This window comes from Acetivibrio straminisolvens JCM 21531 (assembly GCF_000521465.1).
Lineage (GTDB): Bacteria > Bacillota > Clostridia > Acetivibrionales > Acetivibrionaceae > Hungateiclostridium > Hungateiclostridium straminisolvens.
Genome location: NZ_BAVR01000018.1, coordinates 1 through 57,671, shown reverse-complemented (window position 1 = coordinate 57,671; position 57,671 = coordinate 1). Strand labels below are relative to the sequence as shown.

Genomic DNA, 57,671 nt, shown 5'->3' with positions numbered 1-57,671 from the left:
AACTTATTGTCTGCTGCTCTTCTCCACTTAATACAACCCTATGGGTTCCACTTGCTTTAAAGTTTGCACTCCCACCGGCTCCCCTTGTGAAATTCCCTTTCACTTCTAATGTCCCTGCTGTCAACTTATTTTCGTGACTTTTCTCACTTTTTGTCTCAAAATTTCCTCTTACTAATACATAATCTTCCTCTTCTGTCATCTCAAAGTATGAGTTTCCGCTTATCGTATAGTTCCCTGCTACCTCTAACCTTCCTCCGTTTACGTCCAGTGTACCTCCGGTCTGTATAAGGTCACCCTCAACTTTAAACCTATAACCATTTAAATTAATAATCCTGCTTTTTAAATTAAAGCTCTTATATACCCTATTTTCATATAACACCGTATTTGCAGATATACTTCCTGCACCTGTATTAACAATTACTCTTTGGCTTTCCAAAGATTCACTGCCTCCCGCAACTGCCTTTACCTCATATTCATAATCTTTACCCGCAGTCAATCCCGTATCGGTAAACTCTAGTGCAGTCACTTCAGCAGCCACCAGCTCACCATTTCTATATACGTTATATTTACTTACCCCCTGACTCCATTCCAGAATATCCTCACAGAATTATCGTTAATAATATCAGCATCCACATCCATAGGCTTACCCGGGAAGCTGAAAACTACCTTTTTCTCACTCCACGCTCCATAACTGTTACTAGCAAACTTAACCCTGACTCTATATGTATGACGTGTATTCTCTAAAAGCCTGTATGCAAATAACTTGTCTCATAAATATATACAGATTCAAACTCATCTATAATTAATTCATACCCCGCAGCTCTCGCTACTTGATTCCATGAGACCAATATACTTCCATCTGCATTTGCAACAGCATTTAGCTCCGTAATATTATTCGCAAGGGTCATAACTACAAGTTCCGTACTTCCTTCCGATTCATTACCTGCTTCATCATAAGCTGTTACATAATACTTATATGTAGAATTCTCGGTTAATCCTTCATCGGTAAAATACGGTTCGGTAACATCAGCATTTAGTTTTACTCCGTCTCTGTATACATAATAACCCTTTACCCCAACATTGTCTGTTGAAGCATTCCACGACAAAGAAACCGTTGTATCAGTTCTGTCTGTACTGATTAAACATTCCGGTTTTGATGGTGCCTCCGTATCCACCGGAGAAGGTGAAACTGTTGGAGTTGGTATTGGTGTTGTAGTTGGGGTTGGAGTTGAATCCGGCTCCGGTGTCGGTGTTGAAGTAAATTCCGGAGAAGGAAACGGTAAAGGCGTTGGAAACGGTGTTGAAGTAAATTCCGGTGATGGTAATGGAGATGACAATGGCGTAGGAGTAAATGACAGTGTTTGAGACGGTGACGGCGATGTTTCTTGTAAAGGTGCTACTGTAGGTGTTGCTGTCACTGTCGGCATCTCACTTCCCACCGGAGTTGGAACAATAAATCCCGAAGGTGTTACCAATTTAAATACTATATCCCCAGTTGCCTGAGATAGATTTACATTCACTTCTTTACTCAATGCCTGAACTACATCCGGATTAATAAAAATCGAAAGTATTATAGATAAAATAAGACAAGCCGATATTGTGCTCTTAGCAATTCTCTTTGTGTTCAATGTAATTCCCCCTATTTGAAAAATAATTAGTTAAATATCCCCTATAACACCAGATTACTTACAGAATCTAGATATCTATGCCAAATTACAAGACATTATGTAACTATTTAGAATTTATAGCAAAACAATATATTGGTCAATGCCTAATTCCCATCAATTACTCTTTTTATAAATGGAAAATTATTGTTAACATTCAACCCGTCCTCTAACAGATACATAGTGTCTCATTATCTTTCTCCACTATTTTTTCAATAATTTTCTTGATTTCATTTTTTACTACCACAAAATTCTTTCGTCTTTTTCTATCCATTATTTCTTTTTGACTCATTACATCAGGATTTATTTCCAACTCTTTCGAGTCTATCTCAACTCCATTCTTTGAAAAAAGTATCAAGTCCTTATGTACTTCATAGCCATGCTTGCTTTTCTTAAATACCAGTTGTACCGGACTAGTCAAAACATAATCGGCTATTTCATATGATTTCGCTGCATCTTCAGGCATAGGCTGAACTTTTGTAAAGAAAACTATGCACTCTTCATTTTCATTTATTTCAATCAATTCCTCAGTCCAGTCATATGAATTAGCAGTAGTAAAAGCCTTTAATGAACCGCCTTTCTTTATATCATTATCCCTGCAGTAATATATTTCATCTACACTAAAATCAAAAACAGTATAATAAAGTTCAGGAATCTCAGGTGGAATTTCAGGTATTTCTTTAGTATCTTGAATATACTCTTTCTTTGATTTTAAGGTAACTTTAGCTATAAGATCAGCTTTAGAAACGGCAGTTGCTTCATCCAATGTTTCATACCTTGTCCAATTAATCTCATATTCCTCTAGAGGTGTTACTTCTCTAAAATTCGGCAAATTAATTCCCACATAACTATTAACTTCACTACCGGAATCAGTTGTCAGTTTATTACATGCCGCTTAAACACTAATGGCACAAGTTATTGCTGCGACAGCCAAAAACTTTTTTTTACCATTGCATAAGCCTCCTGATTTTCATATTTAGGTACTTTTGTGTTGGAAAATAATTTCTATTTTATAAAATAGCATAAAACACCAAAGGATATCAATTCTAAAACTGGCATTTAACACCGACATTTTTCGACACAAACTAAAAAACTAATGATTTAAAAATTGATATATCTACTAAATGACATGTTCTGAATATATAGATTTACTCCAAAATTGCATTGATTGCCAATCCCGACATATGGTATAATTAACCGTAAAATACTAAAGGAGTAAAGGAGTATGTTATGAAAACTACATTAAAATTAATTATCACAATTAGTATTATTCTAATTTCCTTTTCTTCACTAACTTTTATGTCAAGCGCTGCCTCAGTCTACCAATATTTCGAGCAAGGAAATTCTTTGTTGGAATCCGGAAAATTTGAAGAAGCAATACAGAGCTACAATAAGGGCATTGAATTAGACCCGAATGTTCCCGTACTTTATTTCAATAAAGGAATCGCTTTGTACAGTATGGAAAAATACAGCGAAGCAATTGAATGCTACAATCGTACAATCGAACTATCACCCAACTTCAAGGATGCCTATCTAAACAAATCTATATGTCTACTGTTTACCAATAAACTTGAAGAAGCTCTTGAAGCCTCTAATAAATTCATTGAGCTGTCTCCCAACGAACCTAATGGATACACAGTAAAAGGATCTATTTTTGTGATGATGAAGAAATATGAAGATGCTCTAAATGTATCGGAAAAAGTAATTGCCATGAATCCCAACAATAAAAATATACTTTCCGTTGCATATTCCAACAAAGGCTATGCTTTGGCTTGGCTTAAGAAACCCGAAGAAGCTATCGAAGCATGTAAGAAATCTCTGGAGCTTTTTAGCAACAGTATCGACGCACGTATAGCCATGAGCTTGGCATATTCTTTTTTAGGTAATTACGAGGAAGCTATCAATTGGTGCGACGAGACTATCGAAATTAATCCCAACATGATTGAAGCATACATAAATAAATCTAACTTCCTAGTAAATTTAGGAAGATATAAAGAGGCCATCGATTACTGCAACAAAGCATCAGAATTAAACGTTGCTCAAAATCCTGCACACGAATCACTCATCCTTACGAACAAGTCAGTAGCATTACTTTTTGAGAATTATTACGAAGAATCCCTTGAAGCAGTTGAAAAAGCCATTGAGTTAGATCCCAAAAATGCTCTCGCATATGCCGATAAAGCCTATGTTCTAAACATGCTTGACCGGTATGAAGAAGCTCTTGTATTCAGCGACAAGGCAATTGAAATTGATCCTATCTTGGCGCAGCTTACGGTGCAAAAGGCTCTTCATTATTCTATCTTGATAGACTTGATGAATCAATTGAAGCGAGCAAAAAAGCCATTGAGTTAAATCCCGAAGACATTAACTTTTGTATTCAGGCGTACACAAATATTGGAAGTTCTCTATCCAAAAAGGAATGTTTGAAGAAGCTCTAACAAATTTAAATAAAGCTATTGAACTGCCATTAAAAAATCCAAAACTTCTTTCTGTTACCTATTCAAATAAAGCGTTTGCATTGATTGAGCTTGAAAGATTTGAAGAAGCTATTGAAAATGCAAATAAAGCTATTGAAGCAGATCCTGATAATGTTATGGGATTTGCCAACAAAAGTGCCGCTTTGTTAAAACTATCCAAGTACACTGAAGCTCTTGAGTGCTGCGAAGAAGCAATCAAGTTAAATATAGCTGATTACAATATATATAATAATAAAGGTCTCGCCTTCGAAGGTCAGGGTAAACTTGACAAAGCATTGGAAGCATTCAATAAGAGTCTCGAGCTCAATCCCGATTATGAAAATGCCCTAGACAACATCCAAAGAGTCTCAATTAAGCTTACTATAAAAAGAGTTATAATCATCTTTGTTATATTTGGACTTATCACTGCAATAACTATAGCTGCCGTAATTTTAATCATTTTAAGAAAAAGAAAAGCCAGAGTGCAAAGCACCAATCCACCCATGCCCGAACCGTTTCTCAATTATGATGAATTGAACCAAAAGTAAAGCAATTATCAATTTCTATATTTTGCCATGAATTTATCTTAAAAAACGGTTCATAATAATTAGCGTAGGGTTCATGATGGTTGAGCAAAGATCATTATAAGGTTCTTAAACTGGCTTTATGATGGTCGGCCAAAGGTTGATGCCAGGTTTTGCATATTTGCTTAAGCTTGGTATTAGCCGGCGGGAAGAATATTATATGTTCTGCAAGGCTATATTGTAGTAACCCCTAATGGTAATTTTCAAATTGCTTTTGATTATTTCCTTTTGTTACTGTAATATGGTCTCAAGGGATATATATTATTCGAGCTAAGATTATCAGAGGTTCCGCAGGCATTAATTTTGCATCCATTAGCTTACTAACTTGTGTGGTAATCCTTACTGGTATAGTAATCCCTGTGGAAGCAATATTATATGCTGGAGGTCTGTTGCAGTCGAAAGATTGCAACAGGTTTCTAAGGTATCTCTGATAGTCGAGCAAAGGTTGGTATGGGTTTTGGAATGCTTGCAGGCAGTCGAGAGATTGTTTGCAGGTGTGTAGAGATTTATATCGGCCGGAGCACAGATCATCATGAGCTCTATTTATTTTTCAATTTTCTCCTCAGGTCTGTACTCTATAAAAGGCTGATACATCATGAGTGCATGATTCTCCGTTACATATTCATCCTCAACAAGCTTTTTCTCCACGTTATAAACACGCCTTCGAATTTCATTGTGTCTTATATATCCGCCCCAATACTCATGGGTTATATTATGATTCTTTGCCTTTTTGGGCCGTCGGCTTCCCTATAAACCTCCAGTAGGAAAAGGTTTCTCCGGGATTTATTATAATACCGTCCAGACATTTTACCGCTGCACTCTTCCCTTTAATTTGGTTCAAATCTCGTCTCCCCGTATATATCAAGCAGTAGACCGCCGGATGCACCTATATTAATCCGGCATTTGCCCGTTTTCAAGAAAGCTGAAATATCCCCTGCGGCTAAAAATTATATGGTCTATGAGCTTTATCCCCAGAGTATCTCCCGCATCTTTAAGAAGCCTTGTCACATCCACATCCTCCTGACTTGGCACCAGAGAACCTGACGGATGGTTATGGGCAACTATAACCGCCGTTGCCCTGTCGGTTATGGGATCGGCAAATACCTCCCTAGGGTGGACCTGCACCTTGTTAACCAATCCAACCGACACAACCCTTGTGGCAATAACTTCACTGGCACCGTTTAGAGACACGCAAATGAAGTGCTCCTGTTTGCGGCCGGACATATATGAAATCAGCGGCAATATATCCGAAGGAGAAGTTATTTTAATGCCCTCCGGTCTAATTCTGCGCCTTGCGAACTCAAGAGATGCGGCAATAACCGCTGACTTTGCCGGGCCAACTCCCTCAATTTCCTGAAGCTCTTTGGCACTCACCCTGTCACACCCTTTGTCCAAGACCTTCAATATCCTGCTGGCTACAGTCATCACATTGCAATCTTTAGTACCGTTTCCAATCAAAACCGCAAGCAGTTCCAAGTCCGAAAGGTACCCGACACCCCTTTCCAGAAGCTTCTCCCTTGGTCTTTCAAACTTAGGCATATCACTGATTTTCTTCATTATCCCTCACCAATATATAATAATCACGAACAAACGTTCTTTAATTATTGTATATCTTTCTCAAGGCAAAATCAAGAAAAATTATTCCATTTTTGCAGAAATCAATGCGAAAGGTATTCCTTCATTACCTTTCTTGCAATGGAAGCTGCAACATCACCGCCGGAGCCCTCATACTCAACAATGACAGCGACGGCAATTTTTGGGTCTTCCGCAGGAGCAAAACCCACAAACCACGAATGTTCCTTTGCCTTCTTTTTTACCGACAACTCATTTTCAGCTGTTCCGGTCTTACCGGCAACATTAATTCCCTTGATTGCCGCATTATATCCCGTACCGGAAGTCACAACTTCCTGCATCATTACTTTAATTTTCTCGGCAACATCAGCTTCCATTATCCTGCCAAGTCTATTTACCTTTATTTCCTTACTCGATTTGCCCTCAGAATTTGTAATGCTTTTAACCAGCACCGGTTCCATCATGACGCCTTCATTGGCGATTCCCGCTGTAATCATTGCCATGTGAAGAGGGGTTACCAAAATCTTTCCCTGTCCAATAGCCGCCTCGGCCAGATCGGTTTTATCCATTTTCTCATAAGGAAATCGGCTTTTACTCATTGGAATATCAAAAGGAATTCCCATTTCAAATCCCGCGCGATTTGTTATATCCGTAAACTTGGTCATACCAAGCTCCGTCCCCAACTGGGCATATACCACATTGCTCGATACCGCAAGAGCCCTCTTCAAATCTATCTTTCCATGGGCTTTGCTTTCTGAGTTCCTTATTTCCCTTCCGTCAATAACAATAGAGCCACTGTCATCAAACACTTTATTTTCCAATCCGTTCTCAATAGCCGCAGCAGTAATCAGTATTTTAAAAGTTGAACCCGGCGCATACAGTCCTTGAACAGCACGGCAAAGAAAAGGTGCATCCGGAGATTCAACCATACTCTGCCAGTTTTTCTCCAGTTCTTTTGCATGGGGGTCAAAATTCGGGCTGCTTACCAAAGCAAGAATTTCCCCTGTCTTGGGGTCCATAGCCACCACAGCTCCCTTTTTCCCGTTAAGAAGCTCTCCCCCAAGGGCCTGGAGCTTATGATCAACGGTGAGATAGAGATTGTTTCCCTTTCGAGTGGGTAAGTTGGAACCGCTGACCATTCCAAACACCTGGCTTAAATCATCAACTCCCAACAACTCTTTATTGTAGGCGGCTTCAATCTGCGACTTGCCGTACACTTTTGAACTGTAACCGATTACCTGGCTGTAAAGTGACCCATAAGGATAGATTCTCTCCTGCTCACCACCCTTTGCTTCACTGTATGCAAGCAAAACTCCGTTTCTGTCATATATATTGCCCCTTGCCGTATTCTCCTCTATTTTAAATTGCCTTCGGTTGTAAGTATTGGCCATAAAATCCCGGCTTCTAAAGAGTTGAATATACGTAAGATATCCCACTATGATAAAAAAGAGAGAACATATTGCAATCAGTACATGAATAATCTTTTTATTTTCATCCATCAGCCTCACCGCCTACCCTGTCAAATCTCGGATTTGATATCACCTGAAGAATCCCCAATGCAATAAAGCTCGTTACAAGGGAGCTCCCTCCGTAACTTACAAAGGGAAGGGTTATCCCTGTCAATGGAATTAGCTTTATTACCCCTCCAATGATAATAAAGGTTTGCAATCCAATCATCGTCACGATTCCCAAACCCAATACCTTTTTAAACCTATCTTTAAGTCCAAGCACTATTTTAATTCCCCTATAGGTAAAGAGCATGCACAACAGAACCACCGCAGCTCCACCAAAAATCCCCATCTCTTCGCATATTGCAGAAAAAATAAAGTCGGTACTTACCGCCGGCACCATGTCCGGCCTGCCCATGCCTATTCCCGTGCCGAAAAATCCACCGGAGGCAATGGCAAACAAGGATTGAGTTATCTGATAGCCCTTATCTGTAATATCTGCCCACGGATTAATCCATGCATCCACTCTGACCCTCAAATGATAAAACTTGAAATATCCCAAGATTACACCGGGAACTATAAAGGCGGAATTTATCAAAAACATTTTCAAATCCTTGCTGAAAACATAGAGAACAACAAGAAAAGTCGAATACAACAAAAGAGCCGTTCCAAGCTCCCTCTGAAGAACAAGAAGGCCTATATTGCAATAAACAACAAGCATTAACAATGCTCTGTTTAAAAGTATTCTTAATCTTTCATCCTGTATGTATTTTGTCAAAAATAAATTATCCGGATTTTTAAAATATGCTGCCAGGAAAAAGACAAACAAAATTTTGCAAAGCTCTGACGGTTGAAAAGAAAAACCGCCGATTACTATCCAGTTTACCGCACCGTTTATATTCCTTCCCAAAATCAATGTTACAAGGTACAACGCAGCACAAAGAGATATGTATACATAGGCAAATCTATCCCATTTGTCAACTTTAATATATACATGATAAAAAGCAAAAAACATTCCTAGACCTACCGCTATCCATACCAACTGTTTAAGTCCCAGGCTTTCATTTAGGCGGTAAATCGTCATCAATCCAACACTCAAAAGCATCGATACTATCAAGATAAGATATTCATCCCACGGTCCCTTTTGATGATTGTAAAGCAGGCAGAACATATGATTAGAGTTGCCGCTCCTCCCACCGCCAATGTCATCCAGTTGTAGGGCGTACTGCTAAAAAACAAGAATAGATACCCAATAATATTAAATGCCGCTATTAAGTTTAAAGGCCGGCGGTACGTTATTGCTCCAAGCATTAGAATACACCTCATTTACCCATCGAAACAAACAAGAATTTTACATGTCCGATCTTAATGTTATCCCCATCTTTTAATGAAACTATTTCTCCTTCATTAAGCCTTGTGCCATTAACAAAGGTCCCGTTCTTGCTTCCCATATCTTTTATACGGATTGACTGGTCTTCAACCATAATATATGCATGAATCCCTGAAATAAACGGGTCTTTTATTACTATATCATTTTTATCATTGCGCCCGATAGTTACACTCTTTTTTAATGTATAATTTTCCTCAACCTTGAAGCTCAGCATCTCCCGCTGATTTATAAGCTTAAGGTACGGATAAAAACCCGTATTGTCAGTTTTGCTGACGCTCATTGATTTAATGTCAAGATAAATTAATCGTATAACCCCAAAAATAAACAGGTAGATAACCAATGTAAAAACAACCTTAACAAGAAGCAGTATTATTTCAAACATACCAAAGCCATCCCCATCTGCAATTATTTATACCGCAGGTAAACTCAAAACATTAGGCAGAGTTCACAAGACTTTTTCATAGCGTATATTGCAAAAAGTTAAACGGGTCATGGATATTAACTCGTTTAACTTTTTTAAATCATATGTACGAACAATATTAAAACTCACTGAAGCCGTCGTTATCGCGTAATATTAAATCCAGCATTAATTCCTCACAGGTACAAAGATTCTTTTCAATAGCCTGCTGACGAAGCACCAAGTACAGTTCAGCCATTGTAGCATTCAAATAAGGATGCACAAATATTATACCTATACAGCAAGCCAATAGACCCAATAAATACCATCCCAAAAATGATAGCTCCAATACAAAAATATTGAGTTTATGGCCATAAGTCATCTGCTCGCTTAATTCCAGAGCACGCTTATGCCCGATATTCGGGTTGTCGGCAAGGATATACGGAACCATCATATATGAATACTTTTTAATGATACCGGGAATTATGAGAACCAAATACCACAGGAAATTCATAACCCCTCTATAAAGCATGGGCCTTTACGACGTCCATGTATCTTTCCTTGTTAAACACATACCCCAAAACACTCAATTCCTCACTGCTAATACCCTCCAATTGCGCATTCTGCACAAAGAAACGCCTTCCGCCAACTTCGAGATGATACCCGATAAAAATTCGAAATGCTAAAGCCAAAAATACAAAAAAAACTACAATTAGCAAAACAATCATTGCTTCTTGAGGAGATAAAGATTCCACTAAATCGTCGAAGCCGCTGCTACCACCGCCACCATTCGAAGCTGCTACTCCTAAAATAAGACTTACCACCAAAGCTTTCCAGTACGATACCCTCAAAACTGCTTTTGCTCTGTTTTTCAGATACTCTCTAGTCCACATAATATCCTCCTAATGCTTACAATAATGAGATCTACTAATGTAACTATACAGCTCACTGTCTGCAGCAGCTTTACTATATAATACAATATTAAGATTATACCAGATATAGACCACTTTAACAATATAATTGCCAAAAACATCCTCTTATGCAGGACACATTCCGATAAGGGCTACCAAAGTCATGCCATTGACATAAGCATCAACATTCGTAATTATGTTAGTTTTCGATATATCCTTAATCGCCAGTGCATATACCGTACAGCATCTGTTTATCATATCATTGAGCACTTTGTTTACTTCCTTGTAAATCTTCCTGGTCTTTTTTACAAATTTAGAATCCAAAAGTATGTACGAACACCTTCTCATAAGTTCGTCCGGTGTACCCCTTGAAATTATACGCATTTTTTCGTTTATTATATGGGTAGATACTTTTAATTTGTTTTCTTTAAGAGTAAAGGCTTCAACTTTAGGAACTATACTCTCAATAAGGCTCTTGTCAAAACCTTTTTCTTCCGTATAGTAGAAAATTGCTTTTTCCTTCTCATCTTGAATTATGTCCATCCTTCTGTGATTAACATTCATCACTTCCGCATAATTACTAAGAACAAGGGAGTGCATAAAAATTCCGTAGCTCTTCTCTTCTTCATCAACATCCTCTGCTTTTTTAAGCTTACCATCAAGGTATATCTCCTCTACTCTGTATTTGACAGGTGCCTCACCAATCAATAGATTAGGATTGTCAACCCTTATCACATTATTTCGAGGGAATATATCTTGTTTCATTAGATCCGCTCCTTTCCGGGCAGTAAGTTAATAAATTCCAATCAAGCGCTAATAAAACTCCACACCTGTGCCGCCAATGCAAGATGCAGAGTCTTATAAATCTGCAAGGAAAATAGGGCTGTATTATTTCCATATTGAATGCAAAAAGGTTACTCCCTCTGTAACTATATCGTTAAATTTTAACTAATATTCATGGTAAATGGCAATAATAATTAACAGCGTCCGGCAACGACAATAGATTTTACTGTTATTATTAAAATAATTTAAAACAACAATAAATTACTTTAACAATTTTAATTCTATTATAAGAAATATCAATCTGTCAATTAAGGATTTGTAAACATTTTATTAATAAATGCCGCTTCAATTGAATTGGAAATGATTATTTGCGTAAAGCAAGTCGAAAAATCAGTGTCTAATGATATGTTCATGATTTTTAAGATGCTCCTGGCAGTATTCATAGTCACTACCGCATTTAAAACAGTATGCAAACTTGAGCTCCGGATACTCCTTTGACGTTCTGCCGCATATGCAGCAGGTGTAGATTATCTCCGGTGTCTTAACTGAAGATGCAATTACCTTGAATTTTCTGCGTCTTAGCTGTCTGTCAAGCTTTCTTACTCTTGGAGACAGATATACATCGAAAACCTCCTTTCCAAAAAATACTATGAAACTTGTGAAGGACAATAAAGCAACAATTCTCGTCTCCGGTCTGAAAATGATGGACAAGACTGTAAAGATAATATCGAACCAAGCCAGATACTTAATCTTGACCGGGATTATGAAAAACAGAAGCAGCTCATAATTTGGGTTAAGATAGGCAAAAGCCAGGAAAACAGACATGTATAAAAACTCCGAAGTTACCCTTCCACCCCAAAATTCACCCAAAAATGCAGCTGCAATTGCCGCCAAAACGCCTATAAAGTAGTAGAGATTGAACTTAAAGCTTCCCCAGTAGCGTTCAAGAGCCATACCGAATGTATAGAAAATATACAATGCAAAAATTACCCAGAAGCTTCCCACAAAAGGAACAAAAACAAAGGTCACAAGCCTCCATATCTGGCCTTTCATCACCAAAGAAGGCTCCAAAGTAAGCCAAGAAGCAATATATCTAAAATCACCAAAAAGACTTAATACAAAAACAAAGGCCGTACCGATTACCAAATATCTTGTTAAGTTTTTAACAGCTAAGCGGCTGTATTTTCGTTCCAGTCTATCAATCCAATTCAACCAAAACAATCCTTTCTGCACATTTTGAAAGTGGACACAAAATTGCCATATATTTTATTCGACACTCATATCAAAAAATCCTTTATAAAAAAATATTACTTATAGTTTTGCTCCAAGTTATAGTTAAACTCTAAGTTATAGTTTAACTATAACTTGGAGTAGAATTACAGGTTAGAAAATAAATATAAGTTTAATTTAAAATATAAGTTTAAGTAAAAATATAAGTTAGAATAAATTTATAAGGGAGCTAATTGAAGAAACGAGAAGCAATACCAATTGAGCTCCACATATTGTCAGAAAATTTTTGACTGCAAATTCAAAGGTATCTTTCTTCGTCTGCTTTTTTCTAAATAGGTTTATATTCTTCTTCACCGGTATAAGAACGATTAATGCCAGCAAAGAAATAAAAGGTATAACCCTGAAAACGCAAAGCAGTATTATGTCAACAAAAGTTATGTAATAGAGAGCTTCAAAAAGCCATAGAGCTTTTTCCTTTCCGATATAGATCGGCAATGTATAGCGCCTGTTTTCCATATCGTCCTCGATATCGCATATGTTATTTGCAAGCATTATATTTGCAATTCCGCAGACCGCCGGAATAGAAAAAGCCAGAATAAATAATACCTCCACAATATTCAGGCGCAAGAATAGCAATTGTCCCTCAAGAGTCAACGAAACAATATCCCTGTCATAAATATGTACAAATACAGCAAGAAACGTTATAACAAAGCCCATGAAGAATCCTGAAAACACTTCACCCAAAGGCATTCTGGATATCGGAAGAGGACCGAAAGAATAAGCAATCCCGACTCCAAAGGACATTATCCCTACCAATAATACAATAATATTTGTGTTTATATAAAGTAATACTCCAAATAATACGGCTATACCTAAAAGAAGCAGTATAACCGTAATTACCCGTGGTTCGCCTAGCTTATCCCGCACTATTGCATTGTGCTGTTCATAATTATATCCCTCTTTCTTTGCAGCTCTTTTATAATCAAAGTAGTTATTTAAAGCTGTCGTAACCATATCAAAACACAGAAGGGATATAAACACCAGTAAAAAGTTTTTAGCGTTAAACACATTAAAACGATATATTGCGTATACCGTACCCAGCATTAACGGCACCATACTGGCAATCTTGGTCTTAATCTCAACCAGTTTCAAAAAGCTGTCTATACGCATCAAGCAACTCCCCTCACAAATATGTTTTTTCTATAATAATACAATATATTTTTAAACGTTTAAATACATATTATTCCTAATCAGTGAAGAAGATTATTGAGCTGCGACACATGTTTTCTGTTTACGTCCAGTATCTTCTCAACAATCTTCCGGCTTTCATCATCCAGGTCTCCCCTTACAAGTTCTTCGGCCATTTTTATTCCTTTATTCTCACTCTCTGCAGCATCTTTTAAAATAAATTCCGTATCATCGGAAGTTCCTTTAAGCTTGCTCATTGTCTCAGCCATAGAGCCCATAAAGCCCGGTCCATCCACCGGAACTCCTCCTAAATTTTGAATTCTCTCTGCAATTAATGCTGAATTCTGCTTGTGCTCCTGTTGAATTCTTTGAAGTTCCTTCTTCATTTCGGGGTCTTTTACATGCTGTATAAACCTTTCATACCCGTGTATTGCCATATAATTTCCTTCAAGCAAGGAATTTAACTCTTTTATTACCACATTATCCTTATTGCCCACACCGATCATCTCCTCAAAAACAATTTTAGACTTAGTTTTCTCAAAATAACCGGCTTTATTCAAAAATCAAAGAATAATGTTGAGGTATTAGCTCATTTCCTGCCACTGCTGCTTTGTAATCAATACCTTTCTCGGCTTGCTGCCTTCAAAAGGCCCTATCACTCCGTTTGCTTCCAATTGGTCTATTATTCTTGCCGCCCTCGAGTATCCTATCTTGAACTTTCTTTGAATCAATGATGTCGATGCCTGCTCGTATTCAATTATCATATCTATCACCTGGGGGAGCAACTCATCATCCCCTTCCGAAAAAGGCTGGGTATCGTCAGCATGGCTGTCGATTTTATCAATGATTTCATCGTCATACTCTGCCTGCTGTGTGGATTTGAGAAAGGATACTATGTTTTCAACTTCAGCATCCGTTATCAGTGCCCCCTGAATTCTCACAGGCTTTTGCATACCAAGAGGATAAAACAGCATATCTCCTTTACCCAAAAGTTTTTCGGCTCCGGACATGTCCAGTATGGTTCTTGAATCAACCTGGGACGATACTGCAAAAGATATTCTCGAAGGTATATTTGCCTTTATGACCCCCGTTATAACATTGACCGACGGCCTTTGTGTTGCAATTACAAGGTGCATGCCTGCGGCCCTCGCCATTTGCGCCAATCTGCAGATACAATCCTCAACATCGTTGGGCGCAACCATCATAAGGTCTGCCAACTCGTCAATTATTATTACTATCTGAGGAAGAGTCTCTCTCCCCTCTTTTATCATCAGTTGATTGTATCCTTTAAGATCCCGCACACTGTTTTCCGCAAAAAGCTTGTAACGGTTTGTCATCTCCACTACCGCCCAATTTAGTGCTCCTGCCGCTTTTTTCGGGTCAGTCACCACCGGAATCAAAAGATGGGGTATCCCGTTGTAAATACTAAGCTCCACCACCTTCGGATCCACCATGAGAAGTCTTACATCGCGAGCCGATGCTTTATAGAGGATACTTGTTATCAATGTATTAATGCAAACGCTTTTTCCCGAACCTGTAGCTCCTGCAATAAGCAGATGGGGCATTGCGGCAATATCTGCAACCACAGATTTTCCGGCAATATCTTTACCTACAGCAAAAGCAAGCTTTGACGGATGGTTTTTAAATTCCTCGGACTCAATTACATCACGGAGCCAAACCGGGGTAACCTTCGTATTCGGTATTTCAATTCCTATGGCTGCCTTCCCGGGTATGGGTGCCTCTATTCTGACACCTACCGCTGCAAGGTTTAGTGCAATATCATCCGTAAGACTTACAATTTTGCTTACCTTGACGCCATAATCCGGCTGTATCTCATACCTTGTTACAGCAGGCCCTTCACTGATATTGATAATTCTTGCCCCAACTCCAAAGCTCTCTAAGGTTTCTATAGCTTTCGTGCTCTTACTTCGGAATTACAACCGGCCTCCTCGGACCCGCTTTTATTATCTACTTGCTTTAGAAGTTCTATTGGAGGAAACACAGGCTCTATGGTCCGGTTCAGATACCTGTTTTGATTATCCCTTCCAATTTCCTCATCTTCATCACCCTTTGCAATCTTGTCCTCAGCGCCATCAAAGTACATTTCTTCCATTTCATATGTGTCTTCAACATCCATATCCTCAAATTCTGTTAAATCTCTTATGCCTTCTTCCGCTTCTTCTATGGTGTCTTCCACACTTTCAGCTGTGTCCTCAAATTCCAACATCTCTCCTATGACTTCTATTTCTTCCGTGCTGCCTTCTGTGTTGTCTTCCGTATCTTCATCCATGTAATCTAATTCTGCCAATTCTTCCATCACTTCTACTTCTTCCATATCAGCTTTTGCATCTTCAACCATATCCGCAAATTCTATGAATTCTTCTATGGATTCTGCTTCATCTAAGTTGTATTTTTCATCTTCGTTATATTTCTCATCTTCTGTTATTTCTTCCGAGCTTTCTATATTTTTTATGTCCCCATCAAATTCTTCCGGTATTTTTGCTTCTTTAGCCGTATCTTCCGGCTTTATACTTTCAATCTCCCGTATTGGGCTTTCTTCGTATATGTGTTTTGTCTTATCGACATTGCTTCCTTGATTATTCGATTCTTTCATAGCTTTCATATTGTTATCAATAATTCTTCTAAACACATTTCCGGAATAATCTACAGCTTCAACCCAGCTTGCTACTCTGGCTTTGATATCATCCTCAGGAGAAATTTCTTTCTGTTCGCCCGAAGTTATCTTTCCTGCATAGACCAGTTTTCTGCTGGAGAAAGAATCGTTACCGGACCCTTGTGCAACCTTTTCGTCAATGACCCAATTATAGTTGTTTTTCCCGGTCCGCATATTGTCTAAATCCAAGTCTTGATCCCAATTGGCATCTCCACTTGTGCCAACTCTGCCATAAGGATAATCATGGGATTTAACTCCGGATGCAGTTTTCGGTTTTTTCCTGTTTTTGTTTTGATAAACCGCCAAAAGAGAAAAAACAGCTATGACAAAAACAGCTTCAATTGCAAGCACTTTAAAGAATTGGCCCATTGAACCTTTGGAAAACCAAAGTCCAAATACCGCCATTAAGGCTGCAATAATTATAAGCCTACGTTTTCTCCGGTTTTTTTGTATTCTTTTTGAATTTCGGGATTTTCTTACTCCTCTGGTACCCATATATTTGTCATACCACCTTTTTGGAAGACACACGGCCAAAAAAATAAGCCTGCAATTTGTATTTTATCATTCTAATTTTTTCTTCGTCAAAAAAAATCCTATGTCTTGAATGTAAAATTTACTGCTATTTTTCATATATACCTTTTTAAGCGGCACAGCATGCTACTGTACATTTCCTTCCTTAAATTGGTACATCTTTTCTCCAATGACATTTATATTTTCAGCTTTTTAAGCGCATCTGCAAGAGCTGTATTTATCGGTATGTCCTCATCCTGTTGTTTCAAGAAATTTCTAACCTCCCTGCTGCTTACCTGTTCTTGCTTGCGCTTTTTAAACGCCTCAAGCTTTTCCCGATAACCGCATACACAATAAAAAGTTTTGTTCTCGTCCTCACCGCGTATTTCCATCTTTTTATGACATTCAGGACATCTTGCATTGGATATCTGCGATACTCCTCTCCGGTATCCGCACTCCCGGTCTTGGCATATCAGCATTCTGCCTTTCTTGCCCTTTACATCCAAAAGGAACTTGCCGCACTCGGGACATTTCTCCCGCGTAATATTCTCATGCTTGTAGGATGCAGTACTGGCTATAACATCGGATACCAGTTTGGATGCATATTTCTTCATTTCCGAAATAAATATCCGTTCATCCACTTCACCCTTGCTAATCTTTGAAAGCTGTTGTTCCCACTTTGCGGTCAGCTTCGGTGACTTTAAGTCCTCCGGCACAAGATTTATCAGCTGAATTCCCTTTGACGTGGGAATAATTTCCTTACCGTTTCTTTCCATATAAAAAGAGTCAAACAGCTTTTCAATTATGTCTGCCCGTGTAGCAGGTGTACCAAGTCCGCTGCCATTATCCATTACTTCCCGGAGAGCTTTGTCATCAATAAATTTACCTGGATGTTCCATCGCAGAAAGCAAGGTGGCCTCGGTATATCTTGCAGGGGGCTTTGTTTTACGGTTCACAACCTTTATGGAATTAAGCTTTAATACAGCTCCTTTTTTCACATCAGGAAGAACTTGGTCCCTTTCTTCCTCATCCTCATGGTCCTCCTCAGCTTGACCTCCATAAACCGCCTTCCAACCCTGTGATTTTACTATTTTGCCTTTTGCCACAAAAATCTCTCCTGCTACCTCAACTTTTATTGTTGTTTGCTCATATTCAAACGGACGGCTCAGCACAGCAATAAACCTTTTTACTATCAAATCGTAAACATTGCGCTCATCCTTGTCCAGCAAGCTGAGGTTCACATTTTGCTCTGTGGGAATAATGGCGTGATGATCCGACACCTTGCTGTTGTCCACAAACCTCCGGGTTATATTGAGCTTGTTTTTCATAAGAGCCGCAACAAGGGCCGAATAAGGACCTACAGCTATGCTTCTAAGTCTCTCCGCAAGAGTTGGAACAATGTCTTCCGTAATATATCTCGAATCCGTCCTGGGATATGTCACAAGCTTATAAATCTCGTAAAGTTTCTGCATAATGGACAGCGTCTTTTTTGCAGAATATCCGTATCTGCGGTTTGCTTCCCTCTGCAGCTCGGTAAGGTCATAAGCCAATGGCGGCGGCTCATTTCTTGCTTCTTTTACAACATCTACGACTTTTCCCACCTGTCCTTTAATTCTTGAAACTGTTTCATCTGCTCGGGCACGGTCAAAAATTCTGGTCTGACCTTTTTTATCTCTCCAGTGAAGACTAAAACCGTTTACTCCTGCCTCAATTGTCCAGTAGTCCTTCGAAACAAAGTTTTTTATCTCATTCTCTCTCTGCACAACCATGGCAAGCGTAGGTGTCTGTACTCTTCCTGCCGAAAGCTGTGCATTATATTTGCATGTAAGAGCCCTTGTAACATTAAGACCTACCAGCAATCCGCCTCAGCACGGCATTGAGCCGATTTGTAAAGATTATCATATTCTTTCGCCGGCCGTAAATTATTGAACCCCTCTTTTATGGCTCGGTCCGTCTGAGACGAAATCCACAGGCGCTTTACAGGCTTTTTCCAGCCTGCCTTCATTATTATCCAACGCGCCACCAGTTCTCCTTCCCGCCCGGCATCCGTTGCTATTACCAATTCATCGACATCGTCTCTATTCATAAGTTCCCTTATGACATTAAACTGTTTTCTGGACTCTTTTATTACCACCAACTGCATCCTTTCGGGCAGCATCGGAAGAGTTTCCAATTCCCACTTTTTGTATTTCTTATCGTAGATTTCCGGATCAGCCAGGGTTACAAGATGCCCCAAAGCCCATGTAACAATATATTTTGAACCGAAAAGAAAACCGTTTCCGCCTTGCTTGCAGTTAAGAACTCTCGCCAAGTCCCTGCCAACAGAAGCTTTTCTGCCAATACTAAAATTTTACCCATTACAAAAATCCTTTCTTTCGCCTTTTGATTATGTTAAAATCGCTAGAATCACTTTTTCGATTAATATAAAACTTTCGACACTTCGGTATCTACTATATCACAAAAAATCATTTCCTACAGCATATTTCCATTGTCTCTAACGCCATAATTCGATAATTTTATAGAAAATATGCTATTTTTATAATTTGATGTTGTTATGAGTTCTATATGATGCTAGAATTAGAATATAAAATGTATGGGGAGGTAAATCATGTCTGAAAACTTTTTTCTACCGACAGTCTACTACCGAACAGTCGGAATCTCAAAGCAATATTCCTTTGGAGTATACAGAGGAATCTTCTAATTTATTCCTAGGAGTTCTAGGCGGCTTGGTTGCTGCTATTATAGGCGCCATCTTATGGGCAGTAATTGCAATGCTTACAGGTTATCGGTTCTCATATGCCGCTATAGGATTGGGCTGCCTTGTCGGTTTGGCCGTGAGATTATTAGGGAAGGGTTCGGAACTCCGTTTCCGTATTGCCGGTGCTCTGTTATCTCTATTTGGATGCTTTTTAGGCAATATCTTTATCATCTATGCACTTCTTGCAAAAGAATGGGATGTATCATTTTTCCAGATAATGGGGACTGTCAGTATTTCAGAAACATTACTATACCTTAGACTGACATTCAATTTAAAAGACGTGCTATTCTACGGTCTGGCTTTACTTGCGGGCCTCAGAATGGCTGCCAGCGATTATTAATTAGCGATTATTAATTAAAGCTCATGAGTTTTTTCGGCCCATGAGCTTTTATTCATAACCATAACACCATCCTTGCCTTACAGCATTTTAAACACTTCCGAAAGCTCTTTCATCTTTTTATTTCTCGGAGTATAAGCAGGAACTCCCACCGGTATCAAGCTTATAAACCGATCGTCTTTATCCATTTCCAAAATCTCCTTTATCCTCTCTGCCGCAATTGCAGGCTCATTCATCCAGCATGCGCCATATCCCTTTTCCTGCACTGCAAGCAACAAATTCTCTACTGCCGCACCAACCGACAGCAAATCATAGTTGGCAAAAAGCTCCATAATATTCTTCTCATCCAAGCCTTGTTCTTTTAGTGCAAGCACCATCGTTTTGTCGTGGAATTCAGCTTTTGTCATAAACACCGCTATCACTAAAGGAGCCTTGGCAAAAAAGCTCGCCGCTTTTCTCTTTGAATTTAAGTACTCTTGGGATAATTCACTTTTTTTAATCTCCAGAATCTTATCAAGCTCCTCAATCACTGCAGTTTCAATTCTTTTTATTATATCTTTATTTTTTATCGCTACAAATTTCCAACATTGGCTGTTACAACCGCTAGGAGCCATTACAGCTGAATCTATGAAATATTTTATGTGTTCATCGGGCACATCTATATCCTGAAACTTTCTGATACTTCTTCTTGCCGCGGCAAGATCCAAAAACCGTTCACCGCATCATCTCCCCTACATATATTCTGCAATAATCATTTTACATTAATTTTGGATATTGCAAAATATATAGATTCAATAAAAAAATTTATTTTTCAACTTTAAATACTTCCACATCCTGATTGAGCCTATTTGCAAGGCCATGAAGCTCCTGCGCCATTACAGAGAGCTGCCGCACATTTTCTGCCTCCGTTTGAACAGATGCAGTTATCTCCTCTGCTGAAGCCGCAACCTGGCTAAACACATCGGAAATATCCCCGATTCTTTCTATTATAGTAGTCTTCTCCTGCGATAAACTTTTCACCGATGAGGTTACACTTTCAATTTGAGTAATTACATTATCTGCTTCAACACGTATATTATCATAAGAACTGACAGTATACTTAATTGTCTGCATCTGATTGTCCAATTTTTCAGAAATAATCCTGATGTTGCCAAATACTTTCTCGGTATTTCTCGTGATATTGCTAATAAGCTGATTAATATTACCAGAATATCCCATTACCTGAGCCGCAAGTTTCTTTATCTCATCTGCTACAACAGAAAACCCTTTTCCTGCTTCTCCTGCTCTTGCCGATTCAATTGAAGCGTTTAGGGCAAGCAAATTGGTTTGTCCCGCTATGCTGTTTATAATTTCGGTTATTTTAGTTATTTCAAAAACGTCTTTATTTAAGGACTCTACTTCTTCCATTGTAGAACTGAAGGATTTCTTTGTATCTTCCACTGATTCCACCAGATTCTGAAGAGAAATGTATTCCGCATCGGTAATTTCTTTCATTTTGCTGTTGGAATCCAAAACAATCCCGGTTTCGTCCAGCATTCTGTCCAGTTTGTTGCCGAAGTCCTCCAGGATCTGAATGATATATTGAATGTTTGATGCCTGATCTGCTATTGAATTTGTTACATCTTCTATATTTTGAGAGATCTGTTCACCGGTAGTCCCAGTCTCTTCGCTTGTATAGGCAAGTTCGGCAGAAAATTTGTCTAGCATGCCCACACTGTCTTTTACGGTTTTTACGGTTTCTCTAAGCATTGATATGGATGTATTGAGTGAATTTGCGAGTTTTCTTGTTTCATCCTTTGCCTTACTGTAAAATTCAACAGTAAAATCCCCCTTTGAGAAATCGTCAAGCTTAAAGATAATACCTTTTATCGGATTTATTATTGATTTTGCTACTACAAAGCCTATAATGACCGCAATAACCCCTATCAACACCGAAATCAGAATAGTTTTTGTCAAAGCTCTTCTAATTTCATTATACATTCTCTCCAAAGAGATACCCACATTAAGGCTCCCTGACTCTATCAGCTCCGACGAAAAAGGAATTGATACATTATATACTTTATGACCGCTGTTTGTTTCTGAAATGAACCCTACTGTAGCAGATGTAATAGCGTCAATTTTGCTTTTATCACCGCTGAATTCTGTTGCTCCGGATACAGCATCAACATTTCCGGACGTAGAATTGCTGTTCTCCAAATTATCATTGGTTACCGCATCATCGGAAGATACAAGTACATTCCTTTTATCGTCCGTAATAGACATGTATACGACGTTCCCATTGCTTTGCTGTTTTAAATCCTTAAATATCTTCTCAATTCTATCCGGTTCGGTAATATTATTGCTTATAATCTCTCTTTTAATGGACGTAACCAGCGCTCTTCCGTCACTTTCCATTTGCCTTGTAACTGCGCCTTGTACCACATAAAATGCAGCTATGGGAAACAATACAGTACATATAGCAGATATTAATATTACTGTGCCCAACATTTTCTTCGTCAAAGAATCGAACACATAAATTACCCCTTTCCGGTAATAAATTTATACTACAATCCTGCAACAAGGTTATATTCTCAGAAAAGTTGCTTTACTTAATTTTATCGGTCAAACCGCATTAAAGCTTTATCAATTTCTGCGTGCATATAGGGTAATTTCAAAAGGTGATTTTTCATAGTTCATCCATATTATTTAGGGCACAGCTACAACCATTAAAAGTCTCTCAAAAGTCCAACTAATTGTCCTTCCTAAGCGCTCTCCTGTTCCCGTCTTTATCGACTATAACCACAGAGTCAAGAGTTGCTTTAAAATTATTTCGGAAAATTTTAAGGTACTCCTGTCTCAATCTCTGTTGTTCTTCCTTTTCTTCGTCTGTAAGACCAACGGTTTTCGACTTTCTGGAAAGCTCATTTATCCTGTTTATCAACTCCTGATAATCCATGATTCCGTTCTCCTTTCAAAATGTAAATATGGGTTCTGTATAATAAGTTTAAGTATAATAAATTTTTGCAAATTTACAAAGCTTTTTTCTTTAAATATTTCCGGAGCTTACAAAATGAAATTTATGGGCTCCGTTTTTCGCCTTTTTGCAATCACCTCTTGAAGCTGCAAATATAAAAGTAGTATAATATATTTAAAACATGTTTACTTTTTAAAATACATACTCGAAGAGGGTTATTTTTTTAATCATAGATTGTTAAAAAATAAACCATCTAAAGTAATAGCAATAATTAATATAAAGGAGAGTCAAAATGTATACTATTCAAACGCTTAACAAGATTTCATTAAAAGGCTTGGAACTTTTTCCAAGAGATTCTTACGAAATAGCTACCGAAATATCCAATCCCGACGCGATTCTTGTAAGAAGCTTTGACATGCTCAATATGGAATTTCCGAAAAATCTCAAAGCCATTGCCAGAGCAGGTGCCGGAGTCAACAACATCCCGGTGGAAAAGTGTACCGAAAAAGGAATAGTGGTTTTTAATACCCCGGGTGCAAATGCAAATGCCGTAAAAGAACTTGTTCTCGCTTCATTGTTCATGTCATCCCGCAAGGTGTACAAGGGTATTTCCTGGGCTCAGTCCCTCAAGGGCAAAGGTGATGAAGTGGCCGGATTGGTGGAAAAAGGTAAATCTCAATTTGCAGGACCTGAAATAAAAGGAAAGAAACTTGGAGTTATCGGCCTTGGCGCTATAGGTGTCATGGTTGCCAATGATGCTGTTTCCCTGGGTATGGAAGTAATCGGTTATGACCCATTTATTTCCATAGATCTGCCTGGGAGCTTTCCAGCACCGTTGAAAAAGCAGTAAGCCTTGACTATCTGATTTCCACCTGCGACTACATAACTATACATGTACCCTATAACTCCAAAACCAGCGGTATGATAAACAAGGATAAATTTGAAATAATGAAGAAGGGTGTAAGACTTCTGAACTTTGCAAGAGGCGGGCTCGTGGTAAACAAAGACCTCCTTGAGGCAATAGAAAACGGAACTGTTGCCTGCTATGTTACTGACTTCCCCGAAGACGAACTGCTTGGCAATGACAATATCATTACTTTACCGCACCTTGGAGCTTCAACTCCCGAATCCGAGGAGAACTGCGCGGTAATGGCAGCAAGTCAGCTCCGTGACTTTCTTGAATTCGGAAATATAAAAAACTCAGTAAATTTCCCAAACTGTGAGCTTCCCTATACAGGAAATGTCAGAATACTAGCCGTTCACGACAACGTACCCAACATGTTCGGCCAGATTACTTCCCTCATCGCCCGCAACGGAATCAATATCGGCGATATGATAAGCAAACACAAGGATAAAATCGGATATACAATTTTAAATATAGAAAGTCCCGTTTCCCCCGAGATTGTCGAAAGCATAAGGGCAATACAAGGCGTTAGAATGGTAAGAGTAATTGACAAAAAATAGATAAATTAATATAGATAAGCGAAAAACTCAGGGATTTGACTCCCCTGAGTTTTCTTATCTTACTAGAAAAACTGAAAAGCAAATTGCCCCACCGTCACAAATAAAATGATTATAAGAAAAATAGTCCCAAGAGCAACTGCAATTCTTGCAAAGGGTATTTTTCGATTGAAAGTAAGCATAAGCCTGTAGGGAATCTGAAAAACGCAAAACCAATATAATAAGACACCTGCTTTGTTCATACTCCAGGCAGCAAAGATATTAAAATCACTCATGTATATAAAGCTCCTTGTCATTCCGCATGTCGGACAGTTATACCCGTTGCTGCCCTAAAAACACAGGGTATTCCAATCCTGAAAAAAAACCCGCCCAATTTAAAAGCAGTTGTCTCTCCGTTTGTGACCATCAGGAAAGATAAAATCACCGGAAAAAAGCAGAGGAATAAAATTGACAGATGTAAAATATAATCCTCATTTAAAAACCTTTTAGACTGACCTTTGGCACGTGTCTTAGGCATTAATTGATTCCTCTTCCTTCCAGAAAAAGTTCAGGATTTCCGGGAATTCCGCTACAACCCATAGGATTCGTAATGTAAGCAGCATATATAAGAAGGGCAACAGCTGCTCCCACTGCTACAATACCGAGGATAATCCCGACCAGTGACATAGTACCGCCTGTCTGCGTACCTTGGGACTTTTTTATCTTATATCTTGCCAGAATTCCGAAAGCAATGGCAGTTGCTCCGGTTATCCAACCAAGACAAAAATATATAAGCGGTATTGAAATAATACCAAGTACTAATGCATATTTGGCATAAAGATTGGTTTTAGAATCCTTAAATTTTTTGACTATCCCCAAACCAAAGGGAGCTCCGCAACCTCCACATGAAGAAGCAAAATCTTCATTAAGAAAATTACATTTAGGACACCTCTTCATTTATAACCCCTTTCATACTATCTAACCGAAAATTCACCTTCATTATACCATCGTTGTATAGATTTAAAAAGCATTTCATTTTCATGACTTTTGACATAAAAACGAAATGCCGCAGAAACCAAACTCAGATAAGCTATACTAATTCTTTTATACTCATTAGAAATAAATTTCATTGTATTCTTCATTAAACATTTGTACAAATCCTCGCCAGAAAAACGGAAAAACCAAAACAGAAAGTAATGTCAAAAGAATTCCTATGAAACCCAATATAATCCCGGCCAGTGCCAAGCCGTCTCCCTTTTCCAATCCCATTGAAGCTTGTATTTTGCTTTTTGCTATAAAACCAAACACTATAGCCAGCACTGAAGGTATTATGGCAACAAGACCACAGCAACACATAAAGGGAAAGGATATAACTCCAAGCACCAATGATGCTATTGCATAACCATTGGTTTTAACCTGTTGGTGCTGATTAATTCGGTTATCTATATTATACTCTATTTCATTACTTAAAAGAGAACCACATTGGCTGCATACAGCAGCAACATCTTCATTTAACTTACCACAGTTTTGACATAATTTCATTAGCTACCCCCCTGTCGGATTCCACAATTATCTTGATATACATGTTAATTCTATATGAACTTTCCGCTTTTTTCAATATAGAATTTCCATAATTTTTTAAGTCAATTTTTTACACTAAATAATTTTTCATAAAAAATAAGGAGCTATTTTGCCCCCTTTCAGTTTTTTCTAGAAACATATAAGCTTTGGATATTTCTTAAATCAACACCGAAGTAAATCCAGCGAAAACCTGTACATCTCCATCCTGCCGCCGATCTTCCTCCGACGAAATTCAGCCATGCCCAGAACCTTTCACCGGTATTTAGCCATATAAAGACAAACTATTGGTACAAGGTCTTATCGCTCCAGAGGCAACTACCAGCATGCTCGGTGCCTGCGACTGCTGAGGCATAAAGGAAGGCGGCGGCCCCGGAGGAGCACCCGTCGATGTCCCCAGTGTTACACCCGGCGACCCGGCAGGAGGCCCAAAAGGCGGCAGGAACTGTCCATAAGCCTCAAGTCTATATTTCGGATATCAAAAAAGAGCAGCAAAACACCGCTACATGACATTAGTATTTGCCAAAATCTTTGTTGTCTAGAGATATTATAGCTTTTGAGTCAGATTCCTTATTCTCTTTCCCTTTATGTTTTGGATCATCTAAATGTATATTCATTTTTTGCTCAACCATATCCTCAAGCATTCTCATCACTTCAGGCTTCAAACCATCAATCTTTGACGATTCTACAGAGTTTGCTTTGAGCTTGAATCTGCTTAAAGAGTCTTTTAACATATTTGCCTGCCTTGACAACTCTTCATTTGCAGATGCGCTCTCTTCCGCTTCCACGGAGTTTGTATGTATTACTTCCGCAACTTGGGTAATCGCCTGATTTACCTGTGAAATTCCCAAATCCTGCTCCTTGGATGCCGCTGCTATTTCTCCTGCCAACTCGGATGTTTCCGTTACACCGTCAACTATCTTGTTGAGTGCTTCAGCAGTTTCGTGGGCTATTTTAGTTCCGGTTTCCACAGTTCTTATAGAGCCTTCTATCATTTCGGTCGTCTCCCTTGCTGCTTTAGCACTCCTTTCAGCTAAGTTTCTGACCTCTTCCGCAACAACAGCAAACCCTTTTCCGTGCTGTCCTGCCCTTGCTGCCTCTACCGCTGCATTTAGCGCCAATATGTTCGTCTGGAACGCAATATCATCTATTACCTTGATTATCCTTGAAATATCCGATGAAGATTTATTTATATTCTGCATTGATACAAGCATGTCTTCCATATGACTTTTTCCCTGAACAGCATTGTTCTTTACACTCAATGCCACTTCATTTGCCTTATTTGCATTTATTGCATTCTGCTTGGTCTGAGCTGCTATCTGTTCCATCGATGATGTTATTTCTTCTATTGTACTTGCCTGCTCGGCAGTTCCCTGGGACAGCGACTCACTTGATACCGCTACCTGTTTGGAGCTTGATGCCACCTGTTCGGCTGCCGCTGTTACTTCCCAAAGTATTTCGTTAATATTGTCAATTGTCGTGTTCAGATTATCTTTTATTATTGCATTTTCTCCCTTATAATCTCCTTTTACAGAGACATTCAGATTACCCTTTGCTACTTCCTGCAAAACATCTGAAGCTTCCCTTATGGGCGCAATGACTGCATCAAGGGTCTTGTTTATGCCTCTTAGCAGCTCCTTCCATCCTCCCTTGAATGCTTCCTCGTTTCCTCTAACGCCAAGCTTACCTTCCTCAACTGCCTGAGTTATCGAATCAATTTCATTTTTCAACTCTGTTAAGTTTGACACCATCACATTGAAGGCTCCTGTCAAATCTCCGGCATTCTTTCCGTTTTCTTTCAAGATTCTATCTTGGCTGAGATCACCCTGTGCTATCTTTTCTGCCATACGGGCAATATCTTTCAGGTTTTGCTGCATTTTATGGAACGCCCGTGACAAATTTCCGACCTCGTCTTGAGTTTTAATTATGTTTATTTCTGCCGAAAGATTGTCTTCCGCTATCTGTTCGGCGACATCCGTAAGCTCCTTAATCGGGCCTACAATACTTCTAGTGATAAAGAAAATAATAACCAGCAATGCTACCAATGCAACAATTCCCAAGACCAGCGATGCATTTCTAATCATGTTGGCTTTTTCCATAACTTCGCTCATTGGAGCTGTTATAACAAAAGACCAAGGAGTCTTAGTATTTCCAAAGCTTATCGGAACATAAACCTTATAAACCTCTTCCTGCAATATCTCACAAAATTCTGTGCTGGTATATACGCTGCCGTTTTTTATTGCTGCTTTCGCCTGTTCGTCAGCTATAGGTGTAAAAATATTTTCTTCCTTTACATCCGCAACATATACACCGTCATTGGCAATAAGCGATGCATACCCTCTTTCATAGGGTTTTATTTTTACAATCTTGTCCTGAAAAGTTCCCAAGACAACGTCTACCCCTGCAACGCCTACAAACTGGCCGTTGTATTTTATTGGGACAACAATACTTGACATAGGAGCATATTCACCGCCAACCGGATACAGATAGGGATTCGTAACAGTTTCCTGTCCGGTTTGCTTTGGAAGATTGTAAAATTCTCCGGTCTCATAATCAACTATTGCCACTTGCTGTATGCTGCCGGTATCTCTATTCCAAAGGGGTAAAAACCTTCCTGTTTCATCATATCCGGGCTTGCCTGCATACTCCGAATCTTTGCCGTCAAGGGCATTGGGTTCCCATAATGTCCATACTCCATTAAAACTTTCTTCCTTCTCCAATACATTTCTTAATATACTATTCATTACATTTCTGTCAGGGATACTATTAGCCCTCATTGCTTCGAAAGTTTGAGCCAAAGTCCTGGCAGTGTCAAGCGGAAATTCTATCTCTGCTTTCACTTCATTGCTGTATCTGTAAGCCATTTCTTCAACTTTGTCAAATCCCTCTTCTAAAGCCATATTACTTGATAATATATAGCTTATAATGATTGTTGCCGCTAAAGCTATAGCAGTAACACTGCCAATGAGCACCATCATTTTTGCTGTCAAATTCATTTTGTTAATCAATGTAAATCCCTCCCTGGATTCTTGTTTGGTTTTTCGATTTGTCGAAAGCTCCTTTTGGGTTGAAGTTGTTTAGTATGAATTTTTATAGATTCAAACCGATGCCAGGACTCTAATTCTCTCCGGTTTCTTTAATATACATTTCAATTTATTATACATTTCAATTTATCAGTGCTCTATGTTCGCAAGAACGCTTTCAAGAGTATTGCCGGTTAGTAATCTCTCACAATCTACCAGTAGTTTTATCCCGCTTTCTGTCTTACCTATTCCATTTATGTATTTTTGCTTCCTTTCGCCGTTTATTTCAGGCGGAGGAACTATATTCTCCTCACTTATTTGCAGGACCTCCGCTACTGCATCAACAATGAGGCCGACGGAAACCCCTCTGATGTTGAGTACGACCGTACAGGTTCTGTCATTATACTCCTTTTCCTCAAGCCCCAACATCAACCTTACGTCAATAACCGGTATTACCTTACCTCGTAAATTAATTACTCCTTTAATATGCCTCTGCATTTCAGGAACTTCAACTATTTTCTGAATACCGACTATTTCTGTTACATAATTGATTCCTACGCCATATTCTTCGTTGCCAAGTAAAAAGGTAAGATATTTGTCTTTCTGCGTATCTTCGTCAAGCTCCAAAACTGCATCTTGAATATCGGGCATTTTTCTTCTCCTTTCCTTTGCAATTACAAACTATAATTACTCGCTGGAATTACTTCGAAACTGCCAACATTCAGATAGTATTCAAGTTCTTTATCCTGCGAAATTAAAGCTGAAACATTTTATCTGTAACTATGTAAGATTTTAGAGCCCTAGACATTTGTTACACTGGTAAATATCGTATTTTATTATTAATTTCTTAACAATAATGGTTGATTTTTTTTAATTTTATGTATATAATTCCTTTATAGGCGCCTATAATACAAAAAATCTACTTATATGTTCAGTATTGAATCGTGCAGGGCAAGTTTTTTAAGTATATTGGTTATCAAGTTATAATCTTCAAGCTAAATTTTTTATGTTTTAGAAGTTCGGTGTAATAAAAAATGCTTTCATAAATAGTTAATCAACAGAAAATTCGAATAACCCCAATTAACAAATTCGGGGCTTGGGATTTTTTGTCGGTTAATATCGGATTGAATCACTTACGAAACATGTTTCGAAGGACTATTTGTTATACGAATGCAGTTATAATTACTTCTATCGAATAACGAGAGGACGGGATTTTTAATAATGTCAACACAACAAAACTTGTTTTTTGATTCAATGATTGATTCTACTACTGCCAATAGCTTTAAATCAAACAAAAATGAATGTTTACTTAAAGAGCTTGATAGAATTTATGAAGATTTGTATGACAAACATCAGCATTACCTTGGGTATCCATTCAATTTGAGTCTGGAATACTCCGAATTAGGTAAGTTTCTGAATTTGCAGCCCAATAATCTTGGTGACGCTTTCTATTCTTCCACAGTCAATATTGACACAAAGAAGCAAGAACGGGAAGTTTTGAAGTTCTTCGCAGATGTATACAAACTTCCATGGGAAGAAACTTGGGGTTACATAGGAAACGGCGGCACTGAAGGCAACCTCTGCGGTATGCTGGTTGCGCGCGAACGCTATCCTGACGGAGTGTTCTATTTCTCCGAGGCCAGCCATTACAGTATAAAAAAGAATGCGTGGATATTGGGCAAGCCGGGAGAAGTAGTTCCATCCCAGCCCAACGGCGAGTTTAATTATGATGCTCTAATAGAGCGAATACTTAAAAACGGCAACAAACCGGTATTGCTTGTTGCAACATTGGGGACAACCATGACCGGAGCCATTGACAATGTTAAAACTATTGTTGAATTATTCAAAAAACATAACATCAAAGAATACCATATTCACTATGACGGAGCACTTTTCGGCGGAATGATACCGTTTATGGAAAATGGACCGGAACTTAATTTCGAGACTCTTCCTATAGACTCCATTGCGATAAGCGGTCACAAATTCGTAGGTTGTCCTATGCCGGCAGGTATTTTCCTAACACGGAAAAAATATATTCAGAGAATCCTTGAAAACTCGGATGTATCTTATGTAGGTACTAAAGACACCACTATAAGCGGTTGCCGCAACGGACTTTCTTCATTACTTCTTTGGTATCAGGTAAATCGCAAAGGTGTGGAAGGATTCAAACAGGATGTTAAGCAATGTATGGAAGTTACCGAATATGCCAAGGCAGATTGGATTCTATCGGCTGGAATAACTTCTTGAATCCGTGGTCAAACACTATTGTAATAGACAGGCCAAACGATACCATATGCAATTACTGGTCTTTAGCTTGCGAAGGAGATAAAGCTCACATTATAATCATGCAGCATGTTTCAAAAGAACATATCGATCTATTCATCGAACATTTATTGGACAGCCAACGCAATATGAATTAAACTCAAATACTAATGATTGACTTTATTTATGTACACCATTTAAAAAGCCGCTAAACTGTTTAGCGGCTTTTTTACACTGTTTTCACATATTCGTTATTTTCGGTCTTTCATGGCAACATAGTCACGTCTTTCAGCAACACTCTTATAAGCCGGCCTTATGATTTTTCCCGCATTAACAATTTCCTCTATACGATGGGCAGCCCAACCGGCCATTCTGGAAATAGCAAAAATCGGCGTATACAATTCCAAAGGAAGATTCAGCATTTTATAAACAAAGCCTGAGTAAAAATCCACATTGGCACTTACGCCCTTATACATTTTACGAACCTTTCCAATAACTTGGGGAGCCAATCTCTCTACCCTTTCATACAGTTCGAATTCGTCCTCCAGACCTTTTTCCCTGGCGAGTTTTTCCGCCTGTTCCTTAAGAAGGATACATCTTGGGTCGGATATGGAATAAACCGCATGACCTATACCATAAATCAGTCCCGAACGGTCAAAGGCCTCTTTATTTAAAAGCTTCATCAAATAGTTTTCAACCTCATCGTCATCCTTAAAATCCTTGACATTTGCTTCAAATCTTCAAACATCTCGCAAACCTTTATATTCGCGCCCCCATGTCTCGGACCTTTGAGAGAACCAAGCGCTGCGGCAATTACAGAGTATGTGTCTGTACCGGTAGATGTAACCACATGGGTTACAAAGGTTGAATTATTACCACCGCCATGCTCGGCATGCAACACAAGCGAAAGATCAAGCAATGCAGCCTCAAGCTCTGTATATTTACTGTCAGGCCTTAGCATATGCAAGATATTTTCCGCCGTACTCAGGTCAGGTCTTGGGCTGTGAATAACCAGACTCTTTTTGTCATAGTAATGGGACAATGCCTGATAGGCATAAACGGCAATTGTAGGCATACATGCAATCAAACGTATACACTGCTTTAAAACGTTTTGCACCGAAGAATCGTCCGGATTGCAGTCATAACTGTAATAGGCCAGTACACTCCTTGCCAGTACATTCATGATATTCTTGCCCGGAAGATTTAAAATCATATCCTTTAAAAACTTTTCCGGAAGTTCGCGATAAGAGGAGAGAAGCTTTTCAAATTCTCTTAACTGCTCTTTGCTTGGCAAATCACCAAAAAGCAGCAAATATGTAGTTTCTTCAAAACCAAAACGCCCTTCACTGATAAAGCCGTCAACCAAATCGAAAATATCTACCCCTCTGTAAATCAATCTTCCCGGAACAGGTACTATTTCGTTTTCGTCAATGATATAGGAATGAACTTCTCCAATTTCCGTCAATCCCACAAGCACGCCCTTGCCGTCCAAATCTCTCAGTCCGCGTTTTACTTGATATTTGATAAAAAGTTCAGGATCAATATAGCTGCATTTTTTTGCCAATTCGCACAACTCTTCCAATTTGCTTTTCTCGAATTCTCTAAAATCTTTATTCATCATAATTCTACCTCACATTTATAATAATATGGTCTATCTTTCACTAACATGTCTGCCAACCAAAAAAATTTGGACAGTAGAATTTTATTAAAATAATTTTATCATAAAATCATGCTATTAGTCCATATCTTTTTACATCCATAATATCTGCTTATATATCCAATAATATATCCCTTGTAATTAAATTCAATACCATCCATTTAACTGGCAAAAAGCAATTTAATGTAAATGTGATACATACTTGACACACATTTACATTTATGTTATGATATATAATGTAGGCGTTTCGCAATTTATATTGCGGGATGCCTCATTCTATTATTTGAGGTTTTTCCATTTAATAACACTAATATGTTAAAGGGAGATGAAAATGTATAATAATTTATTGTCCAGGGAGATGTATGACTATTTATCATGGCACGTAAGCGAAATGGAAAAGGAAAAGGACATACTTTTAAACGCACACTATATCGAAGAAACTAAAGAAAGTATCAATTTTCAGGAGTTTTTTAGAGACTATCTGGAACGAATCAACAATTACTTGGATTCCGTAAGTTGATAAAAACGGTTCTAATGTTTGTCCTTTTGTAATTATTAACAGTATTGTTGAAGTGTATGACTCTGAAGAAGAAGAAAAATGCCAATATCGTATTGTACTGCCTTTCTCAAAGCAGTATGATACTTCCATTGACTGTGCTTCATGCCTCTCTCCGCTAGGCAAGTCCCTGCTTTTTAAGAATGTAAATGACAATGTTAGCGTGCAGATCCTACGGGCGTATTGCACTATAAAGTATTGGATATTACTCTTCCCGATCTAAATTCACCAATGTTGAGTGACTCAACAGCATAAACTGTTACCGAATAACTAATAATAGGGGCCATTAGGCCCCTTTTTAAAAATATACATATTTATTTTAAATGTGCAGAAGATAAATAATATAATGAATGATTGATTTAAAAAAAGGAGGACTAATTTTCTGTGAATAAAAAGATGAGAGATAAGAATGTAGTAAAAGAAGGTGTAAATGATCCTGCTTTTTATAATGACCAGATTGATAACAACAACGAACCCATGAGGGCATCAATGCAAAAAGACAAAAATAAGGGAAAAAATTGCAAGTGCCAAAACGGTCTCTAGAATAAAAAAGCCAACACTCTGTCTGATATGCCTCCTGTCAAATAGACAGGTTAAATACCTAAATTGTGCTAAAAAGCGGTCACACGGTTTGTGCGGCCGCTTTTTCATTTGGCCTCTTGGAATGAAATGAAAGAGGCAAAAGCGAAGGAACTCGATGTCCCGAGCTTTTATTATTTGGAATAGCTATATTTGTATCCTAAAAATATGTAATTATAACTAAATCGCATATTGGATGACATTAAACAAAATATCTTAATCAAATCTCCTATAATCAACTTTTTACTTCTCAAATCGTCCTTTTCTGTTTTGCAAAGCAAAATATGATATGTTATAATTATTCGACGTTTATTGGAGCTGGTGTCGGTGTTGACGCTAAATATTTGACATAACTGCGTTTTTGAAGGTTTTTTAGCGTAAAATGACATCGGCAATTATCTTGTGTAAGGAGATAAAATATGAATGCAATTTCGATATTGGTATTGTTTCCGGTATTGGCGTCCGCTGCTGTTTTATCGGTTAGAAAGGATGCTGTTAGAAATATAATAGTAAGGATTTGTGCAATTGTTACCGGCATACTTACATTATTTGTTGTATGTCGGTATTTTAAGGATGGTATATCACTGTCATTTGCAAACAAGAATATCATTGATACGGTTATAGCTTCTGTTGAGGTTCTTATTGCTGCATATATAATTTTTATAGGCATAAAAAACAAAAAGTATATTGTTTCGGTTTTTGCCTCTGTTCAAACCGCTCTGGTACTCTGGTTTGAATTTACACATAAACACGGTATCTATATCCATTCGGATATTGTATTCGACAGGCTTTCTGCCGTAATGGTTCTCATAGTTGGAGGTATCGGTAGTCTTATACTTATATATACTGTCGGATATATGAAATGGTATCACATACATCACGAAGAATATAAAGAAAGAAAAAGCTTCTTTTTTTCGGTAATTTTCCTCTTTCTCTTTGCAATGTTCGGGCTAATTTTAAGCAATAACCTAATCTGGATGTATTTTTGCTGGGAGCTTACCTCCATCTGCTCCTACCTACTTATCGGCTATACCAAAACAACCCAAGCAGTGAACAATTCCTTCAGGGCATTGGCAATCAACCTTGGCGGCGGTCTTGCTTTCGCAGCGGCAATGGTATACATCGGAACGAATTTTAAAACCCTCGAGCTATCGGAATTGACAGCTATGAGGCCTGAATTGGCGGTTCTTATCCCTGTCTTTCTCCTTTGCATCGCTGCCCTTACAAAGTCCGCGCAGATGCCCTTTTCATCTTGGCTTCTCGGGGCAATGGTAGCACCAACGCCTTCATCGGCACTTTTGCACTCGGCAACAATGGTAAAGGCAGGGGTATACTTTTTAATAAGACTTGCTCCGTTGCTTGCAGGAACTTCCATAGGAAAAGTGATTACTCTATTGGGTGCTGTTACGTTCCTGATAAGCTCCATTATTGCAATATCCAAAAGCGATGCGAAGAAAATTTTGGCTTATTCAACCATATCGAATCTTGGACTCATAGTAACCTGTTCAGGCATAGGTTCACAAGAGTCTCTGTGGGCTGCAATACTGCTGTTAATATTCCACTCCATCTCAAAATCCCTACTCTTCCTGACCTGCGGTTCTGTAGAGCACCAGATAGGAAGCCGGAATGTTGAGGATATGGATATTCTTCTTAAGGTATCAAGAAGACTTTCGGGATACATGATTGTAGGAATTGCGGGAATGTTCCTTGCCCCATTTGGAATGCTCATATCCAAATGGGTTGCCATGAAGGCCTTTATTGATTCCAAAAATATACTCACAGTTATTATTTTAGGATACGGCAGTGCCACAACACTGTTTTACTGGACAAAATGGATGGGTAAGCTTGTATCCAATGCCAACAGAAAAGACCATGTTAAGCATACTTTTCATATAGATGAGGAAATTCCTATTTTTATCCACGCAGTCCTTGTTGTTCTGTCCTGCTTTACCTTCCCGCTTATTTCCCGATTTGTACTTGTACCGTATCTGTCGGGATTGTTTGGCCCAACTGTGTCAATGCCCATTGGCACAAGTGATGTAAATATTATGCTTATAATGCTCAGTATGCTGTTAATACTGCCAATTAGCTTTATTCCAATATATAAAAACGACCGGCGCAGAATAGTGCCCGTTTATATGGCCGGAGAAAATACCGGCGACAACGAAAGCTTCTACGGTGCCTTACATGCAAAGCGCAAAGTTAAGCTCCACAACTGGTATATGGAAGACTTCTTTGGCGTAAAAAAGCTAGCCTTTTGGAGCAATGTTCTGTGTTCTGTCATAATATTGGCCGGAGTATTAGTCTTAATAGGAGGAATCACCAAATGATAATGTTGGTTTTATATATAATTGCGATTATTATCCTGGCGCCATTGGCCGGAGGCTGCTAACCGGGCTTGACAGAGTAATAACTGCAAGAATGCAGGGAAGAAAAGGCCCCTCGGTTCTGCAGCCATTTTATGATGTACTAAAGCTTTTCCAGAAGGAATCTATAGAAGTTAATACCATGCACCGTTTTTTTGTATATATATCTCTTATATTCGTCATTTTCACCACGATTATCATGCTTCTGGGAGGAGACATACTGCTCGCTTTGTTTGCATTGACACTAGGTTCCATATTCTTCGTACTGGGCGGTTATGCATCCAATTCCCCATACAGCACCATCGGTTCGGAAAGGGAGCTTCTTCAAATGATGGCTTTTGAGCCTATGATTCTCCTTACAGCCATAGGACTGTATTATGGGGATAAGAGCTTTTTCATAAAAGATATAATCGCGGCAAAGATTCCTTCTATCGTTTACTTGCCGGGAGTTTTCTTGGGACTTATATATATATTGACTTTTAAGCTTAGAAAATCACCCTTTGATTTAAGTATGTCGCACCACGGACACCAGGAGATTGTACAGGGCATAACAACCGAGTATTCGGGAAAAGATCTGGCAATAATACAAATAACCCACTGGTATGAGACAATAATTACTCTAACCCTTGTGTACTTGTTTTTTGCTTTCAAGTCACCAGTCAGCCATGTTATTGCAATTTTAGCCTGCATAATTGCATACCTTCTGGAAATTGTGATAGACAATGCATTTGCAAGAGCCAAATGGCAGTTTGCACTTAAATCAACTTGGGTTATAACAGGAGTTTTGGCATCAGTCAATCTGATTATTTTATCATTTTTTAGGTAAGGTGAAGATATGAATTTTAGCAAAAAATCACCATGGATTCTGCATTATGACGGCTCCAGTTGCAACGGTTGTGATATTGAGGTACTGGCCTGCCTTACTCCACTGTATGATGTGGAGCGCTTTGGAGTAATAAACACGGGCAATCCAAAACATGCAGATATTTTACTCATAACAGGCAGTATCAACGAACAGAATAAATCGGTAGTAAAACAGCTCTATGAGCAAATGGCAGACCCAAAGGTCGTTGTAGCTGTAGGAATATGCGCTGCAACGGGAGGCATTTTTTCCGAATGCTATAATGTGCTCGGAGGAGTTGACAGGATTATTCCTGTGGATGTCTACGTCCCGGGCTGTGCAGCACGCCCTGAAGCAATAATTGACGGAGTTGTAAAAGCCTTGGACATGTTGGAGGAAAGGCAGAAATACGCAAGAAAAAAAGATAAATAAGAGTATAATAAAAGGGTATAAATAACTATTGCGTAAGAAGTTTTGAAGAAAGAAAGTGATTTAAAATGGCACAACAAACAATCAATACAATATCCCCCAATGAGCTTCTGGCATATGCCTTAAGGCTTAAAAACGCAAATTACCGTTTGGTGGCAATTTCCTCAAGTAATGTTGAAAACGGCATTGAGATGAGTTATTCTTTCGACAGCGGCAACGATTTTGTTAACCTAAGGATAATTGCCCGACCTGGGGATGAGATAGAGAGCATCAGCAGTATTTATTCCTATTCGTTCCTTTATGAAAATGAAATTAAGGAGCTTTTCGGGGTAAATATAACGGGTATTTCTCCTGATTACAAAGATAAACTTTATAGGATATCTGTAAAAACACCATTTAATGCGAAAGAGGGTGATAATAATGGGTAAAGAAACAGTAATTCCCTTTGGCCCTCAACACCCGGTTTTGCCGGAACCTATACATTTGGATCTTGTGCTTGAGGATGAGACAGTAGTAGAGGCAATACCCTCTATTGGATATATACACCGCGGTCTTGAAAAGCTGGTGGAAAAAAAGGATTATCAGCAGTATACCTATGTGGCGGAAAGAATTTGCGGCATTTGCTCGTTTATGCACGGAATGGGTTATTGTATGTCAATTGAAAGCATAATGGGAGTACAAGTCCCCGAAAGAGCGGAGTTCTTAAGAACCATCTGGGCAGAGCTGTCGCGTATACACAGTCATATGCTGTGGTTAGGGCTTTTGGCTGACGCCCTTGGGTTTGAAAGCTTGTTTATGCATTCCTGGAGGCTCAGAGAGCAAATTCTGGATATATTTGAGGAGACCACCGGAGGAAGAGTGATATTCTCCGTTTGCGATATTGGCGGTGTTAGAAGAGATATAGATTCGGAAACTCTGAAAAAAATCACTTCCATATTGGACGGTTTTGAAAAGGAATATTCAGAAATTACAAAAGTATTTTTGAATGACTCTTCCGTAATACTTCGTACCCAAGGCCTTGGCGTGCTTTCCAAGCAGGCGGCTTTTGAACTGGGCGCAGTAGGACCTATGGCAAGAGCCAGCGGTATCGATATTGATATGAGAAAAAGTGGTTATGCAGCATATGGTAAGCTCAAAATAGAGCCAATTCTTGAAACCGCCGGAGATTGCTACGCAAGGACATCGGTCAGAATCAGAGAGGTTTTCCAATCCATTGATTTGATTCGTCAGTGCATAGCTATGATTCCCGAAGGCGAAATCAAGGTAAAAGTTTCAGGAAATCCCAACGGTGAATATTTTACCCGTTTAGAGCAGCCTCGCGGAGAAGTTTTATATTATGTAAAGGCAAACGGAACAAAGTTTTTGGACAGAGTCAGAGTCCGTACTCCAACCTTTGCAAATATTCCGGCTCTATTGGAGACACTCAAAGGCTGTCAGCTTGCTGACGTTCCTGTATTGATTCTAACCATTGACCCTTGCATAAGCTGTACGGAAAGATGATACACAGAATGGCCGTAAATACGGATGAACAAAATGGTTTTAAATAGGATGGTGTAATTTATGTCTTTCTTTACTATGACAAAGACACTTATAAAAAGTATATTTCACGGACCGTATACAGTTCAATACCCCCTTGAAAAGAAGGGATCCTTCCCTGCTTCAAGAGGCAGAATTGAGATTAATATTGAGGACTGTATATTCTGCGGGTTGTGTGCAAGGCGCTGCCCTTCGAACGCCATTAATGTTGTGAAGGCAGAATCCCTATGGAGCATAAACCGCCTTCGTTGTATACAATGCAGTTATTGCAGCGAAGTTTGCCCGAAAAAGTGCCTTAAAATGAATAACATATATACTGCTCCGTCATTTGAAAATGTAGAGGATGAATACCGAAATGCACGAGTATCCGATAACAAAGAGAATAATCGAAATATCGCAGGAGCATGCTAATAAACACAACGCCAAAGAAGTAAAGCAAATCAACTTGGTAGTGGGCGACTATTCCGGCTACGTAGCCAGTTCCATAGAACTGTATTTTGGAATTATTGCAGAAGGAACCTTGTGTGAAAATGCAAAACTCAATATCAAACGCGTAAAACCAATGCTAAAATGCGGAGAGTGCGGCATTCTCTTTGAGAGAAAACCTTTTTCCTTCGAGTGTCCCTCCTGCGGCGGACAAGGCAGTCCGACGAAGATAGGACACGAATTTTATATAGAATCGATAGAAATTTGATGGGAGTTTTGAAAATGTCAGAATGCAAAAAAATTGAAGTAATGCAGTCTGTTTATGACAAAAATGACGAAGTGGCATCCCAAATAAATAAGTCTCTAACAAAGAGAGGCATCTATGCCGTCAACGTAATGGGTTCGCCGGGTGCAGGCAAGACCTCCACATTGATTCAAATAATTAAAAGGCTTCAGGGTATTACTCCCTATGTCATTGAAGGAGACATAGAATCGGATTTTGACACTAAGACCCTTCTTTCCCTAGGAGTCAAGACCATACAAATAAACACAGGAGGAGCCTGCCATTTGGATTCGCCGCTGATTGGCAAGGCTGTGGACGACCTCAACATTGAAAAAGGAGTTTTATTCATAGAGAATATCGCAACCTCGTCTGCCCTGCGGAATTTATGATAGGTGAGCACGCAAAAATGCTCATTTCCACTGTAACTGAAGGCAGCGACAAGCCCTATAAATATCCTCTTGCCTTTGAAAAGGCAGATATCATTATTTTAAACAAGTGTGACCTTTTGCCCTATGTCGATTTCAATGAAAGCTTCTTTATTGACGGCATAAGGGCTTTAAACAAAACAGCCCCTGTGATAAAAGTATCCTGCAAAACAGGTGAAGGTTTTGACGAAGTGATGTTATGGATAAACGAAAGAGCAAAAGCATAACAAAGAAAATAACAGTTTCAGGTATAGTTCAGGGGGTCGGTTTCAGACCCTTTGTCTATAATATTGCAAAAAAACACGGGATATTGGGAACCGTACGAAATATCGGAGGTTTGGTGGAAATAATATTACAGTCCTCCGAGGAAAAATATAATGATTTTTTGCAGGATTTAAAGACAAACGCACCTATTGGTTCTGAAATAACCGGTATAGAGACTGAAAACATAAATGAGCGGAAATTTGACGGATTTCGAATCATCGAAAGCGGGAATGATGAAGAAATCTCCATAATTCCGCCGGACCTTCCTGTATGCGAAAGTTGTGAAAGGGAACTATTCATCGGTACCGACAGGCGTTTTCTGAATCCCTTTATCAGCTGTATGTCCTGCGGAGCCAGGTATACTATTATAGAAGAGCTTCCCTATGACAGGCACAACACCACCATGAGGGATTTTGATATGTGCCCTTCCTGCCGGGAAGAATACACATCCCCAAAAAACAGGCGTTTTCATGCCCAAACCATATCCTGCTATGACTGCGGACCTTATTTGATTTTCAACAATCTTACCGATGCCAATGAACTTACTGAAAAGGATGCCTTTGAAGAAGCGGCCAAAATCATAGAGTCCGGTGGAATAATTGCGGTAAAAGGTATAGGGGGCTATCATTTTGCCTGTTCCCCGTTTTTGGAAGATACCGTTTTGAAACTTAGAGAACTAAAGGGCCGTGAGGCAAAGCCCTTTGCAATAATGTTCGAATCGGTGGACTCGATACGCGAATACTGCATTGTGTCCGAAAAAGAAGAAGAACTTTTAAAGTCAAAGGCAAGGCCTATTGTTTTGCTGTATTTAAAAAACGACTCCATGGCCCCTTCCGCTTGCCAAGGCAGCATATACTGCGGAGCTTTTTTACCCTATACCCCGCTTCAAGTGCTGCTTATCAAAAGGTGCGGACCTTTAATTATGACGAGCGCCAATATATCAAATAAGCCCATAATAAAGGACAATCAAGAAATGCTGTCGTTAAAATCGCCCTTGTTAAACGGCGTTTTATACAATAAGCGAAGAATTGTGCGCTCTGTCGACGACTCAGTGTCCAAGGTTATGGACAGCACCCCCCAGCTGATTCGAAGAAGCCGCGGCCATGTCCCCTACCCTGTTTTTTGTCCAAACGATAAAAAGGAACTGCAAATTTTTGCGGCGGGAGGCGATTTAAAAGCGTCTTTCTGCTTTATAAGAACGGAAATGCAGTAATGTCCCAATACTTTGGTGATTTGGAAGAAAGGACGGTACTGGAGAGGTACAAAGCTTCAGTCAAGGATCTATGTCATATGTTAAAAATCACTCCCGATATTGCAGTTTGCGATATGCATCCCAACTATCACTCGTCCAAATTTGCCGAAAGCCTTGGCATTCCGCTGATATACGTCCAGCATCATCATGCGCATATTGCATCGGTTATGGCAGAGCATCATTTAGACGGACAGGTTATCGGCGTCGCTTTTGACGGAACGGGGTATGGTACCGACGGGCAAATATGGGGCGGTGAATTTTTAGTCTGTGAAGGTGCAGAGTTTAAACGGGCGGCCCATCTTCGCTACACTCCGATTTTGGGCGGTGATGCCTCCATGCGGGATGCAGCCAAAACCGCTGTTTGCTTTTTACTAAGCTCGAACCTTGACAAATATATAAAGGACGAGCGCAAAGATATAATAAAGGCTGCTTTGAAGAATAATATCAATACCGTACTCACCTCAAGTATGGGAAGATTGTTTGATGCAGTTTCATCCCTTTTGGGAATCCGGCATGAAAACAGCTATGAGGGAGAATGTGCAGCAATGCTGGAAAAAGAGGCTGTTTTGGCATTAAGGAAAGGAACAGAGCCTAAAAATATGGCCTTTGAAATTAAGCAAAAAAGTGATTTAATAGAAATAGACCCAAAACCGGTATTCGAATCCCTTTGCCATCATAGATACAGTGCAGGCATAGGTTCTCTTGCCCTGGGCTTTCATTATGCCGTTGCGGATATGATATTAGAGGTATGTGAGATAATACGTAAAGAGCAGAATATTAATACTGTCGCCCTAAGCGGCGGTGTATTTCAAAATACTGTACTGATGGAACGAGCGCTTAAGATTTTGAGGGATAAACACTTTAAGGTATACTACAATGTGTCCGTTCCGCCCAATGACGGTTCGATTGGTCTGGGACAGACCTTTATTGGATTGGAGAGGTGATAAACATGTGTGTTGCAGTACCCGGTAAAATAGTAGAAATTAATGGAGATACGGCAAAAGTCGACATCCTCGGGAATATTTACGAAGCAAACATCAAACTGGTTTCGGCTAAAATTGGAGATTATGTGCTTATTCATGCGGGCTGTGCCATTGAGGTTCTTAAAAAGGATATGGCAAAAGAAATATTGTCGCTTTTTAATGACCTTGAGGAGGAGCAAAATGAAGACTCTTGAGACTATAAAGAAAGAGCTGAAAGAGTATGACGGAAAAAATATCAGAATAATGGAGGTCTGCGGTACCCACACTTCCAGCATTTTTAAAAACGGAATCCGAAGTCTCATTTCCCCACGTATAAAGCTTATTTCGGGTCCGGGCTGTCCTGTATGTGTAACAGCCTCGTCTTATATCGACAGGCTCGTAGAATACTCTTTAAAGGACAATCACTGTGTTTTGACTTTCGGCGATATGATGAAGGTAAAGGGAAGCGAACTCACCCTTACTGAGTCAAAGGCAATGGGAGGAAATGTTAAAATTCTCTATTCTCCCCTTGGTGCAGTCAAGGTTTCAATGAAAAACCCCGATACCCAATTTGTTTTTGCCGCAGTGGGATTTGAGACCACCATTCCCATTTATGCACTGCTTATTGAAGAAATAATCAAGAATAATATAAAAAATCTAAGGATTATGACATCGCTTAAGACCATTATCCCTGCGATTTCATATATTTGTACAAATGAAAAAAATATAGATGCATTCCTCTGTCCCGGCCATGTCAGTGTTATTATCGGCTCCTCGGTTTACAGCGAAATGGCGTTAAAGTACCGTAAACCTTTTGTGATAGGCGGTTTTGAGGGCGGACATATTATTGCGGCAATCTATGAAATAGTCCGCCAGATTTCAAACAACGAATGCAATATGAAAAATATGTATCAAAGCGCGGTAACGGCCGAAGGAAATGAAAAAGCAAAAGCTTTGATTGACAAGTATTTTGAAGCTGCAGACGATTACTGGCGGGGAATCGGAATAATAGAAGGTTCAGGACTAAAGCTAAGAACAGAATACAAGGATTTTGATGCCGGAAGCACAAGTTCCGAAGATGTTGATGTTACCCCTGCAGGCTGTAAATGTGCTGATGTAATACTGGGAAGAATTACTCCTCAGGAATGCCCTCTGTTTGGCAAAGCCTGCTCTCCGTTAAATGCCGTTGGAGCGTGCATGGTTTCTTCCGAGGGTGCCTGCGGAATCTGGTACAGAAATTGTGAGGTGTAGAGAAATGAAAATAAATATGTCCCACGGCAGCGGCGGAAAGCAGACGGAAGATTTAATAAACCGAATATTCTTAAAGCATTTTGACAACAACATACTAAACAGGCTTGAAGATGCAGCGGTGTTGGATATAAAGGGCAAAATCGCCTATACCACCGATTCCTTTGTCGTGACTCCTCTTTTTTTTAGCGGCGGGGATATTGGAAAACTTGCCGTATGCGGCACAGTAAATGATATTTGCATGATGGGGGCAATTCCAAAATACCTTACCGCAGGCTTTATTATTGAGGAAGGTGCGGAAATTGAAACTATCGATAAGATTGCTTTTTCAATGAAACTCTCGGCAGAAGAAGCTGGAATCAAAATTGTTGCCGGAGATACCAAAGTGATTGAAGGCCAGGGCGGCATTTATATTAATACGTCCGGTATAGGTGAAATAGTAAAAAGCGGCGTCAGTATTTCCAATTGCCAGAAAGGTGATGCCATCATACTTTCAGGCAACTTAGGAGACCACCACGCCGCAATAATGTCGGAGCGAATGGAAATTGAGAACAATATAAAAAGCGACTGTGCTCCGCTCGTTTCAATAGTTAAAAACCTGTTCGACAGCAATATAGAAGTCCATTGTATGAGAGATGTCACCCGGGGCGGGCTTGCAACAGTACTCAACGAGATATCATCCGCTTCAAATTGTGGCGTTGAGATATACGAAGCTGTCCTTCCCATCAGCAATGAAGTCAGAGGACTTTGCAATATTCTTGGACTCGACCCTCTTTATATGGCAAATGAAGGGAAAATGATAGCCGTTGTGCCGGGCAAGCAGGCTAAAACAGCTCTTGAAGTAGTTAGAAAAAGCAGGTACGGTGAAAATGCCCAAATCATCGGCCACATTGTGGACGGAAGCGGAGTTACGATGATTACAACTCTTCAAGGAAGCAGGATATTGGATGTTTTATACGGTGAAGGACTTCCCCGTATTTGTTAAAAAGAAGATGCAAAAGCTCCGGCAGATACTTAAAATTCCTGCCGGAGCTTTAAATGTTTGGGAGATTTAATTATGAATATTTATTTGTGAAGATTTATTTTTAATAGAAAGAATAATTCTGGCTTATGACTCTACAGGAAATTTATCAAGATATTTTAGTAAATATCTTTTTAAAATATTGTAGTCTGTAGAGTTTACCTTACCGTCTCCATTTAAATCCGCAGCTTTCTCGCCATTTTCCACCGGGAAAGTACTAATAAGATTTAAAATATATCTTGACAAAAGTGTGGAATCGGTGGAATTTACTTTGCCGTCACCGTTGAGGTCGCCATACTTGACAGGTACCGCCTGTTCCATTGCAAAGGTAAACCAGTCAACGTTTACAGGTCCTCCAAACACCAAATACACATCATGTTTTCCCGTTACATTATTAATAGTACAGCTTTGCTCTTGATAGGCATTAAAGCCTCCGGTTGCAGCCACTTGCAATGTACCTGCAAGAGTACCCGTCGGACTGTCTAGCCGTATTTCTATTTTGGGAGTACCGGTAGTTGAAGCCATTATTTTAAATGTGTTTGCACCGTTTCCGAAGTTTACATTCTTATATACCATGTAGTCTCCATTTTCAATATATCCCAAACCACTTCCGCCATTTGCGCCCACTACTTGTACAGTGGTGGAATTAGTGGCGTCATAGCTTTCTGTTTCGATCTTCGAAAAAGCATTTCTCTCAACCGGTGTTTCCGGTCCGCTCGAGCCCGCGCCTACAAAGGTTGTAACGCTTTGGGGTTCCAAAGTAACCTGGAAGGTGGTTCCGCTTGCATTTATAGCCGATTCTTTCCTTAGATTCTTCGAGCTTGTAGTAACATATCTATCCCACTTGCGAATGCTTGTGCCGGGTACAGATATATTGATTGTCTTGGCCTCAGTACTTCTATTTATAACCACTGCCACAACACTGTTATCTTTTTTGTTTTTATAAGCAGATAAATATACGTTGTATGTAGGATTTTTTGTTGCGTCAACCCTTACATATCCCGGGCGGACAAACTTCGAGTAATGAGCCATCATATAACCGCGCTTGCTTATAGTACCGTCCTCTTTCATAGGTCCGTAGGATCTTCTGATATACCACCAAACGTATGCCTGGAAATTTCCCTCTACCAAAGCATTGTGCATATTATACGCAACCTCTATTGCCTCAGGCCAGCGGTCTGCCGAATTGCTGTCGCTGTTCGGAACATAAACCTCAGTCATCCAGAGCTCTTTTCCTGCTCCTTTTTGCTGGAATAAAGGATAAGGCATGTTGTTTACAGTAGTGCCGTAAAAATGAGCCCCAAGTATATCCATATTTGCAAGTGCCTGCGGATCGTTTAAAATCGGGTCCGACATATTTTTCAGATATTGGAATGACTCCGGTGCCATAACCCTGCAGTTAATCGAACCGGCATAGTCCTTCATAAAGCGAAGCATTTCCTGAGGAGTCCACCATGTCCACTCATGGGCATAGTCAGGCTCGTTCTGAACTGAAATCGCATATAAATCCACACCATTACTCTTCATGTATGCAACAAAATCGTTAAGATGCTGGGCATACGCCCCATACTTGTCGTATTTAAGCCTTTTTTGATTTGGTACGCCGTTACGGGTAAATGTCTCTACCATATCACTTGGAGGATTCCACGGAGAAGCAAAGACTATTGCTCCATGCTCAATCGCTCTTTTAGCAGTTGCCAATTCTTTTGACCAATTATTTCTGTTCTCGTCCACATGGATTCTCAAAATGGTAAAGCCCAACTGTCCATCCCCATTTCCGAAAGCGTATCCCTCTGTGCGGCCGTCAAGTCAGAAATCCAAACGGGATGGTTCATTCCTCCAAAGCCTCGGATTACTTGTTTTTCTGACGTCAAATTAATCGTTGCAGTTTCTGCCGCCCCTACTGTTACCGTAAAGCAAAAAAGTTGAGTAAAAACAACAAATAAAACAGTAGAGAATAGCAGTAATTTTCTTAATCTACGCATACTATTCCTCCCTATATATATTTTCATCCCTTGAAATTGAGAAGCAAGGGCAAATTGAATACTGTCACTCATGTTACTTATTCGAAAGTAATTTTATTTTTAAGTTCGGAATATAAAATTTAATATCGAAATTAATTTAAAATTTTGATCGGCAATTGAAATTGTACACAAATACACATTTCCATATACAGCAATTCATCTATTATATATAACCTCAAACATCAATAAATGGTTTGCAGAATAATATATATCTATAAAATGCGTATACTTTTATTTTAGACTGTTTATACTTTTGCGTCTGTATTTTTAGGTCTAAAAGATTATATATAATTTACTTTTTAACAATAGACATAGTATAATAATGGTAATTAGTATAAACATTCTTTAAGGAGGAACGAAAATGGGTAGTAAAGCATTCAAATCACTATTACGTGCCACCTTTTTACTTTTCTTAACAGCAGTAATTACAGGTTGTTCAATTCCCGTCAGAAGCCAACTTAATGAGAATATAAATATAGAACAGCCAATTCAAAAACAAACAATTAATGAAGCGGATACTAATGAAACTTACATTGATGAAGCAGATATTAATGAAGCAAAAGCTGTACTGGAAAAACACTTTAAAGCGATAATGGAAGGAGATTTTGAAACTTATAAAAGCACCTTGGGAGCTTATCAAGATCCTTTCGTACAGCAAGATTTTATAGAAGAAAGATTTAGTAAACCAAATGATATCGAACTGCTTGAAATTTCGCATCCCGGCAAATATATAAGAGATACTGTTCCACAAAGTTATTTTCACTATTTTGACAGAAAACCATATAAAGTAATCACATTTCATGTTGTATACAAAGGTGCTATGGATTCAGCTGAAGCAAGCTACAGCAGCAATACAATCGACAAAGACTACATATTGATAAAAGACACGTCTGATAGCGAATGGAAAATACATGACTGGGGAGTATAAAACTATTTTTACACCAACCGATGCTCAAAAGAATAATATAGCATTGTGAACTACTTTACCGGAGGCGATTTATTCAATGCAATATGCAATAATGCCTGTAGCGCCCGGACAGCATCGGTTGCCACCTCTGCCCTACCCTTACAATGCGTTGGAGCCTGTAATCAGCGAAGAGACTTTAAGAATTCATCACGACATGCACCACAAAGCTTACGTCGATGGCCTGAACAGGGCAGAAATCAGCCTAGTGGAAGCGCGGAAAAATAATGATTTCAAATATATAAAATACTGGGAAAATCAGCTGGCCTTCAATGGCTCAGGACATATTCTCCACAGTATATTCTGGACTGTCATGGCACCTCCGGGAACAGGAGGGCAGCCCGGCATGCGCACCTTAAGCCAGATAAACAGCTATTTCGGAAGCTTTAACTCCTTCAAAGAGCAATTCAAAAGCGCAACTGAAAATGTGGAAGCATCAGGGTGGGGAATTTTGACCTGGCAGCCGACATGGAGACGGCTTGAGATTTTGCAAGCAGAAAAGCATCAGAATTTGACCCAGTGGAGCGGAATCCCGATTCTTGTATGTGATGTCTGGGAACACGCCTACTATCTGGATTACCAAAACAGGCGAAAGGAATATATAAACCGGTGGTGGAACTTAATCAACTGGCATGAAGTTGAAAGACGCCTTCTTTTAGCAATGAACGGTCAGGTACCCCTTACTCTGATGAACAATTTTTGGTTGGCTTAAATCATTCAACAGTCAGAAGAACACTTTCTTCTGACTTTCTTTTTGACCTCTTGAAATGAAAGGAGCAAAAGCCAAAGGACTCGATGTCTCGAGCTTCTATTGTAACACAATTTACATAAATTAATATACTATAATATCAGTCTATTTATGGAGGTGACACCTTATGTTCTCATATTATCAAAGGCAGTGTCCCGCAGGTTTTGTTCCCTATACGATAAAAGCCGGGGATACTTTGGCCGCCATAGCAAGAACATATGGAGCCACTGTACAGGATATTATTAATACAAACCCGGATATTAATCCCTATTCTTTAAGAATCGGCCAGCAAATATGTATTCCGCTAACTTTACAAATATATCCTTCATGCCCAACAACAAATTATTATGTTGTAAGGCCGGAAGATACCTTAGACTCAATAGCAGCTTACTTTAATATAACTCCCCTGCAGCTTTTGTATTCAAACTACGGAATTGATCTCAACGACTTGTATGTGGATCAAATTTTATGCATACCTGTAGCTCCTCCTCCCATCACTGTCAATGTAAATGTAGCAGAACGAACCCTTACGGTATACCGCGACAGAAGCGTTTACAGAACATACAGAATTGCATTGGAAAATCCGGCGTCACCCATTCCAAGGGGAAGATTTACGGTTCTAAACAAACAGGTTGATCCGGGAGTTGAGATGGGAGCAAGGTGGATAGGTCTGTCTGAAGCAGGTTTTGGGATTCACGGTACAAACACACCGGAATTCATTGATGTTGTCTCAACCAGCAACAGTATTGTAATGTCCAATAAGGACATAAGCGAGCTGTTTAATCTTGTGCCTGTAGGAACAACTGTAACCGTATCCTGACTACTGAAATTTAATTCAAAAGAGGTGAATGAAATATGTATTCGGATTTTAACCGTCAATGCCCTGCCGGCACCACATCCTACACTGTGCGTGCAGGGGATACCCTTTATCTTATTGCTAACAGATTCAACACCACTGTACAAGCAATACTTGCTGCCAATCCAGGTATTGTTCCGGAAAGGCTCTACATAGGCCAGGTAATTTGCATACCCTATGTACAGCCGCCACAACCTGCATGCCCTCCTGGTTCAACTGCTTATGTAATAAAAAGCGGAGACACTTTAGCAGCCATTGCGACAAAATTCAACACCACTGTGCAAGTTCTGCTTGATGCAAACCCCGGTATTATTCCTGAAAGGCTTTATGTAGGCCAAGTAATCTGTATCCCTCAACCAAGCTCCTCATGCCCTATCGGTACATCTCCTTATGAAATAAAAAGCGGAGATACCTTATCAAACATAGCCGTAAAGTTCAATACCACCGTTGAGGAAATACTGTATACCAATCCCGGCATTGTTCCCGAAAAGCTTTATGTAGGACAGATAATTTGCATCCCTCAGCCAAAATCAGAAAATCCCGGGTGCCCTACAATGAACTATTATGTTATCCGCAGAGGAGATACCTTGGCGCTTATAGCAAAAATATTCAACGTAACAGTACAGCAGCTTATAAATGCGAATCCCGGAATAAATCCCAATGCCCTTTATGTCGGACAGGTAATATGCATACCTGTAGCTCCATCCCCCGTAAGAATTATAATAAGCATAGCAGCCAAAACCCTCTCACTGTACCGTAATGGAAGATTAATAAAGTCATATCCTGTGGCAACAGGCAAACCGACAACTCCTACACCTAAGGGAACATTTACAATAATAAATAAGCAGGTTAATCCCGGAGGACCGTTCGGAACACGCTGGATGGGACTGTCAGCACCCCACTACGGCATCCACGGAACCAACAATCCCGCTTCCATTGGAACAGCTGCCTCCAACGGATGTGTGAGAATGTATAATGCCGATGTTAATGAACTCTTTAATCAAGTTCCGGTTGGTACAATAGTAAATATTTACTAAACAAAGATAAAAATAAAGAAAAAGGCTGGCTATAATTTTAATAATATAACCTGCCCTAAAACTTTTGCAGTACTAAATTATCTCCCATTATATACTAACCCTTTATTGCACTCCAGCCGATATTTTTATACATTGCTGATGGTTTGTATCCACTTTTCCGTCATTATGCCTTGTACTGTTGTAGAAATGTATGTCAAAGTGTCCGTCAATACCATTACCTTTAATATAGTCATGATTTGTGCCTGCGCCATAATCTCCGCTTCTCCACGATGTCCAAACTCCACCCGGAGCACTGTCATTTCCCGCATGCGGCATTGCAGTCATGCTGGCAGCAATCTTTCTTCCATTGTATTTGATTATCACAGGTCTTCTTACCCAGCTGAAGCCTCCCCATATTTCCTTCATAATGTTGGTATCCTTTACGGTAAGAGTTTCACAGTCTGCATGGTTTGAACCTGCTGTACGTTTTGCGAAAAAGGATTTGCTGTATAGAAATCCACTACCTCAAAAGTGCTTCCTCTTGGGATTACATACTGTGCTTCCGTCCACCAATCCAAAAGTTCTCCATACTTTGCACCGGGTGTGCTTTTTACAGGTACATTATGTACCGGAATTTTCAATTTCTGCCCGATATTAAGTACCGTTGAAGAATTGATATTATTCGCATCCATCAGCTCGTTTGCAGGAATTCCAAACTTTTCTGCAATACTCCATGCGCTATCGCCTTTTTGAACTGTATAACTTGTGTAAGTAATATATGGACCGCTTGGGGTGTTGCCTGAAGTATTGTTTGAATTGTTGTTTTGCGTTGCAGGAGCCTGTGATATGCTTGTTACAGGTATTTTTATTACCTGTCCTATGTCAAGATAACTTTTGTCGTTGGCGCCATTTAGTTTTAGCAGTTCCGTAAAGTTTACCTTGAATTTCTGGCTTATAGTCCAATAAGTATCTCCTTTTTGCACAGTATAATTTGCTGTACCGGGAAGGATTACTTTATCTCCGACACGAAGCATCGAATTGTCATTTGCATTGTTCAGTAACAGCATATCTCGAAAATTTATTCCATATTTTTGACTTATATTCCAATAAGTATCCCCGGATTGGACTATATGCACCAATTGGTCTTTAATCGGAAGTACTATTGTCTGTCCCGGATACAACACCGTATTCTCATTTGCATTGTTTGCCGTTAAGAGACTGGTGGTAGAAATATTATACTTTTGACCTATCTTCCAGAACGTATCGCCGGATTGTACTTTGTAATCAACATTCTGAGCAAAAGCAAATCCTGCACTTCCCGTCATGATACCTAAGCTCAAGGCCCCACAAATTATAGTTTTCTTAAGTCCCATTTTAATTAAATCCCCCTTGATAGTGTATAGTTTGCTTTAATATATGCTTCTTAAGTTTACATAAAAAAGTATTCGACTTCCAACAATGAAATCCTTTGTGTAAATTGTGGCAAGTAAATTTAAGGAATTTAAGAAATTTAAAAAATTTAGTTAAAAATTTATCAAATTATGAAGACAAGATTCGATCCCTCAGCTATAATATATAGGGTGGGAAATAAAAGCCCATTCACAAAAATTCCATCATTTAATTTTAATGCAAAAAGATAGCTTATAAAATTTATGAAATGTATTTTTTGAGGTGAAGAAAATGAAAACATTAGAAGGTCATAATCGCATTAAAGTGACTGTTAATGGTCGTGAAATGGAGGTATATGACAACCTCACCATCCTCCAGGCGTTGCTTCAGGAGGATATACACATTCCGCATCTGTGCTATGACATCAGACTTGAGAGGTCAAACGGCAATTGCGGATTGTGTGTTGTTACCTTAATCTCCCCTGATGGAGAAAGAGATGTCAAAGCATGTCAGACTCCCATCAAGGAAGGTATGGTGATATGCACCAACAGTGCCAAACTTGAAAACTATAGAAAAATACGCTTAGAACAGCTCCTTTCCGATCACAATGCGGACTGTGTTGCTCCCTGCGTAATGACATGCCCTGCAAACATTGACATTTAATCATATCTGCGCCATGTAGGCAACGGAGACTTTGAAGCTGCCATCCGTGTCATTAAAGAAAGGAATCCTTTCCCCGTTGTATGCGGCCGTGTTTGTCCTCATCCTTGTGAATCCCAATGCCGCCGCAACCTTGTGGATTCTCCCGTTGCAATCAACTATGTCAAGAGATTTGCAGCTGACTGGGATATGGCTCAGCCTCAGTCATGGACTCCTGTAAAGAATCCTCCAACGGGCAAGAAAATTGCTATAGTAGGAGCCGGTCCTTCAGGTCTTTCTGCTGCATATTACAGTGCTATTAAAGGCCATGATGTGACAGTTTTCGAGCGTCAGCCTCATCCCGGAGGAATGATGAGATACGGTATACCCGAATATCGTCTTCCAAAAGCTACTCTCGACAAAGAAATTGAGCTTATAAAAAATCTCGGTGTAAAAATTATGACTGAGAAGGCTTTAGGAACCCATATTCATCTTGAAGACCTTCACAAGGATTTTGATGCCGTTTATCTTGCAATAGGTTCATGGCAGGCAACCCCGATGCATATTGAAGGTGAAAAGCTTGAAGGTGTATGGCAGGTATAAACTATCTTGAGCAGGTGACAAAAAACGTTGATATTCCTTTAGGAGACAATGTTGTGGTAATCGGAGGCGGAAATACAGCCATCGACTGTGCCCGTACAGCTCTTAGAAAAGGAGCAAAATCTGTAAAGCTCGTATACCGCCGTACCCGTGAGGAAATGCCGGCAGAGCCCTACGAAGTGGAAGAAGCTATTCATGAAGGTGTTGAAATGATCTTCTTGATGGCACCTACCAAAATTGTCTTAAAAGACGGCAAAAAGAAGCTTATATGTATTCGTATGCAGCTCGGAGAACCGGACCGTTCCGGCCGTCGCCGCCCGGTTCCTATTGAAGGAAGCGAAATTGAGATTGATGCAGATACAATAATCGGTGCCATAGGTCAAAGTACCAACACCCAGTTCCTCTACAACGACCTTCCGGTAAAACTCAACAAATGGGGAGATATCGAAGTCAATGGCAAGACCTTACAGACTTCCGAGTACAATATATTTGCCGGAGGTGACTGTGTAACAGGCCCCGCAACGGTAATTCAGGCTGTTGCCGCAGGCCGTCAGGCAGCCGAATCCATGGATAGTTTCCTGATGAAGGGTTATATCAAAGAAGGAAATATAGACTACAGCTGCAGCCGCGGTTCCATGGAAGATCTTCCGAAATGGGAATTCCGTGAGATACCGAAAGTTGCCCGTGCAACAATGCCCTCAATCTCTCTTGCTGAACGTAAAAACAACTTTAATGAAGTTGAATTGGGTCTTGCTGAAGAAACTGCAAGAAAAGAAGCGCGCCGTTGTCTCAAATGCGGATGTAGTGCTCGTTTCACCTGCGACTTAAGAAAAGAAGCAAGTATGCATGGCATAGTTTACGAAGAACCGGTTCACGAGCGTCCATATATTCCAAAGGTAGATGACCACCCATTCATCGTTCGCGATCATAACAAGTGTATTTCCTGCGGACGCTGTATCGCTGCATGTGCTGAGATTGAAGGTCCGGGTGTTCTCACCTTCTATATGAAAAACGGCCGTCAGCTTGTAGGTACAAAAAGCGGTCTTCCTCTCAGAGAAACCGATTGCGTAAGCTGCGGTCAGTGTGTTACTGCTTGTCCGTGCGCTGCCCTCGACTATCGCCGTGAGAGAGGAAAAGTGGTAAGGGCAATCAACAATCCCAAAAAGACTGTTGTCGGATTTGTTGCGCCGGCTGTTCGCAGCCTTATTTCCAATACCTTTGGTGTTTCACATGAGGAAGCATCTCCGTTTATGGCAGGACTCCTTAAAAAGCTTGGTTTTGACAAGGTATTTGACTTTACGTTTGCTGCAGACCTGACCATTGTGGAGGAAACCACAGAGTTCCTTTCAAGGGTTCAAAACAAGGGTGTAATGCCTCAATTTACATCCTGCTGCCCGGGATGGATCAATTTTGTTGAAAAGAGATATCCTGAAATAATTCCTCACCTTTCCACCTGCAAATCACCGCAGATGATGATGGGTGCAACTGTTAAAAATCACTATGCAAAGCTTATGGGATTAAATAAAGAGGACCTCTTTGTGGTATCCATAGTTCCATGTCTTGCAAAGAAATATGAAGCTGCACGTCCGGAGTTTGCTCCCGATGGCATCCGTGATGTGGACGCAGTTCTTACAACCACAGAAATGCTTGAAATGATGGAACTTGCAGACATCAAGCCTTCGGAAATAGAACCTCAGGAATTTGACGAGCCTTATAAGCAAGTTTCCGGTGCGGGTATACTCTTCGGTGCTTCCGGTGGTGTGGCTGAAGCTGCCCTTCGTATGGCTGTTGAAAAGCTTACCGGAAATGTGCTTACCGATCATCTCGACTTTGAAGAAATCCGCGGCTTTGAAGGCGTAAAAGAATCCACAGTAGATGCGAACGGCACAAAGGTCCGTGTGGCTGTTGTCAGCGGCCTTAAGAATGCTGAACCTATCATTGAGAAAATACTAAACGGCGTTGATGTGGGATATGACCTTATAGAAGTAATGGCGTGCCCCGGTGGATGTATCTGCGGTGCCGGACATCCTGTTCCTGAAAAAGTAGATTCCCTTGAAAGACGCCAGCAAGTTCTTGTGAATATAGACAAAGTTTCAAAATACAGAAAGTCTCAGGAGAATCCGGATATCTTAAGGCTTTACAACGAGTTTTACGGTGAGCCGAATTCTCATCTGGCTCATGAGCTTCTGCATACGCACTATACTCCAAAACACGGTGACAACACCTGCAGCCCTGAACGCAAAAAAGGAACTGCAGCATTTGACGTTCAAGAATTTACAATTTGCATGTGTGAATCCTGTATGCAAAAAGGCGCTGAAAACCTTTACAATGATTTGAGCACAAAAATAAAGCTGTTTAAAATGGATCCGTTTGTTCAGATTAAGACAATCCGATTAAAGGAAAACCATCCGGGCAAAGGCGTGTATATCGCGCTTAACGGCAAACAGATAGAAGAGCCGATGCTCGGCGTTATTCCAAATGACTCCAAATAAAAGCCGTTTGCATATAAAATAGAAATGGACCGGATAAAACCGGTCCTTATTTTTATTTGGCCTCTTGGAATGAAATGAAAGAGGCAAAAGCGAAGGGACTTGATGTCCCGAGCTTTTATTTAAACTGCATATCAAAATTACATATTGGATAATCCCGTGTATTTTAAGCTTTAGGTTATTTACGAATTCTTCATTATAACGTTTTCTATAGCGTCTGCAACATCCTCGCAAGCATCACAGCATTTTTCAAGGTAGTGGAAGGTCATATCCCATCCTGCGATCTCTTTGCAGTCATTGCAATTGCAATACAAATCTCTTGTCGCCTCTGTAAATAGCCGGTCTCCCTCTTCCTCAAGCTGATTGACTTCAATAATTAATTGGTGTAAATCCGGAGACTTTCTGAAATTAATAAACTCACTAAGTGCTGTTTTTAACGAATTGCAGCATTTCACAATAATCTCGGTCATTTTTATGGCCTGCGGGCGGATGCTTTTAACATTATACATATACATACGCATTACTACGTCTTCAATTGAGTCGGTCACATTATCTATTGCATCCGTCAATGCCATGATATCTTCCCTCTCAATAGGAGTTATAAATTCTTTTGCAAGCTTTTTAACCATTATATGCTTGCTTCGTCTCCGCTATGCTCTATAGCGTGCATTTCCTTCATTTTTTCCGGCAATTCTTCCGCCTTGTAATTATTCATAATCTGGTTCAACAAATTTGCCGCCTGGCAAGAATAATCCACCAATTCCACAAATGTGTCAAAATAATATGAATCTTTTTTTCGTGCCATAATCCAAACCTCTTCCTCAAAAATATATTTCCATTACTTTTATAATCCGCGTTAAAAGATGTTCATAAACAGCAATGCCATCAAAAAGCCTATCAATCCGCATCCCGGGAAAGTCAAAATCCATGCTGTCACCATTTCTTTTACCACTCCCCAGTTAACTGAGGATATGCGTTTTGCCGCACCCACACCCATAATAGCTGTCGTCTTGGTATGAGTGGTGCTGACCGGCAAACCGAAAAGTGATGCTATAAACAAGCATATTACGCCTGCAAGGTCGGCAGAAAATCCTTGATACTTTTCAAGTTTGACCATGTCCATTCCCACAGCTTTAATAATTCTGTATCCTCCAATAGAAGTACCTGTGGCCATAACTGCCGAGCAAAGAATAATCATCCAGTTCGGTATGACGAATTCCGTCACTTGTGCTTGTCCCTGCGTTAAAAACATGCCCAGCATAAATACGCCCATAAATTTCTGTCCGTCCTGTGCACCATGCATAAATGCCATACCGGCACTGGATAAAACCTGGGCATTTTTGAAAAAGCCAAAAGTTTTTGACCTGTTGACCCTTCTAAAAAGCTTCTCAACCAGCTTTACAACCGACCATCCCGTTGCAAAACCCAATATCAAGGACAATGCCAAGCCGTAAAGAACATTAACCCATTCATTAAAATTAATACCGCCAAGGCCTTTCTGAAGGGCAATTGCAGCACCGCTTATTCCGGCAATAAGTGCATGGCTCTCGCTGGTTGGAATCCCAAACCACCAGGCAGCCGTCGCCCAAAGCACAATCGCAAAAAGAGCGGCACAAAGGGCTACCAATGCTTTACCGGAATCTCCCCCAAAATCAACCATTTTATAAATGGTCTCTGCTACTCTTGCATTGAGCTTTGTCATAACAAAAACACCAAGAAAGTCAAAAAATGCTGCCATTATTATGGCGGCACGCGGACTTATTGACCGTGTCGAAACACAAGTGGCAATTGCGTTAGGAGCATCAGTCCATCCATTCACCATTATTACTCCCAATGTAAGAATCGTAGTTATAATTAATGGAGGACTTGATATTAAGTGACTTAAAAATTCAGTAAGTGTTACAGTCATATTCCCTCTACTTTCTTTATGTATTACATTATTT

46 protein-coding genes and 13 pseudogenes (1 of these 59 running past the window's edge) are annotated in these 57,671 nt (G+C 39.6%); 28 read left to right on the top strand and 31 right to left on the bottom strand.

The window, feature by feature from the left end; genetic code table 11:
• From JCM21531_RS21120 to JCM21531_RS06720, 3 genes and pseudogenes are all read right to left on the bottom strand, one after another.
• Positions 1-538, bottom strand: a pseudogene (locus tag JCM21531_RS21120) (fibronectin type III domain-containing protein); its annotated part reaches 11 nt to the left of the window's first position; the annotation flags it as partial.
• A gap of 202 nt (positions 539-740) precedes the next feature.
• Complete coding sequence (locus JCM21531_RS21115) at positions 741-1,628, bottom strand: fibronectin type III domain-containing protein (RefSeq protein ID WP_243467343.1); 888 nt, start codon at positions 1,626-1,628, stop codon at positions 741-743.
• A 205-nt stretch (positions 1,629-1,833) separates the two neighbouring features.
• Positions 1,834-2,508: a hypothetical protein gene (locus JCM21531_RS06720; RefSeq protein WP_131464416.1), complete on the bottom strand. Its 675-nt coding sequence runs from the start codon at positions 2,506-2,508 to the stop codon at positions 1,834-1,836.
• A 386-nt stretch (positions 2,509-2,894) separates the two neighbouring features.
• Between JCM21531_RS06720 and JCM21531_RS21110 the strand changes: the two genes are divergently transcribed.
• From JCM21531_RS21110 to JCM21531_RS21100, 3 genes and pseudogenes are all read left to right on the top strand, one after another.
• A complete protein-coding gene (locus JCM21531_RS21110) occupies positions 2,895-4,016 on the top strand; it encodes a tetratricopeptide repeat protein (RefSeq protein WP_369347581.1) in 1,122 nt (373 codons plus the stop codon).
• Positions 3,977-4,102 (top strand): annotated as a pseudogene (locus tag JCM21531_RS21105) (hypothetical protein); the annotation flags it as partial. The gene JCM21531_RS21110 and the pseudogene JCM21531_RS21105, both read left to right, overlap by 40 nt.
• Positions 4,084-4,668 carry a tetratricopeptide repeat protein gene (locus tag JCM21531_RS21100; protein ID WP_243467342.1) on the top strand — a complete coding sequence of 195 codons (585 nt, stop codon included), beginning with the start codon at positions 4,084-4,086 and terminating at the stop codon, positions 4,666-4,668. The pseudogene JCM21531_RS21105 and the gene JCM21531_RS21100, both read left to right, overlap by 19 nt.
• Positions 4,669-5,043: 375 nt before the next feature.
• Here JCM21531_RS21100 and JCM21531_RS18785 read toward each other — a convergent pair whose 3' ends face one another.
• The 14 genes and pseudogenes from JCM21531_RS18785 to JCM21531_RS06660 all read right to left on the bottom strand — a co-directional run bounded on the left by JCM21531_RS18785 (position 5,044) and on the right by JCM21531_RS06660 (position 19,165).
• Positions 5,044-5,238: a hypothetical protein gene (locus JCM21531_RS18785; protein ID WP_131464413.1), complete on the bottom strand. Its 195-nt coding sequence runs from the start codon at positions 5,236-5,238 to the stop codon at positions 5,044-5,046.
• A gap of 9 nt (positions 5,239-5,247) precedes the next feature.
• Positions 5,248-5,427 (bottom strand): annotated as a pseudogene (locus JCM21531_RS25055) (VanW family protein); the annotation flags it as partial.
• Positions 5,417-5,590, bottom strand: coding sequence for a VanW family protein (locus tag JCM21531_RS21095; protein ID WP_464077620.1), 174 nt, complete (start codon positions 5,588-5,590; stop codon positions 5,417-5,419). The gene JCM21531_RS21095 and the pseudogene JCM21531_RS25055, both read right to left, overlap by 11 nt.
• A gap of 5 nt (positions 5,591-5,595) precedes the next feature.
• Complete coding sequence (radC, locus tag JCM21531_RS06710) at positions 5,596-6,261, bottom strand: RadC family protein (RefSeq protein ID WP_038288506.1); 666 nt, start codon at positions 6,259-6,261, stop codon at positions 5,596-5,598.
• A 101-nt stretch (positions 6,262-6,362) separates the two neighbouring features.
• Entirely contained in the window at positions 6,363-7,775 is a 1,413-nt protein-coding gene (locus JCM21531_RS06705) for a peptidoglycan D,D-transpeptidase FtsI family protein (RefSeq protein WP_038288504.1), read from the bottom strand.
• Entirely contained in the window at positions 7,768-8,895 is a 1,128-nt protein-coding gene (locus JCM21531_RS06700; RefSeq protein ID WP_243467340.1) for an FtsW/RodA/SpoVE family cell cycle protein, read from the bottom strand. Before JCM21531_RS06700 ends, JCM21531_RS06705 begins: the two co-directional genes overlap by 8 nt.
• Before the next feature lie 151 nt (positions 8,896-9,046).
• On the bottom strand, positions 9,047-9,496 hold the full coding sequence (locus JCM21531_RS06695; RefSeq protein ID WP_038288502.1) for an FHA domain-containing protein: 450 nt from the start codon (positions 9,494-9,496) through the stop codon (positions 9,047-9,049).
• 157 nt (positions 9,497-9,653) lie between these two features.
• Positions 9,654-10,404, bottom strand: a pseudogene (locus tag JCM21531_RS25050) (DUF975 family protein).
• A 144-nt stretch (positions 10,405-10,548) separates the two neighbouring features.
• Positions 10,549-11,187 carry a hypothetical protein gene (locus JCM21531_RS06685; protein WP_038288500.1) on the bottom strand — a complete coding sequence of 213 codons (639 nt, stop codon included), beginning with the start codon at positions 11,185-11,187 and terminating at the stop codon, positions 10,549-10,551.
• A gap of 408 nt (positions 11,188-11,595) precedes the next feature.
• Positions 11,596-12,417 (bottom strand): rhomboid family intramembrane serine protease, encoded by an 822-nt coding sequence (locus tag JCM21531_RS06680; RefSeq protein ID WP_038288499.1) that lies wholly within the window; start codon positions 12,415-12,417, stop codon positions 11,596-11,598.
• Positions 12,418-12,642: 225 nt separating this feature from the next.
• A complete protein-coding gene (locus JCM21531_RS06675; RefSeq protein ID WP_038288498.1) occupies positions 12,643-13,605 on the bottom strand; it encodes a prenyltransferase in 963 nt (320 codons plus the stop codon).
• An 80-nt stretch (positions 13,606-13,685) separates the two neighbouring features.
• On the bottom strand, positions 13,686-14,120 hold the full coding sequence (locus JCM21531_RS06670) for a ferritin-like domain-containing protein (protein WP_038288520.1): 435 nt from the start codon (positions 14,118-14,120) through the stop codon (positions 13,686-13,688).
• An 87-nt stretch (positions 14,121-14,207) separates the two neighbouring features.
• A pseudogene (locus JCM21531_RS24820) lies at positions 14,208-16,792 on the bottom strand (DNA translocase FtsK).
• Between the two features lie 212 nt (positions 16,793-17,004).
• A pseudogene (locus tag JCM21531_RS06660) lies at positions 17,005-19,165 on the bottom strand (DNA topoisomerase III).
• Positions 19,166-19,533: 368 nt separating this feature from the next.
• Here JCM21531_RS06660 and JCM21531_RS06655 point away from each other — a divergent pair.
• Entirely contained in the window at positions 19,534-19,905 is a 372-nt protein-coding gene (locus tag JCM21531_RS06655) for a hypothetical protein (RefSeq protein WP_054847025.1), read from the top strand.
• Between the two features lie 77 nt (positions 19,906-19,982).
• Here JCM21531_RS06655 and JCM21531_RS06650 read toward each other — a convergent pair whose 3' ends face one another.
• The 3 genes from JCM21531_RS06650 to JCM21531_RS06640 all read right to left on the bottom strand — a co-directional run bounded on the left by JCM21531_RS06650 (position 19,983) and on the right by JCM21531_RS06640 (position 22,837).
• Positions 19,983-20,609 carry a nitroreductase family protein gene (locus JCM21531_RS06650; protein ID WP_038288496.1) on the bottom strand — a complete coding sequence of 209 codons (627 nt, stop codon included), beginning with the start codon at positions 20,607-20,609 and terminating at the stop codon, positions 19,983-19,985.
• 97 nt (positions 20,610-20,706) lie between these two features.
• On the bottom strand, positions 20,707-22,413 hold the full coding sequence (locus JCM21531_RS06645; RefSeq protein ID WP_038288492.1) for a methyl-accepting chemotaxis protein: 1,707 nt from the start codon (positions 22,411-22,413) through the stop codon (positions 20,707-20,709).
• Positions 22,414-22,630: 217 nt separating this feature from the next.
• A complete protein-coding gene (locus tag JCM21531_RS06640; RefSeq protein WP_038288490.1) occupies positions 22,631-22,837 on the bottom strand; it encodes a DUF896 domain-containing protein in 207 nt (68 codons plus the stop codon).
• Between the two features lie 310 nt (positions 22,838-23,147).
• Here JCM21531_RS06640 and JCM21531_RS06635 point away from each other — a divergent pair.
• Positions 23,148-24,319: pseudogene (locus JCM21531_RS06635) on the top strand (phosphoglycerate dehydrogenase).
• 62 nt (positions 24,320-24,381) lie between these two features.
• Here JCM21531_RS06635 and JCM21531_RS21090 read toward each other — a convergent pair.
• The 5 genes from JCM21531_RS21090 to JCM21531_RS06610 form a co-directional block, all read right to left on the bottom strand.
• Positions 24,382-24,591 (bottom strand): hypothetical protein, encoded by a 210-nt coding sequence (locus JCM21531_RS21090; RefSeq protein ID WP_243467339.1) that lies wholly within the window; start codon positions 24,589-24,591, stop codon positions 24,382-24,384.
• A 241-nt stretch (positions 24,592-24,832) separates the two neighbouring features.
• Positions 24,833-25,252, bottom strand: a complete 420-nt coding sequence (locus JCM21531_RS06625; RefSeq protein WP_038288489.1) for a DUF4190 domain-containing protein — start codon at positions 25,250-25,252, stop codon at positions 24,833-24,835.
• Between the two features lie 156 nt (positions 25,253-25,408).
• The gene (locus JCM21531_RS06620; RefSeq protein ID WP_038288487.1) at positions 25,409-25,837 is read right to left on the bottom strand and encodes a DUF4190 domain-containing protein; all 429 of its coding nucleotides are present in this window, start codon (positions 25,835-25,837) and stop codon (positions 25,409-25,411) included.
• A 548-nt stretch (positions 25,838-26,385) separates the two neighbouring features.
• Positions 26,386-28,881 carry a methyl-accepting chemotaxis protein gene (locus JCM21531_RS06615; protein WP_038288484.1) on the bottom strand — a complete coding sequence of 832 codons (2,496 nt, stop codon included), beginning with the start codon at positions 28,879-28,881 and terminating at the stop codon, positions 26,386-26,388.
• 165 nt (positions 28,882-29,046) lie between these two features.
• The gene (locus JCM21531_RS06610) at positions 29,047-29,547 is read right to left on the bottom strand and encodes a chemotaxis protein CheW (protein ID WP_038288481.1); all 501 of its coding nucleotides are present in this window, start codon (positions 29,545-29,547) and stop codon (positions 29,047-29,049) included.
• Between the two features lie 570 nt (positions 29,548-30,117).
• On the opposite strand from JCM21531_RS06610, the gene JCM21531_RS06605 reads away from it, so the two are divergent.
• Both JCM21531_RS06605 and JCM21531_RS21085 read left to right on the top strand, forming a co-directional pair.
• Positions 30,118-31,143: a histidine decarboxylase gene (locus tag JCM21531_RS06605; RefSeq protein WP_243467338.1), complete on the top strand. Its 1,026-nt coding sequence runs from the start codon at positions 30,118-30,120 to the stop codon at positions 31,141-31,143.
• Positions 31,140-31,316 carry a hypothetical protein gene (locus JCM21531_RS21085; protein WP_243467337.1) on the top strand — a complete coding sequence of 59 codons (177 nt, stop codon included), beginning with the start codon at positions 31,140-31,142 and terminating at the stop codon, positions 31,314-31,316. The genes JCM21531_RS06605 and JCM21531_RS21085 overlap by 4 nt, the downstream gene beginning before the upstream one ends.
• A gap of 93 nt (positions 31,317-31,409) precedes the next feature.
• Here JCM21531_RS21085 and JCM21531_RS06600 read toward each other — a convergent pair.
• Positions 31,410-32,779 (bottom strand): annotated as a pseudogene (locus JCM21531_RS06600) (citrate/2-methylcitrate synthase).
• Between the two features lie 367 nt (positions 32,780-33,146).
• On the opposite strand from JCM21531_RS06600, the gene JCM21531_RS21080 reads away from it, so the two are divergent.
• The 16 genes and pseudogenes from JCM21531_RS21080 (at position 33,147) to hypE (ending at position 44,967) form a co-directional block, all read left to right on the top strand.
• Entirely contained in the window at positions 33,147-33,335 is a 189-nt protein-coding gene (locus JCM21531_RS21080; RefSeq protein ID WP_243467336.1) for a hypothetical protein, read from the top strand.
• Between the two features lie 52 nt (positions 33,336-33,387).
• Positions 33,388-33,594 carry a GreA/GreB family elongation factor gene (locus JCM21531_RS21075; RefSeq protein WP_243467335.1) on the top strand — a complete coding sequence of 69 codons (207 nt, stop codon included), beginning with the start codon at positions 33,388-33,390 and terminating at the stop codon, positions 33,592-33,594.
• A gap of 161 nt (positions 33,595-33,755) precedes the next feature.
• Positions 33,756-33,914 (top strand): hypothetical protein, encoded by a 159-nt coding sequence (locus JCM21531_RS19285; protein WP_173400175.1) that lies wholly within the window; start codon positions 33,756-33,758, stop codon positions 33,912-33,914.
• Positions 33,915-34,369: 455 nt separating this feature from the next.
• A complete protein-coding gene (locus JCM21531_RS06590) occupies positions 34,370-36,280 on the top strand; it encodes an NADH-quinone oxidoreductase subunit 5 family protein (protein ID WP_038288478.1) in 1,911 nt (636 codons plus the stop codon).
• Between the two features lie 2 nt (positions 36,281-36,282).
• A pseudogene (locus JCM21531_RS06585) lies at positions 36,283-37,142 on the top strand (respiratory chain complex I subunit 1 family protein).
• Between the two features lie 9 nt (positions 37,143-37,151).
• Positions 37,152-37,589, top strand: a complete 438-nt coding sequence (locus tag JCM21531_RS06580) for an NADH-quinone oxidoreductase subunit B family protein (protein WP_038288475.1) — start codon at positions 37,152-37,154, stop codon at positions 37,587-37,589.
• A 65-nt stretch (positions 37,590-37,654) separates the two neighbouring features.
• Positions 37,655-38,014, top strand: coding sequence for an NADH-quinone oxidoreductase subunit C (locus tag JCM21531_RS06575; protein WP_038288472.1), 360 nt, complete (start codon positions 37,655-37,657; stop codon positions 38,012-38,014).
• Positions 38,007-39,086, top strand: coding sequence for a hydrogenase large subunit (locus JCM21531_RS06570; RefSeq protein WP_038288470.1), 1,080 nt, complete (start codon positions 38,007-38,009; stop codon positions 39,084-39,086). The genes JCM21531_RS06575 and JCM21531_RS06570 overlap by 8 nt, the downstream gene beginning before the upstream one ends.
• Positions 39,087-39,146: 60 nt before the next feature.
• Positions 39,147-39,533 carry a 4Fe-4S binding protein gene (locus JCM21531_RS18275; protein WP_094184749.1) on the top strand — a complete coding sequence of 129 codons (387 nt, stop codon included), beginning with the start codon at positions 39,147-39,149 and terminating at the stop codon, positions 39,531-39,533.
• Positions 39,478-39,816, top strand: a complete 339-nt coding sequence (hypA, locus tag JCM21531_RS06565) for a hydrogenase maturation nickel metallochaperone HypA (RefSeq protein WP_038288468.1) — start codon at positions 39,478-39,480, stop codon at positions 39,814-39,816. The genes JCM21531_RS18275 and hypA overlap by 56 nt, the downstream gene beginning before the upstream one ends.
• Before the next feature lie 14 nt (positions 39,817-39,830).
• A pseudogene (gene hypB, locus JCM21531_RS06560) lies at positions 39,831-40,483 on the top strand (hydrogenase nickel incorporation protein HypB).
• The gene (locus JCM21531_RS21070; protein ID WP_243467334.1) at positions 40,456-41,733 is read left to right on the top strand and encodes a Sua5/YciO/YrdC/YwlC family protein; all 1,278 of its coding nucleotides are present in this window, start codon (positions 40,456-40,458) and stop codon (positions 41,731-41,733) included. The pseudogene hypB and the gene JCM21531_RS21070 overlap by 28 nt, the downstream one beginning before the upstream one ends.
• Entirely contained in the window at positions 41,733-42,716 is a 984-nt protein-coding gene (locus JCM21531_RS21065; protein WP_243467333.1) for a Kae1-like domain-containing protein, read from the top strand. The genes JCM21531_RS21070 and JCM21531_RS21065 overlap by 1 nt, the downstream gene beginning before the upstream one ends.
• 5 nt (positions 42,717-42,721) lie before the next feature.
• Positions 42,722-42,949: a HypC/HybG/HupF family hydrogenase formation chaperone gene (locus JCM21531_RS06550; RefSeq protein ID WP_038288466.1), complete on the top strand. Its 228-nt coding sequence runs from the start codon at positions 42,722-42,724 to the stop codon at positions 42,947-42,949.
• Entirely contained in the window at positions 42,936-43,985 is a 1,050-nt protein-coding gene (gene hypD, locus JCM21531_RS06545; RefSeq protein WP_038288463.1) for a hydrogenase formation protein HypD, read from the top strand. Before JCM21531_RS06550 ends, hypD begins: the two co-directional genes overlap by 14 nt.
• A 4-nt stretch (positions 43,986-43,989) precedes the next feature.
• Entirely contained in the window at positions 43,990-44,967 is a 978-nt protein-coding gene (gene hypE, locus JCM21531_RS06540) for a hydrogenase expression/formation protein HypE (protein ID WP_038288460.1), read from the top strand.
• A gap of 123 nt (positions 44,968-45,090) precedes the next feature.
• Here the strand turns inward: hypE and xynC are convergent.
• Positions 45,091-46,988 (bottom strand): annotated as a pseudogene (gene xynC / locus JCM21531_RS06535) (glucuronoarabinoxylan endo-1,4-beta-xylanase XynC).
• Between the two features lie 400 nt (positions 46,989-47,388).
• Here xynC and JCM21531_RS18270 point away from each other — a divergent pair.
• The 4 genes from JCM21531_RS18270 (at position 47,389) to JCM21531_RS21050 (ending at position 50,632) form a co-directional block, all read left to right on the top strand.
• Entirely contained in the window at positions 47,389-47,955 is a 567-nt protein-coding gene (locus JCM21531_RS18270; RefSeq protein ID WP_094184748.1) for a DUF4829 domain-containing protein, read from the top strand.
• A gap of 76 nt (positions 47,956-48,031) precedes the next feature.
• Positions 48,032-48,703 carry a superoxide dismutase gene (locus JCM21531_RS06525; protein WP_038288457.1) on the top strand — a complete coding sequence of 224 codons (672 nt, stop codon included), beginning with the start codon at positions 48,032-48,034 and terminating at the stop codon, positions 48,701-48,703.
• A gap of 163 nt (positions 48,704-48,866) precedes the next feature.
• Complete coding sequence (locus JCM21531_RS06520) at positions 48,867-49,559, top strand: LysM peptidoglycan-binding domain-containing protein (RefSeq protein ID WP_038288455.1); 693 nt, start codon at positions 48,867-48,869, stop codon at positions 49,557-49,559.
• A 590-nt stretch (positions 49,560-50,149) separates the two neighbouring features.
• On the top strand, positions 50,150-50,632 hold the full coding sequence (locus JCM21531_RS21050) for a L,D-transpeptidase family protein (RefSeq protein WP_464077809.1): 483 nt from the start codon (positions 50,150-50,152) through the stop codon (positions 50,630-50,632).
• A gap of 102 nt (positions 50,633-50,734) precedes the next feature.
• Here JCM21531_RS21050 and JCM21531_RS21045 read toward each other — a convergent pair whose 3' ends face one another.
• Both JCM21531_RS21045 and JCM21531_RS06510 read right to left on the bottom strand, forming a co-directional pair.
• Positions 50,735-51,037 (bottom strand): hypothetical protein, encoded by a 303-nt coding sequence (locus tag JCM21531_RS21045; RefSeq protein ID WP_243467332.1) that lies wholly within the window; start codon positions 51,035-51,037, stop codon positions 50,735-50,737.
• Between the two features lie 14 nt (positions 51,038-51,051).
• A complete protein-coding gene (locus JCM21531_RS06510) occupies positions 51,052-51,984 on the bottom strand; it encodes a LysM peptidoglycan-binding domain-containing protein (protein ID WP_243467331.1) in 933 nt (310 codons plus the stop codon).
• A gap of 307 nt (positions 51,985-52,291) precedes the next feature.
• On the opposite strand from JCM21531_RS06510, the pseudogene JCM21531_RS21030 reads away from it, so the two are divergent.
• Positions 52,292-55,731, top strand: a pseudogene (locus JCM21531_RS21030) (NAD(P)-binding protein).
• A gap of 179 nt (positions 55,732-55,910) precedes the next feature.
• Here the strand turns inward: JCM21531_RS21030 and JCM21531_RS06500 are convergent.
• Positions 55,911-56,533 (bottom strand): annotated as a pseudogene (locus JCM21531_RS06500) (DUF47 domain-containing protein).
• Positions 56,534-56,584: 51 nt separating this feature from the next.
• Complete coding sequence (locus JCM21531_RS06495; protein ID WP_038288511.1) at positions 56,585-57,637, bottom strand: inorganic phosphate transporter; 1,053 nt, start codon at positions 57,635-57,637, stop codon at positions 56,585-56,587.
• Positions 57,638-57,671 lie beyond the last annotated feature (34 nt).

What these genes read in the sequence shown, in the direction of transcription:
- hypD (WP_038288463.1), top strand. Translation starts at nt 42,936, where the DNA reads ATGAAGACTCTTGAGACTATAAAGAAAGAGCTGAAAGAGTATGACGGA.
- JCM21531_RS06570 (WP_038288470.1), top strand. Translation starts at nt 38,007, where the DNA reads ATGGGTAAAGAAACAGTAATTCCCTTTGGCCCTCAACACCCGGTTTTG.
- JCM21531_RS06525 (WP_038288457.1), top strand. Translation starts at nt 48,032, where the DNA reads ATGCAATATGCAATAATGCCTGTAGCGCCCGGACAGCATCGGTTGCCA.
- JCM21531_RS21070 (WP_243467334.1), top strand. Translation starts at nt 40,456, where the DNA reads ATGGATAAACGAAAGAGCAAAAGCATAACAAAGAAAATAACAGTTTCA.
- JCM21531_RS06625 (WP_038288489.1), bottom strand. Translation starts at nt 25,252, where the DNA reads ATGAAGAGGTGTCCTAAATGTAATTTTCTTAATGAAGATTTTGCTTCT.
- JCM21531_RS06675 (WP_038288498.1), bottom strand. Translation starts at nt 13,605, where the DNA reads ATGCGTATAGACAGCTTTTTGAAACTGGTTGAGATTAAGACCAAGATT.
- radC (WP_038288506.1), bottom strand. Translation starts at nt 6,261, where the DNA reads ATGAAGAAAATCAGTGATATGCCTAAGTTTGAAAGACCAAGGGAGAAG.
- JCM21531_RS06590 (WP_038288478.1), top strand. Translation starts at nt 34,370, where the DNA reads ATGAATGCAATTTCGATATTGGTATTGTTTCCGGTATTGGCGTCCGCT.
- JCM21531_RS06495 (WP_038288511.1), bottom strand. Translation starts at nt 57,637, where the DNA reads ATGACTGTAACACTTACTGAATTTTTAAGTCACTTAATATCAAGTCCT.
- hypA (WP_038288468.1), top strand. Translation starts at nt 39,478, where the DNA reads ATGCACGAGTATCCGATAACAAAGAGAATAATCGAAATATCGCAGGAG.
- JCM21531_RS06580 (WP_038288475.1), top strand. Translation starts at nt 37,152, where the DNA reads ATGAATTTTAGCAAAAAATCACCATGGATTCTGCATTATGACGGCTCC.
- JCM21531_RS21100 (WP_243467342.1), top strand. Translation starts at nt 4,084, where the DNA reads ATGTTTGAAGAAGCTCTAACAAATTTAAATAAAGCTATTGAACTGCCA.
- JCM21531_RS18270 (WP_094184748.1), top strand. Translation starts at nt 47,389, where the DNA reads ATGGGTAGTAAAGCATTCAAATCACTATTACGTGCCACCTTTTTACTT.
- JCM21531_RS18275 (WP_094184749.1), top strand. Translation starts at nt 39,147, where the DNA reads ATGTCTTTCTTTACTATGACAAAGACACTTATAAAAAGTATATTTCAC.
- JCM21531_RS21110 (WP_369347581.1), top strand. Translation starts at nt 2,895, where the DNA reads ATGAAAACTACATTAAAATTAATTATCACAATTAGTATTATTCTAATT.
- JCM21531_RS06605 (WP_243467338.1), top strand. Translation starts at nt 30,118, where the DNA reads ATGTCAACACAACAAAACTTGTTTTTTGATTCAATGATTGATTCTACT.
- JCM21531_RS06640 (WP_038288490.1), bottom strand. Translation starts at nt 22,837, where the DNA reads ATGGATTATCAGGAGTTGATAAACAGGATAAATGAGCTTTCCAGAAAG.
- JCM21531_RS06575 (WP_038288472.1), top strand. Translation starts at nt 37,655, where the DNA reads ATGGCACAACAAACAATCAATACAATATCCCCCAATGAGCTTCTGGCA.
- JCM21531_RS21065 (WP_243467333.1), top strand. Translation starts at nt 41,733, where the DNA reads ATGTCCCAATACTTTGGTGATTTGGAAGAAAGGACGGTACTGGAGAGG.
- JCM21531_RS06510 (WP_243467331.1), bottom strand. Translation starts at nt 51,984, where the DNA reads ATGGGACTTAAGAAAACTATAATTTGTGGGGCCTTGAGCTTAGGTATC.
- JCM21531_RS06695 (WP_038288502.1), bottom strand. Translation starts at nt 9,496, where the DNA reads ATGTTTGAAATAATACTGCTTCTTGTTAAGGTTGTTTTTACATTGGTT.
- JCM21531_RS21090 (WP_243467339.1), bottom strand. Translation starts at nt 24,591, where the DNA reads ATGAGTGATTTTAATATCTTTGCTGCCTGGAGTATGAACAAAGCAGGT.
- JCM21531_RS21080 (WP_243467336.1), top strand. Translation starts at nt 33,147, where the DNA reads ATGTATAATAATTTATTGTCCAGGGAGATGTATGACTATTTATCATGG.
- JCM21531_RS06520 (WP_038288455.1), top strand. Translation starts at nt 48,867, where the DNA reads ATGTTCTCATATTATCAAAGGCAGTGTCCCGCAGGTTTTGTTCCCTAT.
- JCM21531_RS21045 (WP_243467332.1), bottom strand. Translation starts at nt 51,037, where the DNA reads ATGAAGGAAATATGGGGAGGCTTCAGCTGGGTAAGAAGACCTGTGATA.
- JCM21531_RS06550 (WP_038288466.1), top strand. Translation starts at nt 42,722, where the DNA reads ATGTGTGTTGCAGTACCCGGTAAAATAGTAGAAATTAATGGAGATACG.
- JCM21531_RS21050 (WP_464077809.1), top strand. Translation starts at nt 50,150, where the DNA reads ATGAACTATTATGTTATCCGCAGAGGAGATACCTTGGCGCTTATAGCA.
- JCM21531_RS06700 (WP_243467340.1), bottom strand. Translation starts at nt 8,895, where the DNA reads ATGTTCTGCCTGCTTTACAATCATCAAAAGGGACCGTGGGATGAATAT.
- JCM21531_RS06705 (WP_038288504.1), bottom strand. Translation starts at nt 7,775, where the DNA reads ATGGATGAAAATAAAAAGATTATTCATGTACTGATTGCAATATGTTCT.
- JCM21531_RS06610 (WP_038288481.1), bottom strand. Translation starts at nt 29,547, where the DNA reads ATGCCCGATATTCAAGATGCAGTTTTGGAGCTTGACGAAGATACGCAG.
- JCM21531_RS06685 (WP_038288500.1), bottom strand. Translation starts at nt 11,187, where the DNA reads ATGAAACAAGATATATTCCCTCGAAATAATGTGATAAGGGTTGACAAT.
- JCM21531_RS18785 (WP_131464413.1), bottom strand. Translation starts at nt 5,238, where the DNA reads ATGATGATCTGTGCTCCGGCCGATATAAATCTCTACACACCTGCAAAC.
- JCM21531_RS06620 (WP_038288487.1), bottom strand. Translation starts at nt 25,837, where the DNA reads ATGAAATTATGTCAAAACTGTGGTAAGTTAAATGAAGATGTTGCTGCT.
- hypE (WP_038288460.1), top strand. Translation starts at nt 43,990, where the DNA reads ATGAAAATAAATATGTCCCACGGCAGCGGCGGAAAGCAGACGGAAGAT.